This is a genomic window from Bradyrhizobium sp. 147 (genome assembly GCF_023073935.1).
Classification (GTDB): domain Bacteria; phylum Pseudomonadota; class Alphaproteobacteria; order Rhizobiales; family Xanthobacteraceae; genus Bradyrhizobium.
Window position 1 is genome coordinate 1 of record NZ_JADPKL010000092.1, and the last position, 54,945, is coordinate 54,945.

At 59.5% G+C, this 54,945-nt stretch carries 52 protein-coding genes and 3 pseudogenes; 13 read left to right on the top strand and 42 right to left on the bottom strand.

Features of this window, described 5'->3' with window-relative positions:
- Positions 1-59: 59 nt before the first annotated feature.
- The 3 genes from IVA87_RS23220 to IVA87_RS23230 all read right to left on the bottom strand — a co-directional run bounded on the left by IVA87_RS23220 (position 60) and on the right by IVA87_RS23230 (position 1,682).
- Positions 60-602 carry a hypothetical protein gene (locus IVA87_RS23220; protein ID WP_247335090.1) on the bottom strand — a complete coding sequence of 181 codons (543 nt, stop codon included), beginning with the start codon at positions 600-602 and terminating at the stop codon, positions 60-62.
- 165 nt (positions 603-767) lie between these two features.
- Positions 768-1,331: an ImmA/IrrE family metallo-endopeptidase gene (locus tag IVA87_RS35420; protein ID WP_247335093.1), complete on the bottom strand. Its 564-nt coding sequence runs from the start codon at positions 1,329-1,331 to the stop codon at positions 768-770.
- Between the two features lie 3 nt (positions 1,332-1,334).
- Complete coding sequence (locus IVA87_RS23230; RefSeq protein ID WP_247335095.1) at positions 1,335-1,682, bottom strand: helix-turn-helix transcriptional regulator; 348 nt, start codon at positions 1,680-1,682, stop codon at positions 1,335-1,337.
- Between the two features lie 162 nt (positions 1,683-1,844).
- Here IVA87_RS23230 and IVA87_RS23235 point away from each other — a divergent pair, with 162 nt between their 5' ends.
- Genes IVA87_RS23235 through IVA87_RS23250 form a run of 4 tightly spaced genes read left to right on the top strand, consistent with a single transcriptional unit; the run spans position 1,845 to position 4,824 of the window.
- Entirely contained in the window at positions 1,845-2,273 is a 429-nt protein-coding gene (locus IVA87_RS23235; protein WP_247335097.1) for a hypothetical protein, read from the top strand.
- Positions 2,273-2,779, top strand: a complete 507-nt coding sequence (locus IVA87_RS23240; RefSeq protein WP_247335100.1) for a hypothetical protein — start codon at positions 2,273-2,275, stop codon at positions 2,777-2,779. The genes IVA87_RS23235 and IVA87_RS23240 overlap by 1 nt, the downstream gene beginning before the upstream one ends.
- On the top strand, positions 2,780-3,313 hold the full coding sequence (locus IVA87_RS23245; protein WP_247335102.1) for a Mov34/MPN/PAD-1 family protein: 534 nt from the start codon (positions 2,780-2,782) through the stop codon (positions 3,311-3,313).
- On the top strand, positions 3,310-4,824 hold the full coding sequence (locus IVA87_RS23250) for a ThiF family adenylyltransferase (RefSeq protein WP_247335103.1): 1,515 nt from the start codon (positions 3,310-3,312) through the stop codon (positions 4,822-4,824). Before IVA87_RS23245 ends, IVA87_RS23250 begins: the two co-directional genes overlap by 4 nt.
- A 222-nt stretch (positions 4,825-5,046) precedes the next feature.
- On the opposite strand, the gene IVA87_RS23255 is transcribed toward IVA87_RS23250, so the two are convergent.
- The 6 genes from IVA87_RS23255 to IVA87_RS23280 form a co-directional block, all read right to left on the bottom strand.
- Positions 5,047-6,303: an amidohydrolase family protein gene (locus IVA87_RS23255; RefSeq protein ID WP_247335105.1), complete on the bottom strand. Its 1,257-nt coding sequence runs from the start codon at positions 6,301-6,303 to the stop codon at positions 5,047-5,049.
- A 79-nt stretch (positions 6,304-6,382) separates the two neighbouring features.
- Positions 6,383-7,078, bottom strand: coding sequence for an ABC transporter ATP-binding protein (locus IVA87_RS23260; protein WP_247335107.1), 696 nt, complete (start codon positions 7,076-7,078; stop codon positions 6,383-6,385).
- A complete protein-coding gene (locus tag IVA87_RS23265; RefSeq protein WP_247335109.1) occupies positions 7,071-7,805 on the bottom strand; it encodes an ABC transporter ATP-binding protein in 735 nt (244 codons plus the stop codon). The genes IVA87_RS23260 and IVA87_RS23265 overlap by 8 nt, the downstream gene beginning before the upstream one ends.
- Positions 7,792-8,880, bottom strand: a complete 1,089-nt coding sequence (locus IVA87_RS23270; RefSeq protein ID WP_247335110.1) for a branched-chain amino acid ABC transporter permease — start codon at positions 8,878-8,880, stop codon at positions 7,792-7,794. Before IVA87_RS23270 ends, IVA87_RS23265 begins: the two co-directional genes overlap by 14 nt.
- The gene (locus IVA87_RS23275) at positions 8,881-10,101 is read right to left on the bottom strand and encodes a substrate-binding protein (protein ID WP_247335111.1); all 1,221 of its coding nucleotides are present in this window, start codon (positions 10,099-10,101) and stop codon (positions 8,881-8,883) included.
- Between the two features lie 3 nt (positions 10,102-10,104).
- Positions 10,105-10,962: a branched-chain amino acid ABC transporter permease gene (locus IVA87_RS23280; RefSeq protein WP_247335112.1), complete on the bottom strand. Its 858-nt coding sequence runs from the start codon at positions 10,960-10,962 to the stop codon at positions 10,105-10,107.
- Positions 10,963-11,638: 676 nt separating this feature from the next.
- Between IVA87_RS23280 and IVA87_RS23285 the strand changes: the two genes are divergently transcribed.
- Entirely contained in the window at positions 11,639-11,788 is a 150-nt protein-coding gene (locus IVA87_RS23285; RefSeq protein ID WP_247335114.1) for a hypothetical protein, read from the top strand.
- Positions 11,789-12,518: 730 nt separating this feature from the next.
- Here the strand turns inward: IVA87_RS23285 and IVA87_RS23290 are convergent.
- The 3 genes from IVA87_RS23290 to IVA87_RS23300 are packed head-to-tail and all read right to left on the bottom strand — an operon-like array spanning position 12,519 to position 16,396.
- Positions 12,519-14,297 carry an FAD-dependent oxidoreductase gene (locus IVA87_RS23290; RefSeq protein WP_247335118.1) on the bottom strand — a complete coding sequence of 593 codons (1,779 nt, stop codon included), beginning with the start codon at positions 14,295-14,297 and terminating at the stop codon, positions 12,519-12,521.
- A 31-nt stretch (positions 14,298-14,328) separates the two neighbouring features.
- Complete coding sequence (locus tag IVA87_RS23295) at positions 14,329-15,159, bottom strand: phosphoenolpyruvate hydrolase family protein (RefSeq protein WP_247335164.1); 831 nt, start codon at positions 15,157-15,159, stop codon at positions 14,329-14,331.
- Positions 15,146-16,396: a Tm-1-like ATP-binding domain-containing protein gene (locus IVA87_RS23300; protein ID WP_247335121.1), complete on the bottom strand. Its 1,251-nt coding sequence runs from the start codon at positions 16,394-16,396 to the stop codon at positions 15,146-15,148. The genes IVA87_RS23295 and IVA87_RS23300 overlap by 14 nt, the downstream gene beginning before the upstream one ends.
- A gap of 103 nt (positions 16,397-16,499) precedes the next feature.
- On the opposite strand from IVA87_RS23300, the gene IVA87_RS23305 reads away from it, so the two are divergent.
- Both IVA87_RS23305 and IVA87_RS23310 read left to right on the top strand, forming a co-directional pair.
- On the top strand, positions 16,500-16,784 hold the full coding sequence (locus IVA87_RS23305) for a hypothetical protein (protein WP_247335124.1): 285 nt from the start codon (positions 16,500-16,502) through the stop codon (positions 16,782-16,784).
- A 1,060-nt stretch (positions 16,785-17,844) separates the two neighbouring features.
- A complete protein-coding gene (locus IVA87_RS23310) occupies positions 17,845-18,459 on the top strand; it encodes a hypothetical protein (protein ID WP_247277955.1) in 615 nt (204 codons plus the stop codon).
- Positions 18,460-18,487: 28 nt separating this feature from the next.
- Here the strand turns inward: IVA87_RS23310 and IVA87_RS23315 are convergent, their stop codons facing one another.
- The 8 genes from IVA87_RS23315 to IVA87_RS23350 all read right to left on the bottom strand — a co-directional run bounded on the left by IVA87_RS23315 (position 18,488) and on the right by IVA87_RS23350 (position 27,215).
- Positions 18,488-20,263, bottom strand: a complete 1,776-nt coding sequence (locus IVA87_RS23315) for a phosphoenolpyruvate hydrolase family protein (RefSeq protein ID WP_256466498.1) — start codon at positions 20,261-20,263, stop codon at positions 18,488-18,490.
- Between the two features lie 34 nt (positions 20,264-20,297).
- A complete protein-coding gene (gene ugpC, locus IVA87_RS23320) occupies positions 20,298-21,410 on the bottom strand; it encodes a sn-glycerol-3-phosphate ABC transporter ATP-binding protein UgpC (RefSeq protein ID WP_247277957.1) in 1,113 nt (370 codons plus the stop codon).
- Positions 21,410-22,237 carry an HAD-IIA family hydrolase gene (locus IVA87_RS23325; RefSeq protein WP_247277958.1) on the bottom strand — a complete coding sequence of 276 codons (828 nt, stop codon included), beginning with the start codon at positions 22,235-22,237 and terminating at the stop codon, positions 21,410-21,412. The genes ugpC and IVA87_RS23325 overlap by 1 nt, the downstream gene beginning before the upstream one ends.
- Positions 22,230-23,000 (bottom strand): SDR family oxidoreductase, encoded by a 771-nt coding sequence (locus IVA87_RS23330; protein ID WP_247301011.1) that lies wholly within the window; start codon positions 22,998-23,000, stop codon positions 22,230-22,232. Before IVA87_RS23330 ends, IVA87_RS23325 begins: the two co-directional genes overlap by 8 nt.
- The gene (locus IVA87_RS23335) at positions 22,997-23,938 is read right to left on the bottom strand and encodes a ribokinase (RefSeq protein WP_247335130.1); all 942 of its coding nucleotides are present in this window, start codon (positions 23,936-23,938) and stop codon (positions 22,997-22,999) included. The genes IVA87_RS23330 and IVA87_RS23335 overlap by 4 nt, the downstream gene beginning before the upstream one ends.
- Positions 23,935-24,795 (bottom strand): carbohydrate ABC transporter permease, encoded by an 861-nt coding sequence (locus tag IVA87_RS23340; protein ID WP_247335132.1) that lies wholly within the window; start codon positions 24,793-24,795, stop codon positions 23,935-23,937. The genes IVA87_RS23335 and IVA87_RS23340 overlap by 4 nt, the downstream gene beginning before the upstream one ends.
- Before the next feature lie 11 nt (positions 24,796-24,806).
- Positions 24,807-25,748 (bottom strand): sugar ABC transporter permease, encoded by a 942-nt coding sequence (locus IVA87_RS23345; RefSeq protein ID WP_247277962.1) that lies wholly within the window; start codon positions 25,746-25,748, stop codon positions 24,807-24,809.
- A gap of 81 nt (positions 25,749-25,829) precedes the next feature.
- The gene (locus tag IVA87_RS23350) at positions 25,830-27,215 is read right to left on the bottom strand and encodes a sugar ABC transporter substrate-binding protein (protein ID WP_247335133.1); all 1,386 of its coding nucleotides are present in this window, start codon (positions 27,213-27,215) and stop codon (positions 25,830-25,832) included.
- Positions 27,216-27,342: 127 nt separating this feature from the next.
- On the opposite strand from IVA87_RS23350, the gene IVA87_RS23355 reads away from it, so the two are divergent.
- The gene (locus tag IVA87_RS23355) at positions 27,343-27,525 is read left to right on the top strand and encodes a hypothetical protein (RefSeq protein WP_247335134.1); all 183 of its coding nucleotides are present in this window, start codon (positions 27,343-27,345) and stop codon (positions 27,523-27,525) included.
- A gap of 1,587 nt (positions 27,526-29,112) precedes the next feature.
- Here the strand turns inward: IVA87_RS23355 and IVA87_RS23360 are convergent.
- The 19 genes and pseudogenes from IVA87_RS23360 to IVA87_RS23450 all read right to left on the bottom strand — a co-directional run.
- Positions 29,113-29,514: a formyltransferase family protein gene (locus IVA87_RS23360; RefSeq protein WP_247335135.1), complete on the bottom strand. Its 402-nt coding sequence runs from the start codon at positions 29,512-29,514 to the stop codon at positions 29,113-29,115.
- A gap of 35 nt (positions 29,515-29,549) precedes the next feature.
- A pseudogene (gene hypE, locus IVA87_RS23365) lies at positions 29,550-30,590 on the bottom strand (hydrogenase expression/formation protein HypE).
- Positions 30,587-31,729, bottom strand: coding sequence for a hydrogenase formation protein HypD (hypD, locus tag IVA87_RS23370; RefSeq protein WP_247335136.1), 1,143 nt, complete (start codon positions 31,727-31,729; stop codon positions 30,587-30,589). The pseudogene hypE and the gene hypD overlap by 4 nt, the downstream one beginning before the upstream one ends.
- Entirely contained in the window at positions 31,726-31,962 is a 237-nt protein-coding gene (locus IVA87_RS23375) for a HypC/HybG/HupF family hydrogenase formation chaperone (protein WP_247301001.1), read from the bottom strand. The genes hypD and IVA87_RS23375 overlap by 4 nt, the downstream gene beginning before the upstream one ends.
- On the bottom strand, positions 31,962-34,211 hold the full coding sequence (gene hypF / locus IVA87_RS23380) for a carbamoyltransferase HypF (protein WP_247335139.1): 2,250 nt from the start codon (positions 34,209-34,211) through the stop codon (positions 31,962-31,964). Before hypF ends, IVA87_RS23375 begins: the two co-directional genes overlap by 1 nt.
- Positions 34,208-35,092, bottom strand: a complete 885-nt coding sequence (hypB, locus tag IVA87_RS23385) for a hydrogenase nickel incorporation protein HypB (RefSeq protein ID WP_247335142.1) — start codon at positions 35,090-35,092, stop codon at positions 34,208-34,210. The genes hypF and hypB overlap by 4 nt, the downstream gene beginning before the upstream one ends.
- The gene (hypA, locus tag IVA87_RS23390; protein WP_247277971.1) at positions 35,092-35,433 is read right to left on the bottom strand and encodes a hydrogenase maturation nickel metallochaperone HypA; all 342 of its coding nucleotides are present in this window, start codon (positions 35,431-35,433) and stop codon (positions 35,092-35,094) included. The genes hypB and hypA overlap by 1 nt, the downstream gene beginning before the upstream one ends.
- Positions 35,426-36,520: a nickel-dependent hydrogenase large subunit gene (locus tag IVA87_RS23395; protein WP_247335145.1), complete on the bottom strand. Its 1,095-nt coding sequence runs from the start codon at positions 36,518-36,520 to the stop codon at positions 35,426-35,428. The genes hypA and IVA87_RS23395 overlap by 8 nt, the downstream gene beginning before the upstream one ends.
- Positions 36,517-37,032 (bottom strand): [NiFe]-hydrogenase assembly chaperone HybE, encoded by a 516-nt coding sequence (gene hybE, locus IVA87_RS23400; protein WP_247335147.1) that lies wholly within the window; start codon positions 37,030-37,032, stop codon positions 36,517-36,519. The genes IVA87_RS23395 and hybE overlap by 4 nt, the downstream gene beginning before the upstream one ends.
- Complete coding sequence (locus tag IVA87_RS23405) at positions 37,029-37,229, bottom strand: rubredoxin (protein WP_247335150.1); 201 nt, start codon at positions 37,227-37,229, stop codon at positions 37,029-37,031. The genes hybE and IVA87_RS23405 overlap by 4 nt, the downstream gene beginning before the upstream one ends.
- The gene (locus IVA87_RS23410; RefSeq protein WP_247335152.1) at positions 37,226-38,083 is read right to left on the bottom strand and encodes a hydrogenase expression/formation protein; all 858 of its coding nucleotides are present in this window, start codon (positions 38,081-38,083) and stop codon (positions 37,226-37,228) included. Before IVA87_RS23410 ends, IVA87_RS23405 begins: the two co-directional genes overlap by 4 nt.
- Positions 38,080-38,523, bottom strand: coding sequence for a hydrogenase accessory protein (locus IVA87_RS23415; protein WP_247335155.1), 444 nt, complete (start codon positions 38,521-38,523; stop codon positions 38,080-38,082). The genes IVA87_RS23410 and IVA87_RS23415 overlap by 4 nt, the downstream gene beginning before the upstream one ends.
- 236 nt (positions 38,524-38,759) lie before the next feature.
- Entirely contained in the window at positions 38,760-39,056 is a 297-nt protein-coding gene (locus IVA87_RS23420; protein ID WP_247300994.1) for a HypC/HybG/HupF family hydrogenase formation chaperone, read from the bottom strand.
- Positions 39,057-39,081: 25 nt separating this feature from the next.
- Complete coding sequence (locus IVA87_RS23425) at positions 39,082-39,666, bottom strand: HyaD/HybD family hydrogenase maturation endopeptidase (protein WP_247335157.1); 585 nt, start codon at positions 39,664-39,666, stop codon at positions 39,082-39,084.
- Positions 39,667-39,684: 18 nt separating this feature from the next.
- Entirely contained in the window at positions 39,685-40,428 is a 744-nt protein-coding gene (gene cybH / locus IVA87_RS23430; protein ID WP_247335159.1) for a Ni/Fe-hydrogenase, b-type cytochrome subunit, read from the bottom strand.
- A gap of 15 nt (positions 40,429-40,443) precedes the next feature.
- A complete protein-coding gene (locus tag IVA87_RS23435; RefSeq protein WP_247335161.1) occupies positions 40,444-42,234 on the bottom strand; it encodes a nickel-dependent hydrogenase large subunit in 1,791 nt (596 codons plus the stop codon).
- A 30-nt stretch (positions 42,235-42,264) separates the two neighbouring features.
- A complete protein-coding gene (locus tag IVA87_RS23440; protein ID WP_247300988.1) occupies positions 42,265-43,356 on the bottom strand; it encodes a hydrogenase small subunit in 1,092 nt (363 codons plus the stop codon).
- Positions 43,357-43,696: 340 nt separating this feature from the next.
- Positions 43,697-44,199 (bottom strand): annotated as a pseudogene (locus IVA87_RS23445) (nickel-dependent hydrogenase large subunit); the annotation flags it as partial.
- Positions 44,196-44,360 (bottom strand): annotated as a pseudogene (locus tag IVA87_RS23450) (HupU protein); the annotation flags it as partial. The pseudogenes IVA87_RS23450 and IVA87_RS23445, both read right to left, overlap by 4 nt.
- A 2,078-nt stretch (positions 44,361-46,438) precedes the next feature.
- On the opposite strand from IVA87_RS23450, the gene IVA87_RS23455 reads away from it, so the two are divergent.
- The gene (locus tag IVA87_RS23455; RefSeq protein WP_247277981.1) at positions 46,439-47,497 is read left to right on the top strand and encodes a pyridoxal-phosphate dependent enzyme; all 1,059 of its coding nucleotides are present in this window, start codon (positions 46,439-46,441) and stop codon (positions 47,495-47,497) included.
- Between the two features lie 81 nt (positions 47,498-47,578).
- Here IVA87_RS23455 and IVA87_RS23460 read toward each other — a convergent pair whose 3' ends face one another.
- Together IVA87_RS23460 and IVA87_RS23465 are read right to left on the bottom strand one after the other, a co-directional pair.
- Complete coding sequence (locus tag IVA87_RS23460) at positions 47,579-48,202, bottom strand: hypothetical protein (RefSeq protein ID WP_247277982.1); 624 nt, start codon at positions 48,200-48,202, stop codon at positions 47,579-47,581.
- 365 nt (positions 48,203-48,567) lie between these two features.
- Positions 48,568-48,990, bottom strand: coding sequence for a flavin reductase family protein (locus IVA87_RS23465; protein WP_083926464.1), 423 nt, complete (start codon positions 48,988-48,990; stop codon positions 48,568-48,570).
- A gap of 8 nt (positions 48,991-48,998) precedes the next feature.
- On the opposite strand from IVA87_RS23465, the gene IVA87_RS23470 reads away from it, so the two are divergent.
- On the top strand, positions 48,999-50,270 hold the full coding sequence (locus tag IVA87_RS23470; RefSeq protein WP_018457197.1) for an alanine racemase: 1,272 nt from the start codon (positions 48,999-49,001) through the stop codon (positions 50,268-50,270).
- A gap of 288 nt (positions 50,271-50,558) precedes the next feature.
- Positions 50,559-50,852 carry a hypothetical protein gene (locus tag IVA87_RS23475; RefSeq protein ID WP_346015486.1) on the top strand — a complete coding sequence of 98 codons (294 nt, stop codon included), beginning with the start codon at positions 50,559-50,561 and terminating at the stop codon, positions 50,850-50,852.
- 106 nt (positions 50,853-50,958) lie between these two features.
- Here the strand turns inward: IVA87_RS23475 and IVA87_RS23480 are convergent.
- Positions 50,959-51,908, bottom strand: a protein-coding gene (locus IVA87_RS23480; protein ID WP_247335166.1) for an IS630 family transposase whose coding sequence is annotated in 2 segments (ribosomal slippage) — positions 50,959-51,570 and positions 51,573-51,908 — 948 coding nt in all. Because the reading frame shifts where the segments join, the coding sequence is not laid out codon by codon here.
- 2,124 nt (positions 51,909-54,032) lie between these two features.
- Here IVA87_RS23480 and groES point away from each other — a divergent pair.
- Together groES and IVA87_RS23490 are read left to right on the top strand one after the other, a co-directional pair.
- Positions 54,033-54,347: a co-chaperone GroES gene (gene groES, locus IVA87_RS23485; RefSeq protein ID WP_247277985.1), complete on the top strand. Its 315-nt coding sequence runs from the start codon at positions 54,033-54,035 to the stop codon at positions 54,345-54,347.
- Between the two features lie 85 nt (positions 54,348-54,432).
- Positions 54,433-54,945, top strand: a 513-nt coding sequence (locus IVA87_RS23490) for a TCP-1/cpn60 chaperonin family protein (RefSeq protein ID WP_276576814.1), incomplete at its 3' end; no start/stop codon positions are given.

Here is a 54,945-nt window from a genome sequence, read left to right on the forward strand (position 1 = left end):
TCCATGACTCGATGGAAGCCACTGTGGACCCTTATCCCGGGGTCCCGATTGGATGCCGATCACCCCGAAAACGGGGTCCTTATTCCATGCCGAAACACAGTCAATTTGGCATATTGCTTGTAGGCCTTGGTATCGAGCGCCGCTTCCGCTTCTTTCAGCTGCTTCTTGAGGTCCGCCTCAGCGGCATTGAGCTCAAGCCACCTGTTTAGGATTTTGGCCTCATCAGCCGCATCCTTATCGCCTTTGATCTCTTTGAGACGTGCGCCTACGCTGCCTTTGTTCACTTTATCGAAGTCGGAGAGTACCCCCTCTTCGGCAGACTGATCTTCTTCAAATTCGACAATGGTGGCGGTCACCTCTTCAAGATTTTGGTTGAGCTCGTCGATATTAATCTGATCCTGCGGGAAATACCGCGCCACCACCAGGGGCCTGGGAACCAGATCGCATGTCCAGCCCTTATCCTTCACCTTGCCCTTCTTGTCCGTTTCTATGATGCGGTAGGTTTCAGCTTTCCAGCCGTCATCGGCGACCAGATAGCAATCGTCCTGCATTGTACTGGCCCAATAGTCCATCAGATGCTGATAGACATCGTATTTGCCCATGAGCGGCTTACCAGTTCTTCACATTCAATCCAAAGTCGTCTTTAGGCGACCTCGGGCAGCTTTCCTGGCGCTATTTGCAGTGTGTGGTGGCTTGCTATGAAGTCACTGCAAAATCGCTGTGACCTGAATAGGGGGCGCCACATCCGCATTACACTGGAGTAGATTCTAGCGTGCCCCAGACCGACGAATCTGTATTTCCACACCAGTCATCCGCAGCCGCCATTCTGTCAGCTGCCTGCTAACGCCGTAATGCGATGCGATCTGATCAATAGACTGGTGGCCGCTTCGCATGTGCATCAGACCCTCTCGAGGAAGCAAGAGGGCCGCAGCATGCCAGTCGGCTTCCTGTTCCTGATCATCGGAATAATCGCTTAGAAGCAAGAGACCAGTTTCTGAAACTTGGACGCTCGAAGGCACATGTCGCAGCTCGATATGAGCTAGCTCGTGCATGAGGTTGCTTCTTTGACGAGTTAAAGCGTGTGCCGGATTAATGACAATGCCGAAGCTTTGCGCTTCTTGAATTGTCATCGCCGACCAACTCTCGTGATCGACAGCGACAAGTTGCCGAATTACCGATGCGGGCAAGCCAAGCTTGTTAAAATCGAGAATTCTAACCTGTAAATGTGCAGCATACGCCCACGGATCTAAGGGCTCTAGCAACGTGATTCCTAGAGCCTGGCGAGCAGCGGCAGAACTTTTTTCAGCCTGACTTTTGAAGCCCCGGCGCACGCATCACCGCCCCACAAGTTCGTCGCGAGCGCGCATTGCGCGCTGCGCCGCAAGGATGAGCTCACCTAGCGCTTTAGCCGTTTCCTGCTTCACGGTTTTCTTTTTTCTGAAATGGACTACAGCGCTCGGAGCATCGTGGGGTTCTCCGATCTCCATTCCGAGAAACTCCCGCGGATCGCGATCAATCCACTTACAAAGTTTCGCGAATGTTTCCAGATCAGGCATATGCCTGTTCTCGACGCGTGACAGAGTTGCGGGGCTGACGCCTGCATCTAACGCAGCCGCGCGAATGCCGCGGTCGCCTCGCTTTGCAGCAACGAGGCGACTGAATTCGTCTATCGATAAGGGCATGCAATCTCCATAAGACGACGCTCAACCCGGCCCTTGACGGACCGAGGAACCTTCGTTAGAGTGTTTCATTAGTAAGACAGATCGTCTCAATGCTGATACGTCTTACCACAGGAACCTACGGAATCAACAGGCCAATTTGGCCTCGACTAAAGGAATTTGGCAATGATTTTCGAAAATGAAGGCACAGACGGCTCGAATCAGCTTGGCGAGGCGATCCAAGAGCTGAAAAAGGCCGAGGATCACCTCGCTCACGCCCGGGCCGAGGAAGCCGAGGCGAAGCATGAAGTCCAGGAGGCCATCGAGAAGGTTGAGGCCGCGGAGAAGGGGCTGGTCGAGGTTCACGTGGTTCACGTGAATGAGGTTGAGAAAGCCTCGTTTAAAGAGAAAAAGACAGCAACCCTCCAGCATGTCTGGGATGAGGCGTACCTCAAGCTTGGCATTGCGCGTCAGCCGAAAGATGTTTTCCAGACCGGCGGTGAGCACCCCAAGTCCCTCATGAGCCACCTTGGCGTCTCGCTGGAACAGGCGAAGGACCAGAAGGTCATCGAAAATTACCATTTCGGCATCGCTTCCGAAACCGGCGGTGCGTAATGGTTGCCGCCACGTCGCCGACCATCGATGTCCAGGCCGGCGTCACTGCCCTTGAAGAGGACATCCCCCGTGTGCTGCGACTGCTCAATGCTGAGAGTATTGAGCAGCTCGGCTGGTCCAGACCAAACCGGTTGACGCTTCTGATTCCCATGACGGGCATCATGAATGCCATCCGCGATGACTACCTTCTACGCCTCGGCTTTCAAGCGTACCGCCGCTGGCCCCCAAGCGCACAATTTGTAAATCCTACGACGCTTGCCTACCAGAACCCCACTGATCAGCAGTTCGTTCCGCGCCTGACGAGTTCTGAATGTCATACGCACACAGCTTATTCAAAGCCGGGTGGCGGCACCATTCAACTGATCTGCTGTTCTGCGGTACTCGAGTTTTACGAAGTGCTGCATGACGTCCACCCTGAACATGTCTGGCGCGAGACGGACACGTTCTTCAAAACGATCACGGCGATTCGTAGAGCGTTCGGCTCGGCATATAGTGGGAGATTTTAGATGGAAGCGGAAGACGATATTCTTCGCCCAGTTCCTGCGCGCCCATACAAGCCTGTGGAAGCACAACTGCGCGTGCCGGCTGACGCGACTAAGGCGACGCTCGACCTCTTGCAACGGGCTGGCAAGCGCGAGAGCGGGCTCTTTTGGTATGGGACTCGCGATCTGAACGGAAACGGACACGTGCACTACGTTGCTGCTCCGAAGCAGCAGATGACGTGGGGAAATTATCACGTTTCGCCGCAAGCTCTCGCCGAGATTGTCCATCGCCTGCCGGACGGCTGGAAACCTTTGGCTCAAATTCATAGCCATCCTGGGTCGCGCGTCGAGCACTCAAACTATGATGACCGGATGATGAGCAGTCGCAAATCGCTCTCGCTCGTGTTTCCTTTTTACGGCAAAGCAACTGCACCATTTCCCAGTGGCGTCGGCATCCACGAGTGGCAAATCGATTATTGGCATTTGCTCGACGATACCTCAGCTGCCCGACGGGTTATCGTGACAGGCGGTAGTGTCACGGTCGAGGACCTTCGATGACGCCCGCCTCAACCACGGTCAACCGCCATCTTTTGAAAGTCGATGGACTGGCCGAAGAACCAGTTCACAGTGCGCAATGCGTTCGTATTGTCGTTGATGAACGCTGGGCGGCGTCTCGCTCTGGCCAATTACTTGCTTCCTGCCTCCTCAATCTGCTATCGCGACAAACCGAGCTTGTCGGGACTATCCAGATCATTGCGCCTCAAATAAAAAGCCTTATCGCCTTGCCGAACGGAGAGGCAGCGGGAGATTTTCCGGCGTGTCTGGAGTGTATTGCATCATGGGCCATCAAACGTCCTGCCACTATTGTCATACTGGACGCGACAACCACGACGATGCCCGAAGCCGACGCAACGGTTATGATTGGATCGAATGTTTCAGCGCGCTCGGGGATTGCACTCTTTGCTGTGGGGGATGGTTGGAAAGCCTGGGTTGGTTCGCCTGATAAAGCCCCTCTCAACCTCATTCCTGACAAAGCCAACCCCTTGGGTCCTTTCCTTGCTGCAGCATTGGCCGCGGGAGAGATCTTCAAACGTTTCCGCGGATTGTTGCGCGGTCGCTTCCTTGATTGCGATGGTTATTCTCTATGGTCAGGCAAGGTGTCTAGCGACTGGGATGAGCTGGAAGATGGTCCGGAGCTAATGGGTGCTCGGCTTCGACCTATACACGTTGTCGGCGCGGGAGCCGTAGGCAACGGTCTCGCATATGTACTCGCAAACGCCCAGCTTGCCGAAGCATTTTCGCTCTTCATCGACGATGATACCTATGATGACACCAGCCTGAATCGCTGTTTCTTAGCAGGATGGCAGGACGTCGAACATTCGAAGGTGGAGGCGGTCGTAGCCACTTTGATCAAATCCGGCGTGGGCGCCTATGCCTTCCCTGGGACTATCAAGCAATACTTGAACGCCGACCGATCCACACTTCCGTCTGATGTCGCTCGACAAGCTGATGACTTAGCTTTTGAGATCGTTGTATCCTGCGTTGACCGCGGAACATCGCGACAGGACCTTCAAGGCCTTGCTCCGACACTGCTGTTTGGAGGGAGCACACTCGGTCTTGGCGCACGCGCCAACTTCTATCCAAACCGTTCGGGCGCAGCTTGTCTTTCTTGCTTCAATCCAGCCGAGCGCGAGGGCGAAAGACTGCGAGACCTCGAAAAGAAATTGCGAGGTATGGACAAAACGGACCGGCTAGCTTTTCTATGTAGTGAAGGAATTGACCCCGCAATTGTCGAGGAATACTTGAGCGCGCCGCGATGCGGGACAGTGGGTGAAGCGGCGCTGCGCCAACTGGCATCACGAACGGTGGCTGAATTCTCGGTCGGATTTGTGTCTTTGGGCGCAGCCCTTTTGCTGGCTGCGAAGCTATTCCAACAATTGTTGTTTGCAAGTCCAGCAAAACGGGGGGACGTAACCTCATTGAACTTCAAGAATGGGGGCTACTCGGATTCTTTCCTGGCGCCTGACGACAATTGCGAATGGGGCTGTCAAAGAAGGCGACGTGGCTAGGTTGGTGTAAATAAGCGCCGAACTTTAACCCCCATCGGCTTCCAACATTGACCCACACGGGATGAGCATTCCGGTGATGATTCAAGGAATTTGGCGGTGTTGGGCGGGGTCAACCTTCGGCGCCGCTCGGGGGTCAAACCGTACGCCGATTAACATTCTGGCTGGGGAACCTGGATTTGAACCAAGACAAACAGCATCAAAACCTGTTACTCGTCCCCATAATCAAGACATTGCAAAAAACTCGGTCGCGTTCTCGCAAAGGATCCTGACCGCCAATCGTTCGGCGTTGCGGGATCGAAAGTAACCGCTCGCAATTTTCTCGTCCAGAACTTCGCCAACCAATTGGCGCGCGCTTTGAATCGCCGCGAACGTCTCCTCAACGTGGAGGCAATCTCCTCCGAGCATCAATCGCGATTCATCCGGCAAGACTTCAATGGCCTCGTGCAGCGCGAGCTTGAAATGAGATGGGCTCAACAGAAAAGACCAACACAAATCTAACCAAACATTTCGGTACACAAACGCCATTCCCAATAAATCCCGGCTCCAGGGATAGGCCAAATGCATCAGCAGAAAGCGGGTCCGAGGATGACGCTCAATCAAGGGCGCAATCCGCAAGGGATGTGAACCGCTTATGATCGCGGTCCCGAGGTGAGTTTGAACGGGTAGATCCGCCTCGGCCGCGAGTTGACAGAACAAGTCGACAACAAAGTCGCTGAAAGCCTTGCGCGCTCCAGGGGACGGCGACATTTGCCCCCACGCCTGCCGAGCCAGCTCTTCGTTCGGTTCATCAAAGCTTAGATCCCGGTCATAGGCGAGCGCGTTCTTGAGCGCAATTTGATTGCGCCCGGCGCATCCGGCTACGAGTTCGCGGATCGCGGCGCAATAATCGTCGAAGGTTTTCACCTCCATGCCGAGACGTCCAAGCAACGTATGTCCGGAATTTCCATTGTGATCGCGAGATTCAGCATGCCAGCCTAAGGCAAATGCGTTAATGCGCAGGACGGCGTCGTATCTTTCGCCAAGGACCGGGCGCGGGTCGAGCAATGGGTCGAGAAAAGGGTCCGTTACGATCCTCTTGATGGCGGCGCGCCCAATGACTTCGGTTGGCCATTTCGGATCCTTGTGGCGTAAGCGTACTGAAGCGTCTACCGCCTCCCAGTTTTCACGTGTAATTCCGTTGTCACCAACGCCATAAAGGTCAGCAATTCCACCCACGAGGTTACGGACGAATGCGTTTGAGCCGCTCTTCTCCAAGAATGGCGCAAGGGCCTCCCAAGTGGTCGGCTCAGTTGCAGCAGATATCATACTGCTAGTCGCCTTAGGTTCGGATGGCAGGACATAGTTTGTCCAAGCCGCATAGCTCTGTTGAAACAGTTTCAGCAGGTTTACGTCGCGGCTGAGGGCGACCTCGGGCATGTGATGTTCATGCACGTCGACGACTTCGCACGCATTAACAAATTGGTTAATTCCATCAGACATTGTCCGTCCCGCACAGTCGTTGTATGGAAGTCGATGAAGCCGCTTCTCCGCGCACGCGATGAGAGCCGGGGCGATGCTCCTATGGCGCCAGATACGACAAAAGACTGGGGTCGCCGCGCAACTGCTGCGAAGGCCCCGACAGCGCGACGCGGCCGCGATCGAGCACATACGCATGATCCGCTATGCGCATTGCGAGATCGAGGTGTTGCTCGACGATGATGACGGCGATGTCCCTGGCAAGCTCGCTCAAGCGCTCGGTGATCTCCTCGATAACGCCGATCCAGACGCCCTCGGTCGGCTCATCCAGCAACAGCAGCTTTGGCTTTCCCAGCATCGCGCGCGCGATCGCCAGCATCTTGCGCTCGCCGCCGGACAGCGTTCCGGCCGGCTGATCCAGGCGCTGGCCGAGTTTCGGAAACATTCCCATTACCCGATCTACGGCCGATGTCTCGCGGTGGAAAACCGATCCGACCGCGAGATTGTCGCGCACCGAGAGGCGCGCAAACACCGAATGCTCCTGCGGCACGTAGCCAATGCCGGCGCGCACCCGCTCGTCGGTCCGGCAACGCTTGATGTCGCGGCCATCGAATTGCACCTCGCCCTTCCAGATCGGCAGCTCGCCGACGATGGCCTTCATGAGCGTGCTTTTTCCGGCGCCGTTGCGACCGAGGATAGCCACACCACCGCGCAAGGGAATGGCGATATTGACGCCGAACAGAACCTGGCTGCGTCTATAGCCAGCGTCGAGATACTTGATATCGAGGAATTCAGGCACGGCGCAGATAAATCTCCTGGACGTTTTTGTTGGCCTGGATTTGCGCAACCGTACCTGACGCCAGGACCTTGCCCTGATCGAGCACCGTCAGGCGGTCGCAAATGTCGCGGATGAAATCCAGGTCGTGTTCGACGATAATAAGCGAGCAATGCTGTTTAATCGGCTGCAGCAATTCGCCGGTGACGCGACGCTCCTCGAGACTCATGCCGCCGGTCGGCTCGTCCAAGAGCAGAAGGCGCGGATGGCCTGCGAGCGCCATCGCGATCTCCAGCCATTGCTGCTGGCCGTGCGATAACGCAGCCGCAGCATCAAAGGCTCGATCGGCAAGGCGGAATTGGTCAAGCATCATCATGACCTTATCGTGCAGTCGTCCTCGAGTACGCGAGAACACCAGATCGAGCAGCGAGGATTGGGCCTGCAGCGCGAGCAGGATGTTGTCGTACAGCGTCAGCGCCGGCAGTACGGAGGTGATCTGGAATTTCAGACTCATACCCGCCCTTGCACGCTCTGTCGGTGTGAACGCGGTGATGTCGGTGTTGGCGAAACTCACCTTTCCTTGTGTAGGTACTTCCGCCCCGGCCAGGCACTTCATCAAGGTGCTTTTGCCGGAGCCGTTCGGGCCGATGAGGCCATGAAACTCGTTTTCGTCAACTGTGAGCGCGGCACCGTCCAGCGCGGTGAGCTTGCCGAAAACCTTGGATATTCCGGCGGCTTCAAGAAGCGGCATTACGTATCTCTTTCGGGCTCGGGCCGAAGGTACCGACACGCTCCCGCTCACCGAGCACCAGGCTGATCAGGCCGAGCGGCCGGAACAGGATGACGAGCAGTAGCAAGACGCCGAGAATGATCGGCCAGATGTCGCGATAGTTGTCGGAGAGCCAAAAACTGAGGCCCTCGACGATTGCGGTGCCGATCACGGCACCAATCAATGTCCCAGAGCCGCCGAACAGGACGTAGAGCACGACCTGGGTCGACATCACGACCCCCAGCATGGTGGTCCAGACGAAGCCCTCATGGAACGCATAAAGGCTTCCGGCAATGCCTGCGATCGCGCCACCTATTGCGAAAATGATTGCCTTCAGGTGTTGAACTTTGTAGCCGAAGAATGCGATGCGCTGTTCGTTCTCCCGCAATCCCGCCAGCGCAAGCCCGAACTGCGAGCGCAACAGAAAGCGCGACGATAGGTAAACCAGTATCAGAATGACCAGCGCCAAGTAATAGAAAGCCGGTCCCTCGCGCAGTGCATACGATCCGATGCTCATCGATTGGATCGAAGGGATTCCGTTCTGACCACCAAGGTAATAAGAACCGCGCGCCAGCCGGTCGGCCGCGTAAGCTCCGGTCATGGTGCCGAGCGAGACGAAGACGATGCTGGAGGCGTGGCGGCCGAGCAGCAGGAAACCGGCCAGCAGCAACGCAGCAACGAAGCCGATCAGAGTACCGAGCGGAATTACGGCAAAGATCGACGCCACGTTGAAATCCCGTGAAAGCAGTGCCACGCCATAGCCAGCCATGCCGAAGAACAACGATTGCCCTAAGCTCAAGATCCCGGCATAGCCCCACACCAAGTCGAACGACAATGCGAAGAGGCACAGAATAAGCACCCGCGTCGCATACACCGTGATGTAGTCCTGCAGCAGCAACGGCGCGACCGCTGCGATGATCAGCACCGCCACTTCAATAACTGGAAGCACCTCTTGGCGGCCGGCGTTTGCAGACGCACTGATAGTGAGGGTCTGCGACGCTTCGATCACGCAGGACGCTGCACGGGTTCCGGTGCTGGTCGACGATACCTGAGACATTCAGCACTCCTTCGGGTCGACCAGGCCGGCGCTACGGGCTACGATCTCGTATTGGCCGCCCTTCGCCACACCGATGTACATGTTCATCTTGCAGTGGCGCTTGCCGGGCACCATCTCCGCCGGCCCGCCCGGACCTTCCTCGATCTTGGCGTGATCCAGGGCAGCAGCTACCGCGACCCGGTCAATCGTGCCAGCTTCCTTTACCGCAGCTTCCCACAGCTTCAGTCCTCGATAAGTGCCAGTGGCGGCGCTGCCTGCCGAGAAACGGAACTTGGCAGGAAACTGTTCGTCGTACGCCGCCTGAATCTTGGCGCTCACCGGATCCTCGGATGTCAAAGCCTTGTAGTAGTCAAGGCTGCTTGCGAGACCTTCAATCTCATTGGCCTGGTTCATTACAAGTGTGTTCTCGTCATAGTAGACGCAGCCGAGCCGCCCGCCGTTCTTGGAGAAGCCCGCTCCATAGAGCTGCTTGAAGAAAGGGCTGACGCCGGGAGGGACGATGGTGTTGAACACCACGTCCACCTTGTTGGAGATGATGCGGCTCACCGTGGAGGAAAAATCGATCTGGTCGAGCGGATAGTACTCCTCGAAGATCACCTCGCCGCCATTGCTCTCGATCACCTTGCGCGCATAGGCGTTGATCGTTTGCGGCCAGATATAGTTGGAGCTCGGCATCGCGAAACGTTTGCCGCCATTCTTGATCAACCAGGGAATGAACTGGTCGCAATTCTGAGCCGGTACCGGCCCGGTGCAGAACAGATTGGGCATGCACTCTTTGCCCTCGTAGCCCTCCGGATAGATGTAGAGCGTCTTGCCACGAGAGATGATGACGTCCTTTATGGCATTGCGCATCGAGCTTGAAATGCCTCCGAGCACCAGGTCGACCTTGTCTCGCTGGATCAACTTGCGGACGTTGCCGACTGCGACCGACTCGTTGGAGGCCGTGTCCTCGATAAGGAGCTCGATCGGACGCCCCAGTAGACCGCCTTTGTCATTGATCTCCTTGACGATCATGCGAGCGACATTAGCGTCGGTATTGCCGGCAAAGCCGAGTGAACCCGTAAGATCAGTGGCGATACCGACTCTGATCGGGCCTTCCGCGGCGTTGGCCCAGGCCGGGCGGATCACCCAGCTGCCCGGGCTGATTGCAATAGCGGCAGAGGCGAAGGCGAAATTGCGAAGAAAACGGCGGCGGCTGAGTTGTTGGCTGGCGTTGATCATCAGTTAAACCCCTCTTCCCGAGACCAGGCCTTGCGGCCGGACCTTAATGAAAATGATGGCGAGCACGAAAACCAGAACGTCGGCGATCACCGGCGACATCAGCCAGGGCAGCGCGGCACTGAACGTGCCGATTGCGCTGGCGCCGGCGACAGGGCCGGCAAAGGACCCGACCCCGCCTACCATCACGGCGACGAACCCTTGAATAAGGAAGCGGATGCCTAGATCGGCGAACAGCGAAAAGACCGGTACGATCAGCGCGCCGGCCAGACCCGCGAGTGCCGCACCAAACGCAAAGGTCACGCTGTAAATCATGCCGGTGGAGATGCCTGAGGCCCGCGCCAGCGACGGGTTCTCCAGCGAGGCGCGGACCCGCAGGCCTAAGGAGGTGTAGGCGATCAGCGCATAGCTGGCGGCCATCACGAGCACGGTCATGACAACGATCACGCAGCGCCAAATGGCGAAATGCAGCGTGCCGATGGTGATGGACCCACCGACCGGCTCCGGCACCGAGAGATATAGGCCGCCAGTCAGGCCGCGCACGATCTCGCGAATAATTAACCCGAGCGCGTAGGTGCCGAGCATGGCGACGATCGGCGCCGCGTAGAACCGTCGCACCACGAGTCTTTCCAATGCGAGCCCGAGCGCGCCGACCGCAATAGGCGCGGCGAGCATGCCTAGCGCGACCGGCAAACCGATGCTGTGCACGAGATAGGTGATGTAGGCACCGAGCAGGACGAACTCGCCCTGTGCGAAGTTGAAGATGCCCATCATGCTGGCAATGATTCCGAGACCGAGCACGACCAGCACCACGATGGCGCCGAAGCTCAAGACTTCGAACGCGGCGATAAATAGCGTATCCATGTCGCTACGTCACATTCCTCGGACTTGCGAGCGCATCCTCCGGTCCAGATTGATCGACGGCGTGAGCTGCGGTTGGCATGCAAAGGGCTGGCGACACGAGGCGCTCCTGAAAGGTTTCATCCCGGCACCTGGAGGTGCGGTCGATGGTGCGTTTCTTAAGATGGCTCGCCGATCGACGTTTTATTCACGATATGCAGGGCGAGTTCGCCTAGCAGGAGCGCAACGCAATGTGAGTAATATGGGGTAATGCGGCATTGGTAAGCGGCATTGTGCTTGCAGTAGCGGAGCTCTCGACGAGCAAGCAACTGTCGCCATATCACCTAGTGTGCGTGCTGCAAGATGGCTCAGTCATTGAGGTGGTCGACAACGTGCCGATGCTGGAGCAATTATTGCGCGGGGTGCCTGGCGCGACGCCTGGTCGCCGCAAGGTCGCCGAGCCTGAACTGCTTCATTGTTTGGTGCCCGCGAGCTCAAGCGCAAGCATGTGACCTTCGGGTTGCAGGCGCGCCCGTCCTTGCCCCAAAATGATTGAAAGACAGCGGAAAATGGCCTCCCAGGCTCAGCCTACGACAAGAACGTTGCAAGGACGTTTCTGAAGACAACACGTTTGTGCTGGCCTCGCCGAACCGCCTACAACAGTCTCGGTGTGGGCACGACGCAGCTCTACGACAAAACCGTGAGCTACAATCATAAGCGCCACAGGGAGTTGGAGCTCAGCAACCGCGAGTTTGCTTTTCGCATGAGGCAACGCTTCCCGAAGTCACTGACGAAGGAGTTCCTGCTCGTAGATCTCGTCAACAACATCGATCAGCTTGCCGAGGCCTAGGATGAAGTGCTCAAGCGCCGGGGCGGAGCGAGCCGCCGAGTCCGACCAGAAGCGTTTGCGTCGTGCGGTGAGCGCATACGGAAGTGAACGCGCCAAGAAGTTCTTTGAAGGTGCGCTGAGGGGCAACGAACTACATGCGGCGTGATTTCCTCCACAAACATCCGCAGTTGGCGGATCTGATTCGGATTGTGGCGGACGGAGGGCATTGCTCCGGCCCTGGTTGAAAAGGACTACTGGATCATGCGCTGCCTTTATGGCTTGACGAACTTGGCTTCACATTTCAGCTCAAAGGCGGGACTCGCTTTCCAAGGGTCACAAGATCATCGCCCCTCTTTCGGAAGACAGCGACGTCCTGATCGGACTCCCTGGCCAGGATGTGAACGTCGCCAAGAACCAGACGCCTGGGCAACCGTCACCGCTTTCGTAGCCGCGTCCACGCTCTTGCTCAACCGCTGCGGCGGCTGAAGCGTTTTTGTTTGGTGTTGTTAGAGATCGTGGCCCACTGCGGAATAACAAAGCGCGAGATGATATGCAGCCCAGACGAGCTTTGGATATCCCAAAGAGTTGCGTCTGTTCTAACGCCGAGAGTGCCACCTCGCTCAGAGATGAGTTCTGTATGACGGGGCGTCTGAAGGCGTCGTTCAGAGCGATCTCTGCTTGCCACTGATGTCTGGATCATGTCTTTCGCGACCCCAGCGAATACATGCCGCCAAGCACCTGAACTTCACCGTCAAGCTCTAGAAGCCGCAGCCTTTTGCCCCTGATGAGCCGACAGCAGGATGCTGTTCACGGCGCGGTATGCGAAGACGATGGCCGGACCGATCGTGATGCCTGCTCCCGGATAGATCCCACGCATTGGCGAGGTCATGTCATTGCCGCAAGCATAGAGACCCATGATCGGCCTGCCATTTTCGTCCAGGACCTTGCCGTCAGTATCAGTTGCCAATCCAGTCGCTGTTCCGAGCGTTGCCGGCACGATCGGCAGCGCGACAAATGGGGCGTTTCTGATTGCTCCAAGATTTGGATTTTTCATTCCCACGGCAGGATCGCCCTGCGTGCGGTTGAAAACCGATTCGCCACGTTTGAAAAGCGGATCGCGCCCCTCGGCGGCGTGGGCGTTATGTTCCTCGATCGTCTTTTGAAGCTCAGCAGGGTCTAGCCCCAACCGGTTCGCAAGCTCTTCAATCGTTTTCCCCACCTTGATGTATCCGAGGCGTGCATATTTGTCGATGCTCAAGGTCCAGGGCCAGGGGAGCAAATGTCCCATGCCTCTTAAGCGGACGAAGTCGTGATCGCAGATGAAGTAGAATCGCTTGTCTGCCGGATATCCACCTTTGAAAATTGCCAGGCAGATGTCGTGGTACGAATTGGATTCATTGACGAAGCGCTTGCCATTTGGCCCCACAGCAATGACCCCGGGGCGGCCACGGTCGAGCCAGCCGTACGGGACAATTTGCGTGCAGCTGCCGCTCTTCAGGATCGACACGGGCGTCCAGAAGCCGGCAGAGGCCACATCATTGTCAATTGCAGCTCCGCGCCTGGTCGCAAGCCTAATGCCATCTCCCGTGGCATCGGGATGGGCCAGCGTGTCGTCATGCTGGTGAGGGCCGCTTAGCTCGGCTCTCAACTGCGCGTTATGAGCAAAACCGCCCGTTGCCAGGATCACCGCATGCGAGGCGCACACGCGAACCTCAGAATCGATCAGCTTGACGACTGCCCCCGTGACGCGCCCCTCTTCCAAGATGAGGTCTATAACAGGCGACGCCGGCCAAATCTCTACGTCGTATTTGCGCAGGCTCGCGAGCAACCGCGCGATCAAGGCATTGCCTCCGCTGAGCTCGGTGCCACGCCTGTAACTTAGGCGGTCCCTTACGTAGCGGCTGAGGCGACGCAAGACATGCTTGAGCGAAGCAAACGATTGGAACGGGTTCAGAAAGCTTCTCACCTCGCCGGACGAGATCATCATCCCGCCGAGCACAACACGAATAGGGTCGCCTATCAGATCAAAATCGCTGCCTAGAAGCCGTCCATCATAGGGTGCAGGGCTGAGCGCCCGGCCCTTGTCAACCCCGCCGACCTGGCTCGAGTGATAATCGGGCGCAGACGCCAGCGTGAACTTGACCTCTGTCCCGTTCTCAAGTGCTGTGAGCGCAGTTGGACCGTCCTCAAGATAGGCCTCAACAAAGCCTGCCCGATAATGGATACCAAGTTCATGCTGCAGGTAGGTCCTTGCTTTCACAAGCGAGTCATCGATTTTAGCAGACCGTGCGTGGGGCGAACAAGGAACCCAGATCATGCCGTTCGACAGCGCCGTGGTGCCGCCGATTCGCGGAGATTTTTCACATACCGTAACTCGCAATCCGGCCTTTGCCGCATAGAGCGCCGCTGATAGTCCGGCCGCACCGCTACCGACCACGAGTACATCGGTCTCCCAATCATGATCCAGCCTGTTCCCTCGGGGGAATGTGATTGTCTTATCGTTGCCTGATCGGCCGATCGGCTTATCCATTCCAGCCTCGCTGCAAGATTTCCGATGAACGTCAGTGATGTCGCGGGAGCGGGACAGCTTTGAATTCCCCTGCCGCGGCCTTCACCGCCCGTTCGATGGGAATTCTTTCGATGGAGGAGGCGCCAACGAAGCCGATACACTGAGTAGACCGGTAGACCTCGATCGTGTCCTGCGGCTCGGCGATCGCCCCGCCATGACAAAGCAGGATGACATCGGAGCGAACGGTTCGTGCCGCCGTGTTGATGTCGTTAATGCGCCTGATCGCCTCTTGAATTGACTGCCCATCCTCATGGCCCATGAGCCCGCCACGGGTTGCCCCGACATGGGGGACGATGCAGTCGGCACCTGCACTCGTCATGGCTTTGGCGTCTTCGGCGCGTGCGACATAGGCCAGCGAGAAGATGTTCTTCTTGCGGGCAGTCGCAATCATCTCGACCTCTCGGTCGAAGCCGAGCCCAACGCGGCCTCGGCGCTCACGCCATTTTTCACCCATGGTGGAGATGGTCGGATAGTTGATGACGCCGGAGAAGCCGGCCGCCCAGAACTTGTCGAGAAGCGCGTCAAGGTCGAGCCGGAGAGGATCCCACGCCTCGACGCCGCCCACGACAGGCACGGAAGAGACGACATTGCGGATTTCGGCCGCAAGCTCGAGCGTGCGCGCGTTGGAATCGCCGATTCGGCTCGTGGGAAGCCCCATAAGGCGCGACAGCCCGGTGCTGTAGACCACCAGCATGTCGGCCCCTCCGAGGACGGCACATTTCGCGACCAGGCCGCAGCTGCTTCCGGCCGCAAGGACCGCTTTTCGTTCTTCGATCTGGCTTGCGATCCTGGACAGGATTTCATTGCGCTCAAACATTCGCATTACAATCAGCCTCCGTGCCCAATTGTTTGAGGATCCAGCTCGCGGCGGCCTCGGCAAATTCGGGATCGTTGATGTGGCAGTTCAGTTCGCGGACCGCGATCTTCGGCGCAAGATTGTCCTTCAGCGCGTCGAGCCAAGCCCTGTCGGCCTCGGGATTGCAAAAAATGCCGCCTTCGCGGTCGTAATCGGAAACGCCATTCGCGGGCCAAAGGACGATGGTAGGCCCCTCCGCTCGCGACAGCCGCTCGGCCGTGAGCCGGCCGATGCTCGCGTTCTCGGAAGGCGTTGTGCGCATGAGCGTTGTGTAGGCCGTATGGGAGTAGAACTGGCGGCCGCGAAATTGATCAGGAATGCTCGAGCGCGGACCAAAATTGACCATATCGACCGCGCCAGGTGCGATCACTTGCGGGATCAATTGCTGCGACGCTGCTTTGAGCCGATCGGGTCCAGCGCTGGCGGCCCCCCCAAAGAGTTCGTCGGCGAGCTCTGTTGTGGTCAGATCAATGACTGCGTCGAATTCACCGGCCGCGATCAGCTGCTCCATTTTGCGCCCGCCGGCCCCGTTGGCAGGAAAGACAATCGCCTCTACCCCGGCCTCGGCAAGGCGCGCCATGCACTGATTTGCCGCGGGCGTCGTTACGCCGAAGGCTGTGATCGCGACAATCTTTCTTTTGTGCGCACCTTGAGCGGGCGCATAGTGCATCGCTGCAATGGCTCGCCCTGCATTCTGCAGCACCCGATCGGTAAAGGCATTGATTCCGAAAAGATCGACGAGCGTCGGATAGAGGATGATGTCGTTGTGGATCGCCAATTCTGCGAGCAGGGCTGGCCTTGCGCTGCTGACCAGCAACTTGGGAAAGCCATAAGGCAAATCGGATACGATCTCCCCGAAAGCCGCGCTACCTTTTCCACCTGCAACGCCAACGATCGCACTGATCGCGCCTGATTGCAGGAGGCCAGCAACCTTCTTGCGCGTGCTTGCGGCTATCTCTTTCAAGAGTTCGGCAGGCGAAGAGACGCGAGCACTGTCAGCATCCTGTTTGTCCCCGGCAATCAAGTTGGATGTACCGATGTCGATCAGGAGGATCTTGCGGCCGCACGCTTTGATGGTACCTGCAAGGTAAGACGCTTCGGCGCCCTTAGTATCCAGGGTCGCCACGATCGCGACCGCGCCCGCCAGCTCGGACGGGTTACCGTCCCGGATCGACCCCTGGTCGTCCGTGCAATGGTGAGACACGATCTTCCTCCCGGACCATTCTTAACAACAGGTAGTCTAGACCGGGCTGAAACCGCTAATAAGATGAGTAAAAGGAGCAATTGGGTAAGATTGGGTAGAGGGGGTGAAAGCGTTTGCCAGCCACTTGTCAGCCTGCGCTTCTGCTCAAGATCGCGCGGGGCATCCACAGCCAGTCCCGTCGGTGATGACCATAACCGACATGTTCGATGACGATGTGTTGTCGCCGATGGTGATGATCGAGAAGAACCATGATCGATCCGACTACACCGCTGCCCCATCCTTCAGCGCATGGGCTTTTGTCTGCGGCGTCAAGAATTCGGCGAAGGTATTGGCCACATCCCCCAGCGGTCCGGGATCGACCGCGACCGTGGTGAATGCTGCCCATTGATCCTTTGCCGGCGTCCTCGGTGGAAGCCGGGGTCCGGCACATCGGGGCGCATCGAGGCACTCGGACTTGCGCCGTTCGAAAGTCGCCTTGATTGGCGCGCCAGCAGTCCTCCTCGAATTTATGTAAGCGGATCAAGATCCAGACGACATAGACGTATTTCAAGGGGCTGTTGGCGAAGCCTAGCGCGTTGAGGGCTTTTTTTCGCTATAACAGTCTCTCAGGTAGGAGCGCAGCTTGGGTGCGGGAAAATCTAGGAGCAACGGCAGATCGGCTCCTTCACGCCGGGCTCGACCGCGTCGCCACTCGCGATGTCGATCATGGCGCGAACGCGCGCGTTGTCGACCGTGGCATGACTCCTGAGGAAAGCGCGCGCTCTGCCGCCAGCCTTGCAAGGCCCCGCAGCACGCATCGCCGCGAGATGGTCCGCGAGCCCCGGCGGGGACTTGGGGATGTCTTCTTTATGCAGAACGTAGCAACGCGAGTTTCGGCGCGAGGACTTCCCGGCGCTCGACATGATATGCCGCCAACGCAAGGGAACCGCGACGTAACGCTCACCTGCCTACACGCGGATGACGCCGCAAACATGAGGATCACACGAAACCACTCGTCCGCAAGTTCGATCAGTTGCCGCATCACGTCGCGATCCGGCGGGATGATTCGCCGCGCGGCTTGCGATGGCTTCGACGTCCTTGACGGCCTTGAAGGCGAAAAGATCCTGGTACATTGTGACCGCGCCGATCCGATGACACTGCCGAACGGCTAAAAAATGCCGCTGCTGGATCTCTCCAACAGCGGCTCAAGTTCTAGGGAGAAAGCAGACGACCGGTCTGCCAGCGGATCCCGTCGCATTCGGTAAGAAGTCGGCTAAACGTTCGGCGCCACGTTGTCCCGTCGGGCTTCGGTTCTCTTCGGAACTAGCCTGCCAAATATTTCGGCATTGACACGTGTTCGTTGAAAAGGACTTCACCCTTCCCGAATTGCCAACAACAGTAGTGTAGAGGGGCTGAAATCACGTATAAGATCAGTGAAACGTTCAAACGGGTAAGATTGAGTAGAAACGGTGAAGGCGACAGCGATCGGCAAGCTTGTTTCGCACCTTTCGGGTACAGCCAAGGGCGCCTGCATGGAAATCTATGCGCCCTCTTTGCGCAGCCTTCCAGAAGGCTCCAAACTCGTCATGGCAACCTTGCCTGTCATTGACTGGAACGACTGCCTTTCGCGAGACCTGCGCAGTCTCCACAAAGAAGCATCCGCTGATGTCTATGCGGGGCTCGTCATGATCGATCCCTTCTCGTGCTGGGAGGATCTTGCCGATTTGTTGAAAGCTGCCGGGATCACGGGGGTCATAAACTTCCCACCTGCGTCCCTCATTGACCGGTCGACGGCAGGCAGGCCGGTTGATACCGGACAGGAGCTCGAACTTCGACGGATGGAATGGTTTGCGAGCCTCGGATTTAAGACCTTGTTCACCGCCGGTGATGATTCCCAGATCACAGCGGCAGAGCGGCGACTTGGCTCGCATCTTTTCGGTATCATCCATTTGCCGGAAGAAGCTCTCAACCACGCAATTGGCGATGAGATGGAGCTGGTAAGCTTTAAGGACCAGGCATCGTCGTTGCCGAAGTACACGCTCCTGGAGGGCACCGGTTCGAAGCCTCAGGGACGAAAGACGTGAGGACCGGAAGGACGTGAGGAGCAGTAGCCTATTCCAATATCCGCAGCTTCTTGATCTTGTTGTAGAGGGTTTTTCTTGAAAGCCCCAGCGAGCGGGCGGTCTTTCCGCGGTGAAGCCTGTTGCGTTTCAAACCGTCGATGATCCACTCGCGTTCGGAAAGTGCACTTATGGGCTTAGCGCGTGACGACGCGTTCAAAAGGGGCTTTAGGACATCAGCTGTAATGTGGGTACCTGGCAGCATTACCAGCTGGTTGACGATCTGGCGTAATTCTCTCAAGTTACCCGGCCAATAATGGCCGGCGAGCGCCAGGAATGCAGAATTTTCTATCCCGAGCGTTTGCGCGTTCGAAACTCCCTTCGCCTCCACCGTGAAATGTTGAATGAGCTGCGGAAGGTCCTCCAGCCGGTTTGGCAAAGCGGGTAGTTCTATGTCGAGCCCAGCAAAGAAGGCAAGAAGGCGGGGACATAGAACACTTTCCAAGCTTGCTCCGCGAGCCACCGTTACGGTTGCGATGATCCGGGCGTTTGACCTTACAAGGGATGCGCCGTTCAGCGGCGTGAAAGTACCTGTCTCGAGATAGTCGGCAAGACGCTCTTGCCCATCTCGCGACAGCTGATCGACATGCGTCAGCAAGAGCGCAGAATCGCTTGCGCCTTCCAGGAGCGACAGTTGGCGTCTCCTGTTCTCATCGGCCTCGGCGCCGAACAGCGCACCGATCATATCGATCGCGAGGCCCCGACGACAATGAAACAGCGCCGCGTTCACGTGCTTCCGGTCGCTAAAGGAATGAACGAGACTTGCTATTCTCCGCTTCCCTGATCCCGCCTCGCCCCAAACGAGCACAGGGTTGGGACTAGCACCAAGGCGTCTTGCGGTCTCCAGGGTGCGCTTCATGACTGAGGACTGTGCGATCACCCCATGTCTGAACCCACTTAACTGAAGCTGGCGCTCCAGGAGATCGACCTTCTCCCGCAACAAGTGAATGGTCTTGAACCCCGACGTCACCTCGAGGACTGACATTTCCAGTGGGACACGGTCGAGCGAAGAGCCGCCGATAAAGCCCTGGACACCCGTTTCGCGACAGATCTCCAAGAGTTCGTCAGGCTTGGTTATTGGCCCGCCGCCAAGCAGGCAGATAGCGTTTCTGTCAATCGATTGAGCCACACGCGCAACGGCGCTGGCACGCGCGGCAAGCTCCGCGAGGCTGATCGATGGGGCAGATCCGGTTTCGATGCTCCGGTTGAGATTGAAGTTGATGCAGATGGCCTCAGTGCCCGCTTCGACCATGCGCCTTGCCTCGGATTGGGTGCGCGTATAGGCGATCGTCATCAGGCCGCGTTTTGCCGCCTTCACCAAGAGCTCGATTTCCCGCTCGTAGCCAAGGCCGCATTTCTCAAGCAGTGACCTCCTGTAGTCATCGATATGGATGACAGATGGGAAGTTGGTGACCCCCGAAAAGCCCCATCTGATGATGCGCTCAAGCCACCGGTCGATATCGAGCTGCGGATCGAAGGTGCAGGCTCCAAAAAACACCGGCAATTTCGTGCTAGGCAGGATCTCGGTCCTGCCGAAGCCGGCCACGAATTCATTGCAATTGCGTATTGGAAGAATCGAGGCTGGTGACGATCCGCCCATCGCCCGAAAACGACCAGCATTAAGCGCGAGCACGAAATCTGCGCCCGCGCGTTCGGCCGCTCTTGCGGTCATGCCCGATCCGATTCCCGCTCCCAGCACAAACGAACGCGAGTTCCGGAAGAACTGCCTGATCCCGCCGCCCCTTACCTGGTCCGCCCGCGTGTGCATACCGGCCCCGCTTTTTGCACGGCAGGTCCAATAACTAGCCCCAATTTGCGGGCGCGTGCAACCGTCGCAGCGCCTTTCCGTTCGCCATGAAGAGATGGCAGTCCACAGGCGAGGCTGCAAGACGAACCTTGCCAAGCCCCCTGGGGGGCTCGGCCTTTGACGCCTTTGCAACCACTGTTTCATTTCCAGCGTTGCCGTAGATGTATGTGACGCTGCCAAGATGCTCGACAAAATCGACGTCGAGTTCGATTGCGATCTCCTTCCTCACCGCCGAAGACGGAGAGAAATCATCAGGCCGAATTCCGAGCGTGATCGGCTTGCCGACGAGCAATTGATCCGGCTGGACGGGCACGGAGACCGTCGTCCCCGCGTCCAGTTTGACGTCCAGGCCCGCCTCGTGTGCAGCCTCGATGTGGCCGTTGAGAAAATTCATCTTGGGCGAGCCAATGAATCCCGCCACAAATCGGGACGCAGGATTGTGATAAAGATCATGCGGGCTTCCGACTTGCTCAATATTGCCGTCCTTGAGCACGACAATCTTGTCGGCCATCGTCATGGCCTCGACCTGGTCGTGCGTCACATAGATCATGGTGTTTCCAAGCTGCCTGTGCAGCTTGGCAATCTGGACCCGCATCTGCACCCGCAATTCCGTGTCAAGGTTCGACAGCGGCTCATCGAACAGGAACACCTTGGGTTCGCGTACAATCGCGCGCCCAATGGCCACCCGCTGGCGCTGTCCCCCTGAAAGTTGTCGAGGTTTACGATCTAACAGATGATTGATCTGCAACAGCGATGCCGTCTCAACGACTTTGGTATCAATCTCGGCCCTCGCAGCCTTGGCCATCCTTAGGGGAAAGGCGAGGTTCTCTCGCACCGTCATGTGCGGATAGAGAGCGTAGCTCTGAAATACCATGCCGAGGTTACGGTCGGCCGCGTCAACATTGTTGACGACCTCATTGTCGATCAAGAGCCGACCACCGCTGATGCGCTCCAACCCTCCGATCATTCGTAGCAGCGTCGACTTGCCCGAGCCCGATGGTCCAACGAAGACGGCGAATTCGCCATGATCGATGGTCAGGTCGATGTTCCGCAGGATCTGGATGGTCCCGAACGCTTTACTCACGCCTTCCAAACGAACATCGGCCATCACGCTCTCCTCTGTCGCGAGCTTCCAACCAGCGCCGGCGCCACCTCGATCTCCGCCAGACTGGATACGACGAAATCGGGCGGCATCAGTGATGAATCCTCTCGGGGCGGAACGCCGGTGGTCACCAGCACGGTCAGCAACCCTGCACGGCTCCCGGCCTGAATATCCGTCGGAATCTGGTCGCCAATCAGCAATGTGGCACTGCGAGCGGTGCCCAGGCGCGCAAGTGCCGTCTCAATCATGTGCGGCTCGGGCTTACCAACGATCAGGGGCTCAACTTTCGTGGCAGCAGCCACGGCCATGATCGTCGCGCCAGCTCCGGGCTCGAAACCTCCTGCGGTCGGCAAGAGGAGATCGGGGTTGGTACCGATGAACACCGCTCCGTCCAAAATCGCTTCCACCGCAATCCGCATCTTTTCATGCGTGATCTGACGGTCCAGCCCCATGACGACGGCATCAGGTTTCCGATCGGTGACCTCGAGCCCGATGTCGGCGATAGCCTTCACGAGGGATGGCGCGCCGATGACAAATACACGCGCAAGGTCCTGGTATTTCGCGCGGAGGAGTTCGGCGGCGGTGACAGCACTCGTAACAACGTTTGTCGGCGCGATGGCAAGGCCAAACGCCTCCAGTTTGCGGACGACGTCCTCTGGCGTGTGCGTTGAATTGTTTGTCACGAAGCAGAACGGCAGTCCCGCCGCCTGCCATCGTCCAAATACCTGGATAGCATCGGCAATCGCAGCACTCCCGCGATAGACCACGCCATCCAGATCCGAAATGATGCCTTCTATTGGCGGCCAGTTGATGCGAAAGCCCGTGTTAGCCATTCATCAGCATCCCGCCATTCACGTGAACGATCTGCCCGGTCATATAGGAAGCTGCAGGACTTGCCAGAAAGACGGCAAGACCTGCGATATCCTCCGGCACCCCGACCCGCCCCAAGGGAATCCGGCCGCTGTGGCGAGCTTCGGTCTCCTCACGCGGACGTCCATGCATCGGCGTATCGATGATTCCGGGCGCGATTGCGTTCACATTGATGTTGAGGGGCGCGCATTCATAGGCAAGCAGTTTGGTAACGTCGTGAACGATTGCCTTCGACAAGCAATAGTCGGCGCCACCGGCCTGGTAGTTGAAGACTGCCCCCTGTGAGGACAGTGAGGAACCGACGTTGACGATGCGGCCTCCCCTGGCTTGCATGAAGCGCTCGATCGCTAATTTCGAGCATCGCAGAACAGCAACCGAGTTGATCTGGATGGTGCGCTCGATCGTCGCGGCACTGCCTTTTAGGAGCGGCTGGGCAGACTTGATGCCGGCATTGTTGACCAGCACATCGAGCCGGCCAAAGTTCTTGGCAATCTCATCGAGGACCCGGGCGACGTCCTCCTCGCGAGTGACATCCATTGCCATGGGCAGGACGCCGTTGCCATAGCGCAAGCTTGCCAAAGTGTCTCTGAGGTTTGCAAGGTTGGTGTCAGTGGCAAGGACGTTCGCCCCTCCTGCCCTAAATGCATTCACAATGGCAGACCCGATGCCGCCGCCGGCTCCGGTCACGAGCACCGTTCTACCTAAAACTGAGAACTGTTCAGTCATTCCAACTCCAAGATCGTTTGTGACTTCAGAAACTCGTCAACCGCCTCCGCGCTCGGCATGGAGCTTTGAGCGCCGCGCCGTGTCACACAAAGCGAGGCCACGGCCAGCGCCTTCCTCACTGCTTCCCTTAACGGCAGCCGCTGGGCGAGTGATGCGGCGAACGCTCCGTTGAAAGCATCTCCCGCGGCCGTGGTATCAATCACCTTGACGGGAAAGGCCCGAAGCGCAAAAGACGTTTCCGCATCGGCATAGTATACGCCTTGTGCACCCAGGGTGATCAGCGCGGCACTCGGCCCGAGATCAACAAGCCTCATGGCTGCGTGCGCGGCGCTGTTGAAGTCGTACACCTCGATCCCCGTCAGCTCGAAAGCTTCGGCCTGGTTCGGCGTCACGAAATCAACACTTCGCCAGGCCGCCGATGAAAGCCCCGGCCGCACCGGCGCCGGGTTGAAGATGAGCTTAAATTCCTTCTCGCATTTCATTTCGAAGAGCCGATTGAGCGCTCCGATCGGCATGCCCATTTCGGCGACCACGATCGCATCGGGCTCTATGAATTGCGCCGCGCCCTCGATCATATCTGGCGTCACGTTCAGATTGGCGCCAGGGTCGATGACAATCATATTGGAGCCGTCGTCACCGACCATAACCATGGCCGAACCAGAGATCTCGCCCGCACAGATCTTGATGGCATCCGCGCGAACACCTGCCTCGCGCAGCGACTGCAACAGGGAGTGCCCGGCTTCGTCATCGCCAAGACGCGTGTAGAAGTGTGGCTTGAGCCCGAGCCGGGCAGCGGCAACGGCCTGATTGGCGGCCTTCCCTCCAGGGTTGCGGGTCAATGTGCCCATCAGGCTTTCACCCGGCGTTGGCAGTCGCTCGACACTGAAGCAGAGATCGATATTTGTCGTTCCAAAGAACATCAATGGCCTGACACTCATTTTACGGCACCGAAGGTGAGGCCACGTTCGAGGTGACGCTGGCCGATAACGATCAAAATGACGGGAATGATCATTGTCAGGACCAACCCTGCGGCCATGACAGGGTAGAACTGCACGCCGGGGTTGAGCAGCTTGAGAAGAGCCACCGTCACCGGCGCCTTGGTCGAGCTGAGGATGAGACCGAGCGCGAAGTTGTGCCAGGCAAGCAGAAAGATGAGCAACGAGGCACCGATCAGGCCGGGCTTCAAGAGCGGCAGCACGATATGCAACATGACCCGGAAAGGTCTCGCGCCATCCATCGCGGCTGCCTCCTCGATATCCTTTGGGATGTCTTCAATGTAGGAGCGGCTCAGCCAAACCATCATCGGCAGTGTGACGACCTGATAGACCCAGATCATGCCGAGATAGGTGTCATACAGTCCGACCGTCTGGAAAACGCTGAAGAGCGGGATGACGACCAGAAACACCGGGGCAAAGCGAAATCCAAGAATGAAGAAGGCGATATCTTCCTTGAAAGGTATATCCCGCCTCGCCAGAACGTACGCCGCAGGAACTCCCACAGCTAAGGAGACGAGAACGGAGCCGAGCGCTATCACGACACTGTTCGTGATCGGTGTCAGGAAATCGACTTTGATGGTTCCGTAGCTGGTCGCCCCCGCCTTCGCCACATCGAACAAGACACGAAAGTTGTCCAATGTCGGCGAGAACACGAAACTCGGCGGCCAGGCCATGATCTCGGCCTGCTGCTTCAACGACATCGTCACGATCCAGACAAGTGGAAAGGCCAGGATCAATGCGCACAGTCCGACGAGCAGGTTCAGGACCAGATTGGTGGCAGTCGAACGTCTGAAGCGCATGTGTTGCCTTTTCAGCTGACGCGCTGCCGAACGAAGCGCCACAGCTTAACCATGGCGAACGTCCCGACCAGCACGATCATCCAATTGACCACCATAACTGCGGCCCCACGCCCGAAGGCGAGATTCTGGAACGCTGTAATGTAGGCGCGCACTGAAAGCACGGCGGTACTGTTGCCGGGCCCTCCTTGCGTTGTGCCGAAGATGATGTCGAATTGATTGAGGGATTCGATCAACCGAAACACCGCGGCGATCAGAATGTAGGGAGCGATAAGCGGCAGCTCGATGTGCAGGAAGATTGCCCATCCCTTCGCGCCATTGACGCGCGCCGCCTCCCTGATCTCATCATTTATACCCTGCAGGCCGGCAAAAATGATCAACGCGAAGAACGGCGTATAGGTCCAAACGTCGATCAGGACGAGCGAGAACATTGCGGTCGCAGGGTCTGAAATCCAAGCAAAACGGCTGATGCCGGCAAGGGACAGCAGATAGTTCATGATCCCGCTTTGCGGGTCCATCATCGTCGTCCACATGAGCGCGACGCTCATTGGGGGTAGGACGAGAGGCAGGAGAATGACGGGCCTCATCAGGCGCGCAAGGAAGACTTCCGTGGCGAACAGCTTGGCAAGTGCGAGACCGAGCGCGGCTTGCACAAATACCGCCGATCCGGCGTAAACAACGGTCGCGCGGACGCTGTTCCAGAAATCGGCTGTCTTGATCAGGGCTGCGTAATTGTCGAGGCCGATGAAGCGGACCAGCGGCCGCCCAAACTTGAGGTCAGTCAACGATTGAAACACGCCATAGAAGAACAGGAAAAGAAATCCGAGCAATATGATGATAGCAGGAGCGATCGCAGCAATGCTCCACCAGTCGAGACGCGCCTCCTCAAGACCCCTTGCCGCCTCATGTTTTGATGGGGCAAGTTGGCTGGTCGAAGACTGCAGTGTCGCGATCACGTCGGATCCTCGAAGGTCCATCTCATTGACCTTTAACATGTGAAGAGGCGGCAATTACGACTGCCGCCCCTTGCTTATGCTTCACATAGAGGAACGGATCTCTGATGCGAGGTCAGCCAAGGTTGTCTTTACATCGGCTCCATTGACCATCTTCTGCATGGCAACCGCCCAAGCATTCATTGCTTCGGCAAAGCCTACTCGGGGCGTAAAGGCCAATGCAGCCCTCTCCTGCACGCTCTTGAACGTGTCGACGAAGTTGTTGAATTCAGGCTTGGCAGCATATTCGAGCCAAGCCTTGTCGGCCCAGGTGGAGGCGCGCGGAGGGTTGACGAGCTTGCCGGCAACGGCACCATTCAGCTCGACCTGCTTTGACGTTGCCCATTGGATGAACAGCCAGGCCGCACCCTTCTTCTGGGAAGAAGCGTTCATCGCAAGCGACCAGATCCAGATGTTGGATTCGAAGTTCTTGCTGTTCGGAGCACGCAAGGAGGGTGCGAAGGCGATCTTCCCCGAGGCTGGCTTGCCGGCCACGTCGTTCCAGAACCCGAACATGTTGGAATCGATCGCCATCGCGGTTCGTCCTGAGTTGATACCATCGACCACTTGGTACCAGTTGTCGTTGGCAAAGGACGGAGCCGCACATTTCCTGATCATGTCGACATAGTCCTTGTGGAACGCGATCGACTCTGGCGACTCCAGACCTGTCTCGAGCTTGCCATCCTTGATGAGGAAATCATGTACGCCGTAGGATTTGGCAATCGAGATGGCGGCGGTGTGGATGCTGCTCCAAAAGCGGACGCCGCGCACGCCCAACGGCGTAATCGCGCCGTCCGCAGCCTTCAGCTTTTCGCACGCCGCGGACATCTCTGGCGGGGTCGTCGGAACCTTGAGGCCGTACTTGTCGAGGATGTCCTTACGGTAGAACAGCTGGATGTTCTCAAAACCATGCGGGATCGCCCAAACCTGCCCGCTTCCGGGCTCGATCTGGCCCTCCTTGACTTTCCAGGTCAGGGCATCCCGCAGCGCAGGGAAGAAGTCCTTGTAATCATAGCCTGCAGCGGTGAGTTTTGGATCGTTCAGATATCGATCGAGCGGCTCAAGCAACTGGCCCGGCGCGAGATCCCAAGCGGGCTGAATCCCCGTGCCCACGACGTCCCAGCTTGGTGACTTCGTGCTGAGTTGGATCGTCAGCTTATTCCAATATGCGTCGTCCGGATAAAGCTCCGGCGTCACCTTGATGCCGGTGAGCTTCTCGAACTCAGGCAGCTGGGCTGCGACCGCGTCGGCGTACGGATGAATGTCGTAGGCCCAGACGATCGATGCACCTTCGAACTGCCGCCAGTTGATGTCGTCCGCCTTGGCGTGGGTAGACGTCATGGCCGACGCGGCCAAAAGCGTGCAGCATATAAGAGCTTTTCTGACAAAATCGGCAGAATGGCCGCAACCAGCGGCGAGCTTCCTTGGCATGATCCCCTCCGATGGGCTCTTTGGCCCGTAAACCACGCGCCCTCCTCATCCGAAAGGCCGCAGTGGCGGGAACGCTAGCGGTCATTCTTCCGTCGTAACCGGCTTTTCGAACTCAGGTTGGGTAAAATTGAGTAAGGTCAAAAAGTGGATGATTCAGCACAGAATCGCGGATTGGACGCCGGGCCAGACGGGTATTGAAGTTAGAGGCATGGAAGCAGTGATGCTGCACATTTATTCAGCGCATGCAAAACGGCAGGCTAATGATCAGCTTGCCGCGCAGCGTATGCCGGTTCGGCTCGAGCGTCTATGATGACTTCCACTGAACTGCTCAAGAGCACTGAGCGCAAGGCTCGTCAGGGGTTGGGTTGATCGTGCAAATCAATTCCTCGAGTTGCGCTCAAGCAGCCTTCGCGGAGGTCCTGGCCCTAAACAGGCCCTCGCATTGAACGCGAGGACCCGTTTCGATCTACGGGCTCCGCAACCCGATAGAGCGAAGCGTTTGCTGCAACGCGTGATCGATCGTCGATAATTGACTAAGCCTCAGCAGCAGCAGTTCATTCAACGAGTTTATTTGGCATTGAAGGTTCTCGCGCACGCGCCGGTCATCAACGCTCCCAGTCATGCTCTCAATGGTCCTGAGACATTCGCGCAAACTCTCGATGCTCCGTCGCAATGTTTGACAGTGTCTCCTGGTCTCTGAGATCTGGTTTCTCTCCTCGAAAGGAACAGAGATGATGTTTGCCCCCGCAACTTCGGACGAAGTCTCAGCTGTATCCATTTGATTCCTTCATTTCGGATTGTGCTGCCCGTTGATCTTCCTTCAGGACGGTGGAAGCGCCTACTAGGCAGCTTTAGGGTACGCGAACCATCATCAGGAACTTCTCGACTCGGGTCTTCAGTCGCCGCTGTCGTTGGACTGCCTCTGTGCCAAGACAAGCAGCTGGATTAAAGCCGAACAGGCGTCCGTTGCGCCGCGTTTGACGTCGGCAATGCATGCCATTGCCGCCTTACGCTCCTGCTGCACGTTTCGGGAAATGCCTTTGCGTGGCTGGCTACCCCCTGCTCTCAACTGCAGACGGGATCGCCATGAGATTTCCGAGACCCGGCTTATGATCCCGCCGATCTTCTGGATTGCGAGGGAACCTACGGCCGACTGCATATCATCGATTTGTGGACTGATCTCGCCAGTCTCAAGCCGTCCGCAACCGACGAAGCCATTTATGGTCGGCTTCCCGCCGCTCCCTGAACCGGTCGACGCATTTCTTGGAGCAAAGTGCCGTTCGCCAGCTGTAGTAGCGTACGAGCCCAAACCTTCGACCGCACATTGCGCAGAACTTTACTGAACCGTGCTGGGAACGATAAGAGCTATCGTGCATTCTCGCCTCCTGTCGGCGTTACGTGGGCGCCTCCTGCATCTTCTTCACCGCAGCACTGACCTACGGGACGACAATGCCAAGCCTCTCGGCGCACGATTGGCGCAAGAGTCTGAGTGCGCCCTCCTTGGCGACCGGAACATTCAATTTGAGTGCTTCGCCGTGACTGCTGAACCTAACGATACCTGAATCTTAATTGATGCAACAAACAGGGTCTTAACTGTGAAATCCTGCGCTCTGACCCGCATTCTCGGCGCAAATCAACAGATCGAGCCAGTAGGGCGCGTATAGCTGCATCGCCTGGCGCAGGGTGCGCCAGTCTTTTTAACTGGCGAGATCCGATATCCCCTGGCTATGAGGTCGGTGAGATGTAAACTTGAAGGCTGCTTTGGCGAAGCCGAAGCGCCTGCCTTCGTCAGAAAAGCATGCGGAGCAGATCGAATCCCGCCTTGGGAGCCCCCGCCTGCATTCGATGAGACAGAGGCAAGATGGGCGAGATTGCCAACGGCGATTATTGTTTGAAATCATCGCAGCGGAATGACGCTTTGAACGCGGTCTGCAGCGTGTCCGTGGTTAGGGAAGAAAGCCAGCGCAATCGCTCGAGCCGACAAGACCCAGATCGGACCGGCGTCGAACTCGCCATCCGCCTGCAGCACCGTGACACCCCACTCCGCGACGCCCTCGAGAATGGCCCGGTCGAGAGCCGCAGGACCGCGGTCACCTGGCGGGCCGGGGTGCACGATGAGGCAACGCACGCCAGCCAGACATCGTCCGGGATCGGCCTTTTCAAGAACGGCGCGATAACGAGGTCGGCGGATACAGCGCAACACTTCGCGGGTCACGTCGGGATGGATATCGAGCTCGACCGAGATCTCATGGTTACGCTCGCAGAGTTCGACATGCAGCCGCTGCGTCAGGTTGTTCAAGGAATGCGACAAAAGCAGAATGCGCATCCTGAGCCTCAACAGATCCGAGGTAATTGTTCGCCCGACAGCCAGTCGACGATCCTTCCGCCGCCAAAGCTCGTCGCCATCTGCACGAAATGGTGGTCGTCTGCCACGGCCTCGCCGATCTCGGCGGCATCACGGCCGAACGGATGCACCCGCATCGCCGCAAGCACGGCTGCTGCAACCTCGGGCGCCACGATCGCTGCGAGCTTGCCTTCGTTGGCGACGTAGAGCGGATCGAGCCCGAGCAGTTCGCAGGCCGCAGCAACACCTGGCTTCACCGGGATCGCCGCCTCCTGAAGTCGGAAGCCGAGGCCGGACTGCTGGGCGATCTCGTTCAGCGTCGCGGCGAGCCCACCGCGGGTGGGATCGCGCATCAAACGGATGCCCTTGCCGCCGGCCGCCAGCATGCTCGCCACGAAATCATGCAACGACGCGGAATCAGAGACGATCTAGGTCTCAAAAGCGAGGTTCTGGCGTTTGGACATGATGGCGACGCCATGGTCCCCGAGCGTTCCAGAGATCAGGACACGATCGCCGACGCGGGCATTCCCAGCAGAGAGGTCGAGCCCGGCAGGCACGACACCGACCCCGGCTGTCGAGATGAACAGGCCGTCGGCCTTGCCGCGCTCGACGACCTTCGTGTCACCGGTGATGATGTAGACGCCCGCGGCTCGCGCAGCCTCGCCCATGGAATCCGCAATCATCTTCAGGTCGGAGAAACGAAAACCTTCCTCGATGATAAAGCTCGCTGAGAGATAGAGGGGCCGCGCGCCGGCCATGGCGATGTCGTTGACCGTGCCATGCACGGCGAGCGAGCCGATATTGCCGCCCGGAAAGAACAGCGGCGAGACCACATAGCCGTCGGTCGTCATCACCATGCGCCCGGCGCCGACATCGAACGCAGACTGGTCGTTGCCGCACGCCAGCCATTCATTGCCGAAGGCCTCGTGGAACAGGCCCGAGATCAGTTGCAACATCGCGCGGCCACCGGATCCGTGGGACAGGTCGACGCAGCCGTTCCTTATGTCGAGCTTGCGCTGATGGGCTTTCATGACGCGCGCCGTTGCTGATGATCGCGGAAGCGGCCGTAAGTCCAGTGTGCCGCACATGCACCCTCGGACGAGACCATGCAGGACCCCATCGGCGTCTCCGGCGTGCACACCGTGCCGAACAGCTTGCAGTCGACCGGCTTCTTCACGCCGCGCAGGATGGCGCCGCATTCACAGGCCGGACTGTCGGCAACGCGAAGCTCGTTCATGTCGAAGCGGACCTCGGCGTCGTATTTGGCGTACGCCCGCTTCAGCTTGAGCCCGCTATAAGGCACTAGGCCGAGACCGCGCCACTCGAACTGATCGCGCAGCTCGAAGATGTCGGAGACCTCCTCCTTGGCGCGCAGATTGCCGTCACGGGTCACTGCGCGGCTATACTGGTTCTCCACCTCATGCCGGTGCTCGTTGACCTGCCGCACCAGCATCAGGATCGCCTGCATCATGTCGAGCGGCTCGAAGCCCGCGATCACCACCGGCTTGCCGAATTCTTCGGCAAAGAACTCGTAAGGCTCGGTGCCGATGATGGTCGAGACATGGCCCGGCCCGACGAAGCCGTCGATCTCGACGCGGCCGATATTGCGGATATCGGGGCTTTCCAGGATGTTCTGCATCGCCGGCGGCGTCAGCACATGATTGCAGAACACGCTGAAGTTCTTGAGCTGCTTCTTCTCAGCGAGCCGGATCATCACGGCGGTCGGCGGCGTCGTGGTCTCGAAGCCGATGGCGAAGAACACGACCGCGCGGCCGGGAATTTCTTCCGCAACACGGATTGCATCAATCGTGGAATAAACCATACGGACGTCGCCGCCGCGCGCCTTCGCCTTCAGCAGCGAGCCACCCTGCGAGCCCGGCACCCGCATCAGGTCGCCGTAGACGCAAAGGATCACGTCCGGCCGCTCGGCGAGCCGGATCGCCATGTCGATGCGTCCCGCTGGCAAGACGCAGACAGGGCAGCCGGGGCCGTGGATCATCCGCACGTTCTTCGGCAGCATGTCCTCCAGCCCGTAGCGGGAGATTGCATGCGTGTGGCCGCCGCAAAATTCCATGAAACGATAGGATTTTTCCGGATCGGCCTCCGAGCGAATCGCCTTCGCCAATCCCAGCGCGATCTCCTTGTCGCGAAACTCGTCGGCATATTTCATTGCGCGGCCTCCCGGCTTTCGGCGCCGATTTCACGCAACAGCCCCAGCGTCCGCTGCGCCTCCTCCGGATCGATCTTGGTCAGGGCGTAGCCCACATGGATGATCACGTAGTCGCCGACGGCGAGGTTTTCGATCAGCGCCACCGAGATCTCCTTGCTGACGCCATCGATCGAGACGACGGCCATGTCGTCGGGCAGGAGCTTTGTGACCTCAGCAGGTATCGCGAGACACATCAGGCGTTTCCTTCCGGGCCTTGCTGTTCGAGGAGTTGGAGCGCGGCGACCCAGGCCTGCCCGAGGCTAAGGCCGCCGTCATTGGACGGCACCTGGCGAGGCAGCAACGGCGAGAGCCCGGCGGCGACGCAGCCGCGCCGGATCTCGCTTGCGAGGATCGCGTTGAGGAAGCAGCCACCGCTCAGGATGACGGTCGTTACGCTGGTCTCCAGTGCCGCGCGCGCGATCCAGTCGATGCAGGCGGCGGCGAAGGTGCCATGGAAGAGGTCGGCCCCATCGACCGGATCGACCGCAAGGCGCTCGAGCAAGGGGAAAAGAGACAGCACGCCATTCTCGATCGTCCAGCCGTCCTCCGCGAGGCGCGGTGTGCGGACACGCGCTTCCAGCTTCATTGCGGCTTCGCCCTCGTAACTCTGCACCGGACAGAGACCAAGCAGCGCCGCCGCCGCGTCAAACAGCCGGCCGGCGCTGGTCGTCGTCGCCACGCCGGGCTGGTCGAGCATAGCGCAGAGACGCGCAGCCTGCGGCTGCATCGCAAAGCGCTTCGCAATCGCGTCGCCGCGCCGCAAGGCGTGCAGCACGCTCGCGGCCATGCGCCACGGCTCGCGCGTCGCGCGATCGCCACCGGGCATCTTCATCGGCGCCAGATGTCCGAGCCGCCGGAAGCGTGCACCATCGCACGAGAGCAACTCGCCGCCCCAATTGCCACCGTCGCTGCCATAGCCGAAGCCGTCGAGCACCAGCGCCAACGCTGGCCCTGCGACGCCATGTTCCGCCATCACGGATGCCGCATGGGCATGGTGATGCTGGACCGCGATCAGCCGCCTCCCGCTGGCTTCGGCGAAACGGGTCGAGGCCATGTTCGGATGCAGGTCATGGGCGATGACAACCGGCTCGATGTCCAGCGTCGAGAGCAGGTGATCCACCGTCTCCTCGAAAAAGCGAATGCCTTCCGCGGTGTCGAGATCGCCGATGTGCTGGGAGACGAAGGCTTCGTTGCCGCGGATGACGGTGACCGTCGACTTCAGCGCGCCGCCGACCGCAAGCACCGACGGGACGGACTTCGCGAGTCTAATCGGCTCGGGAATATAGCCGCGGGCGCGGCGGATGAACTGCGCTCGGCCCGCGACCACCGACACGACAGAGTCGTCCGCGCGGGTGACGATGTCGCGGTCATGCGTGACGATCAGGTCGGCGATGCCGGCAAGCCGCCGTTTGGCCTCGTCATTGACGACCACCAGCGGCTCGCCGCCAGGATTGGCGCTGGTTGCCACGATCGCCCAACTTGCGCCGTCCGCTCGCGGATGCGCCGAATTGAGCGCCTTCAGCACAAGATGATGCAGCGGCGCGACGGGCAGCATGACGCCGATCCGCGACAGCTCCGGCGCAATCGCGGGCGGGAGCATATCGCGGGATCTCATCAGCACGATGGGCCGCGGCGAGGATTCCAGCAGCGCGAGCCCGACCCCATCGATTTCAGCGATCTCGCCGACCACATCCGTCGAACCGACCATCACGGCGAACGGCTTCTGATTGCGATGCTTCCGGCGCCGCAGACGCCACACAGCCGCATCTTCACGGGCATTGCACAGCAATTGATATCCGCCGAGCCCCTTGATCGCGACGATCCTTCCATCAGCGATCGCAGTGGCGATCTGCTTGGTATCATGACTGATCCTTGGCCCACAGCGCGGGCAGGCAATTGCTTCGGCGTGGAAGCGACGGCTCGCCGGATCGGCATAGTCTGCTGCGCAGGCCGTGCACATCGCGAAGCGTCTCATCGCGGTGGTACGGCGGTCATAGGGCAGCCGCTCGGCGATGGTGTAGCGCGGGCCGCAATGGGTGCAATTGACGAAAGGATAGAGATGGAAGCGGCTCGCCGGATCAAACAGCTCGCTCAGACACTGCGGACAGGTCGCGGCATCGGCGGCGATCCGGGTCGAGACCTTGCCCTGCTCACTGACGCGGATGTGGAACTCGTCGCTTTCGGTGATGCCGACCGGTTGCACGGAAATCTCGTCTATCCGAGCCAGTGGCGGTTTTTCCAGCGGCAGCGCATCGACAAAATCGGCGGCGCGGTCGCCCTCGACCTCGATCACCACGCCACCGGGATCATTGGCAACGAAGCCGCCGAGCCGATAGCGCGCGGCGAGGCCGTAGATGTAGGGACGAAAGCCCACGCCCTGCACGGCGCCGCGCACCTGCAGGCGCAGCCGTGTTCGGTCTCGCGCCATGGCCTCGCCGCTCATGCTGATCCCGACACGGCCATCTCGCTCGGCTTCATCTGTGCAATCCGCTTGCGAATCCAGGCATAGAATGCCGCAAAACCCTCACCGGAGCGCGCCGACACCGTCGAAACCTCAATCTTCGGACTGACCCGGCGCGCATATTCGATCGTCCTTGCAAGATCGAAGTCGAGTACGGGCGCAAGATCGATCTTGTTGATCAGCATCAGAGAGGAGGCTGCGAACATGTCCGGATATTTCAGCGGCTTGTCCTCGCCTTCCGTGGTCGAGAACACCACGATCTTGCAGGCCTCGCCGAGATTGAACGCCGCGGGACAGACGAGATTACCGACGTTCTCGATGAAGAGGATGCCGCCGTTAAGCCAGGGCAAGCGGTTATAGGCTTCGCCGACCATGGCGGCATCGAGATGGCAGCCCTTGCCGGTATTGATTTGGATCGCCGGCACGCCGGTCGAGCGGATCCGTTCGGCATCGTTGGAGGTCTGTTGATCGCCTTCGATCACGCCAATCGGAAAGCTGTCCTTCAGCTCGGACACGGCACGAACCAGAAGCGAGGTTTTTCCGGCGCCGGGGCTCGAGACCAGGTTGAAGACGAGCACGTCGTCGGTTCGGAAGCGCGCGCGGTTGTCGGCGGCAAGCCGATTGTTCTTGCAGAGAATGTCGCGATCGACCTGGATGATGCGGTCGCTGCTCATGCCGGCGATCTGCTGGCCTGCCGGATTGGCGCTGCAATCGACCAGCCCGCTATCACCGGGCGCGTGATCATGATGATGGTGATGGTCGTGGCTGTGCCCATGATGATGCGAATGATCGTGCTCATGGGAATGATCATGGGTGTGTTCGATGGACGCTTTGGCATCACTGCAACCGCATACCGTGCACATCAATCGACCTCCAGCTCCCTCACGCGCATCTCTTCGCCGCCGGTCGCCTGCAATTGATAGCTGCCGCAGGACGGACATGGCTCATAGCGCTGCTTGATCTCGACGCCTTTGGAGCAGGCCATGCACCAGGCCGCCCCCGGCGTCTCGACGATCTCGAGCCTTGCCCCTTGCGCAATGGTGGGCGCGGCGACGGCCTCGAAGCAGAACTTCATCGCCTCAGGCGCAACATGGCTGAGCGCACCGATCTCCAGGCACACGACGTTCACCCTAGCGAAGGCGCGCTTGCGCGACTCCTCCTGGATAATCTCGATGATTCCTTCGCACAGCGCTATCTCATGCATGGCCGATCTCGCGGAAGCTGAGGCTGAAGCCGACGCACGGATCGAACGAGCTGACGAGCGTGCGGACCGCATGCAGCCCCTGCCGGCCCCCGGCGAGAACGGATCCCTGGAGGCTGCGAACCAACGGCCCGCGGGCATGGAAATTCCACTCCGTCGGGGCCAAGAATTCGAAGCGGACGATGCGGTCTTCATCGTCGAGCTCGACGGCATGATACAGCCGGCCCCGCGCGCATTCGACGGCACCCGCGCCTCTGCCGGTCCCCAGCCGGTAGCTCTGGAGGACGGCGTCCTCGACTGTCCCATCGTCCGCCTCTAGGAAGGCGCAGAGCCGCGCCACTTCCGCGATCCGCGCCTTCAGACGCTCGGCGGGCCCCGCGCCCGGCGGCAGGATCGGCTCACGCCCAACCCGCCGTGCCCAGACGCCGGTCTCCGGAATCCGGCCATGGAGATCAGGCGCATCGGAGAATATCGCGCCATCGGCAAGCAGCCGCATAACGATTTCGAGATCGTCGGCTGCCGACAGGAATGACTCTTCGACCACCGGCGGCAGCAAGGCATGCCCATCGAAATTCGCAAGATGTACCGCCAGCGCGCTGCCGGCCCCGGGGGTTTGCTCCTCGCTCGCGATCCCGAGCGCGGCGAGCGATGCCCTGATCTTCGCCACCGCCTCACGGCGCGAGACCGCCTCCCCGCGCTCGGCGATGCTGCCACCCAGAACGGCCGTGGCCTCCATCATGGCACGAACGGCTGCGGCGCCGGGGCCGTCAAGCGTGAGACGGCCAACGAACAGGCCGCGCAACAATTCGGTCAGGCGTTCGGCGACGACAGCGACGACGCGACCGTGCTCGATCTCGAGACTGGCATGCTCGCCCCGCGCCGCCTCGACCGCGGACAGGAAAGCTACCTGATGCGCCATTGAGCACAGGGAGAACAGACGCGACAGCACCGACGGCAGTGACGAGGCCGGCTTTCCCGCGAACAAGCGCGTCAACGGCGGCCGGCTGCGCGGCCGGATCGCGACGTCGGCAATCGTGCCGCCGGCGAGCCACACCGTGATGTCGATCTCGTTGCGGAAGGCCAGACTCATCCGCACCGCTCCGTCAGAACACCGCGCAGGAAGTTACGCCGATCGATCGGGCTTGTTGCGGGCTCGCGACGACGGACCGCCTCCTCGCTGTCGGCCGGCAGCATCAGCTCGGCGAGGGTCGCTTCGGCCGTCGCCCGCGCGGCGACCATGTCCACGAACTGGAACATCGGCGAGAACAGCGAGCAGCTCGCGATCAGGCCCATTTGTCCGACCTCGCTGAGAGTGAATTCGATATCGCCCGCAGGGAAGCGCATTTGCAGGCTCGGGCCCGACGTATCCCGCCGGATCGCGCTCTCCGGCATCACCACGTTCATGAACCAGGGCGTGACCATGATGCCGATGATCGTGCCGTTGAACCAGCGGAAACCGACCGCTTCGACGCCGAGCGCGTCGTTGTAGATCGGCAGATCGCGCATCGCGCGCTCGCCGATCTCCCGATAGCTTCCTGCCAACAGCTCGCCCCACGCGTCGGCGTCGGCAACGCTGGCAGGAATTTGCGCATCAGCCGTCATGACTCGATCGCCATGAACTTGGATTTTGGAGAGTCGCAGTTCGGGCAGCGCCAGTCTTCCGGCAACGCCGCGAACGGAGTGCGGGGCTCGATCTGTGCCACCCCGTCGCCATCAGTGGGGTCATAGACCGTCCAGCAGATGCCGCATTCCAGCCGCGTGACATCGGCGACGTCCTGGCGCTTCTCGAACCCGCTCATTTGAAATAGGCCTCGATGATCTCCTGAAGCCGCTCAGCCGAGTCCTCGAAGTCCTCGTCAGCCGCAATCGCCACCGTCGGCACGCCGCCGACCTCCAGCGTATCGAGGATGATGGCGTCCATGGCGTTGAAGAACTGCACCGACCAGACATTGCGGATGCCCGTGGAGAGCACCCGGCAGCTACCATAGCCGCGAGAAGCCAGTTGGATCGGCCCGTTCTTGATCGTGTCCTGGAGAAAACTCATGTCGACCAGGCTCATCGGCAGCAGCGTGAAATTGATGATCTGCGAGCGGATGCCCGGCCGCCATGCGAGCGCCCGCTCGCGGATTTCCGCAAGCACCGGCAGCACGTTCATGGCACCTTCGGGGGCCTGCCCGATCTCGAAATCCGCAGCCGTGAGATCGGCAGCCGCGCGCTTCACGATCTCCGGGATCGGCCCGACCTCGAGATATTCGTGATTGGCGTCGAGCCGCACGCGCCAGATCCCGGCCAGCACAGATTCCTGGATCTGCGCCAATGATCCATCGGGCAGCGCAACGACGGCGGCCACTTCGCCCTCGCCCATCACGTCGGCGATCAGCTTGCGCTCGAGATCGTTGAGATTGCCAAGCCGGAACAGTTGCGTCGGCATGTCGGCCTTCTGGCTCGCGATCGCTGCGGCCACCTTCGACAACAGCTCGATGGCGTTCGGGCAGATCCTGGCGAGTTCCGCGCTGTCGAGCTTGGCAAGCTTGACCAAGGCACCGGCCGCGGTCAGACTGCCGCTCGTCGCGTTCAGGTTCTCATCGCCGATCGGAAACACGTTGATCGGCTGCTCCGCGCCATCGGGCGCAGTCCAGAAACCCGCTTTCACAGTTCGACACCTTGGCGGTATTGGGGAACGACGGTTGTCATGACAACGGCGTGCGTGCCGCGCGGACGGTCGATCAGCTTGGTGATGCGGTCGACATAGATCGACCAGTCCTGGATCTTCGCGATCAGCCCGGGTGTCTCGCCCTTGGCGACGAAGATCAGCGTCGGCTGCACGCGTACGCCAAAACGCTGGCCGAGTTCGCTCTCGGCACCGCGGGCGATCATCGCGGCACGCAACCGCCCCTTGAATGCCTCGATCAGCTCCGGCAGCACGACCGCGACGTCGGTCGCCTCCGGAAAACGCGCGGGGTCTCCTGCCGACAGCAACACGGCGATGGCGCGGGCCTCGTCGGTCGTATTCAGAAAACGATCGACCGTCGCAGCATCCACCTCCGGCAAGCCACGCCGCGCCAGTTCCTGCCTTCCCTGCTGCAATTTCATCAGACCTCCCCTGACAAGCTTATGATTCTGCTGGGAATAGGGATCAGCAAGGTACGTGCCAAGGACGGTTATCACCTTTCCTGATTTATCTAGTTGATTTGAATCATATATTTCCACGACAGAAGATGCATCAATCCCAGGACGGAAAGCTAATTTCCATATCGGATGAATGAACCTAGCAGATAGAAATTTATCTTCCGGCGAGGACGCGGGCTCTCGCGGAGCGGGCTGCCGCCCTAATCAAGCCGGAGATGCTCGGGCAGTTGCGGCTCGCGGTCAATGAGGTCGGCGAAGAAGCGATCGCAATCCTCGCCATTGATCGCCGCGCACAGACCGTCGATCGCGGCGCCGATCAGGCGCGCCTCGGCCTCATGCAGAAGCCGAACCGCGGTGTCGATAAAGACCAGCACCCTGGCACCGGCCGGCGGGTCCGAGAGCAGCAGCATCGAAACGCGCCGCTGCTCGCCTCGGAACTCGCACAGCGCCGATATCCCGTCAGTCTCAACGATCGTCATCGGCAAGCCGAGGCACATGGCGGATCTCCGATGGTGCAGCCGGTCAGGCCGGCCGCCCCCTCATCTCGTAATGCTGATGATCGATGTCGTTGGCGAGCAGCCGCTCCGATTCTGCCAACGGCGCGGTGCGCGGCATCACCTCGACGCCCCATTCGGCCAGGATCTCGCAACCAAGCTCGAGCGCCGGCGCGATCTGATCGCGCACCGGCTGTGTCAGCGGGCCACCCCAATCCTCGAGGTCGAGCGGCTGGCAGCCGATCAATACGAGATGTCGCGGACAACGGCCAAGCAGGTCGGCCGCGCTGATGACCTCCTGGAAGCCGGTCTGGTGCAAGCTCATCTTCTTGGCGCCGGTGAAACGCGGCACCTCGTCGTCGCGAACGAGCTTCAACTGCCCGGGCTCGAGCCCATAGTCGATCGCGTCGAACACGATCAAACGATCCGCATCCTCCAGGTAGTTCACGAGGTAGAGCCCCTGCGTGCCGCCGTCGAGAATGGTGACGTTGTCGGGCACGGCGTAGCGGCGGTGGAATTTCTCCACCGCGCGCACGCCAAAGCCTTCGTCGGCCCACAGGATGTTGCCGATGCCGAGCACCAGGATGCGGTTTGCTTGCGAAGATGTCGGCATCGGTATCATTCCAGTTTCTCAGTCGCGGAATTGCCGCTCGCCGGAGATCATCGAGGAGACGATGCTCTGGCGCGACATGATGTCCTCACGGACCGCGGCGTAGATGTGCACCATCACGAACACGACCAGCGCCCACATGCCGAGATGATGCCAGGTGTGAACGTCCTGGCTGTTCGGCCAAATCGCGAACACCCAGCCGAACAGCTTGTGCTGCCAACTGTCGATACCCGCACCTTCCGAATAGAGCGCAAAGCCGGTAACGATCATGAACGCCACGAACAGCGTGAAGCCCGTGAACATCGCGGTCCGCGCCAGCGGGTTGTGGCCGACATACATCTTCGGCTCGCGCTCCAGGAACGCATACCAGCGGATTTCATGCAGCACTTCCTTCCAGAAGTGCTTGCGATGCACCGGCAGATAGAAAATCTGCCGGGAATAGTGATCTCCGACGAAGGCCCACAGAATGCGGGCAAGGAAGAACACCGCCAGCACCTGCCCCGCCGCGAAATGGGCAAAGCGGATATAGCCCATCACGAAGTTCGCCGAGGCCTCCCCCTCGACCGACGGCAATGGCGTTCCGATCAGATAACCGGTCACCATCAGCACGATGATCGAGAACGCGTTCACCCAATGGCAGATCCGCACCGGCGCTTCGTAGACATAGACGGCGGGACGGCAGACCCCATGTTCGCCGGCCGCATCGGCCGCTATCGCGGAGAGGTCCGGCTCGGCTTCCGCCGGACGTGCAGCTACATCCATCATGGCGTTTCCCCTGCTTCACCTGACCTTGACGCTGGCCATTTCCTGGCCGTCCGGACTCATGACATGCGTGGAGCAGGCCAGGCACGGATCGAAGGAATGGATCGTGCGCAGAATCTCCAAAGGCTGCTCGGGATTGACCATCGGGGTGTTCATCAGCGAGGCCTCGAATGCACCGATGTTCCCTTGCGGATCGCGCGGTGAGCCGTTCCAGGTGGTCGGCACCACGCACTGGTAATTGTCGATCTTGGTTTCCTTGATCTTGATCCAGTGCGCGAGTGCGCCCCGCGGCGCCTCGGTGAAGTCAAAACCCTTGGCCTCCTTCGGCCAGCTCTCCGGCTTCCACTTGTCGACGTTCGCGGTCGAGCTGTCGCCGGCCTTGATGTTGGCGACGAGCTTGTCCTGGAAGTAACGCATTTGTCGTCCGGCCCAGACCGACTCCAGCGCGCGCGCCGCCGTCCGACCGAGCGTCGAGAACAGCGCCGATAGCGGAAGGTCCATATCCTTCAGGAACTTGTCGACAGGATCCTTGAACTCGGCCTTGTTCTGCGCATAGCCCACCACCCAACGCGCCAGCGGGCCGACCTCCATGGCGTGACCCCGCCAGCGCGGCGCCTTGATCCATGAATATTTTCCGCCCTCATCGAGCTGCTCGATCGCGGTCTTGGTGCCTTTCGCATTGGGCCCCAGCACGTAGTTCGGCTCGGTTACGCCGTCCCAGGGATGCAGTCCCTTGGTTTCGTCGGGATATTTGTACCAGGAGTGAACCACGAACTCCTGGATCTCATCGGGGTTGGCATGATCGACGGGAAGCACCTCCGAGAGATTGCCGTTTATGATGGCGCCCCGCGGCAGCTTCAGGCTCTTGGAGGAGTAGTCGTTGGCGTGTTCCGGCACGTCGCCATAAGAGAGTACGCTCTTGCCGGAAAGACCGCCGCCGTAGAGCCAGTCCTTGTAGAACGAACCGATCGCCGCCACGTCGGGCAGGTAGACCTGCTCGTTGAACTCGATCAGGCGATCGATGATCGACGAGATCAGGTTCAGGCGCTCGATGTTGATGGCACCGACCGCGCCCGTGCCGTCGACGTTGATCGGAGAGGGCACGCCGCCCACGAGCCAGTTCGGATGCGGATTCTTGCCGCCGAAGATGGTTTGGATCTTGACGATCTCCTTCTGGAAATCGAGCGCCTCCAGATAGTGCGCGACCGCCATCAGATTGGCCTCAGGCGGCAGCTTGTAGGCCTTGCTGCCCCAATAGCCGTTCTTGAAGGGCCCCAACTGCCCCGACTCGAAGAACTTCTTGAGACGGGTTTGCAGGTCCTTGAAGTAACCTGGCGACGACAACGGCCAGCTCGAGATCGACTGCGCGAGCGTCGAGGTTGCCCGCGGGTCGGCCGAAAGCGCGCAGACCAAATCGACCCAATCCAGCGCGTGCAGGTGATAGAAGTGAACGACGTGGTCGTGCACCTGCAAGGCAAGCTGCATCAGATTGCGGATCGAATTGGCGTTCTCCGGAATGGTGATCCCGAGCGCGTTCTCGACCGCGCGCACCGACGTCAGCGCGTGCGTGCCGGTGCAGACGCCGCAGATCCGTTCCGTGAACGCCCAGGCGTCGCGGGGATCGCGATCCTTCAGGATCACCTCGATCCCACGCCACATCGTGCCGCTGGAGACTGCGTTTCGGATGACGTTATCGGCGTCGACATTGACCTCGACGCGCATGTGACCTTCGATACGGGTCACCGGATCGACGACGATGCGCTTGCCGGAATTGTCGCGATTGAAGCCGTTGGGAGTCTGGATACCCATGATTTTGCTACTCTTGGATCTCTTTGGCGCTTAGCTGGTGTGGTGCGCGTCTTCGCGCTTGCCGGCGAGCCGCTTCACCGCGGTCACCGCTGCATGCGCGGCGACTGCCGCACCGACGGCTCCGGCCGCCACCATGCCGATCTGGTCGGCGTTCTTCTCGATGCCGAACTGCTTGATGTTGGTGAGACGGTCGTAGAACGAACCCTTGTCCCAGAATCCGTCTTCCGAGCAGCCGATGCAGCCATGGCCCGACTGGATCGGGAAGGAGACGCCGCCATTCCAGCGCACGGTCGAGCAGGCGTTGTAGGTGGTCGGGCCCTTGCAGCCCATCTTGTAGAGACAATAGCCCTTGCGCGCCGCCTCGTCGTCCCACTCCTCGACGAATTGGCCGGCGTCGAAATGCGACCGCCGGTAGCACTTGTCGTGGATACGCTGCGAGTAAAACATCTTCGGCCGGCCCTGACGATCGAGCTCGGGCAATTTGCCGAAAGTGGTGATGAAGGTGATGGCGCCGGTCATCACTTCAGCGATCGGGGGGCATCCCGGCACCTTGATGATCGGCTTGTTGGCGATGACCTTGTCGATGGGCGTCGCCTGCGTCGGATTGGGCTTGGCCGCCTGCACGCAGCCCCACGAGGCGCAAGCGCCCCAGGCGATGATCGCCATCGCATCCTCCGCCACCATCTTCAGCTTCTCGACGAACGGCTTGCCGCCGTCGATGCAGAACATGCCGCCTTCGTTCAGCGGCGGATTGCCTTCCACCGCGAGAATGTATTGCCCTTTGTGCTTGGCGCGGGTCTCTTCGAGGATCGCCTCCGCCTGGTGGCCTGCGGCCGCCATGATGGTGCCGTCATAGTCGAGCGAGATCATCGAGAGCACGGCATCCTTCACCAGCGGGTGCGCGGAACGAATGAAGCTCTCGGAACAGCAGGTGCATTCGAGCCCGTGCATCCAGATCACCGGCACGCGCGGCTTGGTCTCGAGCGCGTTCGCGATGCGGCTCGCCCCCAGGGGCCCGAGGCCGAGACTCGTCGCAGTCAGGCTGCAAAATTTGTGAAAGCTCCGACGCGTGATACCTTGTCGCCTGATCACGCTGTAAAACGTTTCCGTCGCCGCGCCCATGAATCGTCCCGCCTCGGCTTTGACTTTCTATGACGCCAAGGACAGCAAGAAGCAGGCCAAGCACCGGGAGCGTAAGGAAAGTAGAGTGATACCAAATTGTTGCAGATTTGAATTGCTCGAATTGCGGTGCGCGCGCATGCCCCGACCGAGAAAACGGAAACAATTCGATTTCAGGCGACAACGAAGTTTCCGTCCCCGCGCGAGAGACCACTCAATGCGCGGTGCACGCCATCCAGGGATCGAACGAGCGCACGACGTGCTGGATGGCGACCGAGCGTGCGCCGGCGCCGCCGACATCAGTGCCGATCAGCGCCTGCTCCAGCGGGCCGCCGACATCGGCCGGCTGGAAGGCCAGACTATGCGGCCATTTCCCGGCGAAGATACCCATAGGTTCGAGCAGCCGCGCCCGCCGGCAACACATCGCGTGCCGCAGGCCGCGCGTCGCTGCGAAACGGTCCCGTGTCTCCTCATGCCAGGAGTGCGCGGCACAGGCCTCGCGAGCGAAGTCCGGCATGAAGAAGATGTAGAAGTGCGTGAGATGATCGCCGGCCTTCTCCGCCTCATGCGCGAGATTGGTGGCGAGAATCCCGTTCGGCGCGACCTCGGCCGCCATCGCATCGCGAAGAGCGACAGCCGCGGCGACCGACTGCGAGACCGAGCAGATGCCGCAGATCCGCGGCGCCAGCGCCCGCGCTTCGATGGGCGGACGCGCCTCCAGGATCTGCTCGAAGCCGCCACGGCGGCGCCGTCACCTACGCGCGCATGGCCCGCCCACTCTCGACATCGAGGCCAACTTCGAGATCGCCCTCGACGCGTTGAGGGGACCATCGTGAAGCGCGTCATGGCGTGCGCTTGGCCGTCGGGCGGCCGGGCAGCACGACAGCGGTCGCATTCAGCCGCACCCGCCGCGGCGTCGCCGACTTCGACAGGGCCGCGAGCGCCACGAACGAGGTCTTGGGCATGTCGGTCGGAAGTCCGACCGGAATGCCGGCAAGCTTTGCGGATGTCTCTCTCCACAGTGAAACGCGAAGCGACTTGCTCCGGCGGACCTCCCTCGGTACATCTGGTGCGTACGCGCGATGTTGGAAAGACAATCAATCTTCGACTTGCTTTTTGACGCGACAGATCTTCTTCAACGGAACCACGTGCCCGAGCTGGCTTATCGGCCCGATATGTGCAGTTTTCGCTTCGCTGGCGAGTACGCCTGAATTCCAACAGCGCAAAGCGAAGGCGCCTCCGAACAGACACGTGGACAAACGTTGGAATGGCTCATCGCCCACTTGGATGAATTTCAAGCAGGGCGAGGGCCGGCGCGACTCCGGTTCGCACTCCACGCCCGTGCTGCCGTCCGCAAGCCCTGTCCTGACGCCTCAGTGAGCAAACAGAGCGCAGCGGCTATACTCAACATACGAGAGGCGGTGATCGGCTTTCGAGCGGGCGCTAACGAATAACTAGGCCAAAGGGGCGACACCTTATGCTCTTAAGAAGTTGGAACGCGGCCCTGGGCCTCAGCGGGGTCAATGCCTAGATCTTGTGATCTGCGGCAGCCGCTTTATCGGCAAGGTCCTCGCGAACCGACGCACTATGTCGCCGCGGGGCAGTGTCTAGCGCACCCTCAACGCGCCCCTCGCCGGCACATATCGCCGCGGCTTAGCCCAGAGTATAGTATGCAGAGACGTGGCTTGCCCCATCAATGCTTGCCTGTAGAGACCGTTCGGGCCTCGGCTGATCCGAACTCCTCTTCAATCGCGGGACACACCAACTGCACGTCCGGCTCGAAGACGAAGCCGCGTAGCACAAGCGTCATTTCAGCTTGATCTGGACGTCACCACGTCAGAATGCCTTCGGCAATGCCGAAGCCGCACGACTTTCCGGTCGCGTTAGTGTCGAGATCGCAGCAATGACCAGAACAAAAATTTAGCTGTCGGTGAAGCTCCACTGTCACATTCAACGGGTCCTAGTCATTGTATTCGTTTTGGGCACAGCTGAGCCACTGACCGCCACCTCAAAACTAAACATCGTTACCGTCTTGATGGACCATCAGGAGGCTGGGACATGCTGGGCCCTCATCGTTTGATTCTAAGTTTTCAGGATTTTGCGCCATGTCATATCCACCCCCTCAAACCAAGCTGCATGCTGTGCTGAAAGGTGCTCTGGAGGATGCTGTCCGGATGGTGCCTGAAGCAAAGCGGACGTCTTCATTGAAGGCTTGCCTCGCCGAGAAGGTTCTAACTCTGGCCGCGCGGGGCGAGAGCAATCCAACGATCCTAACTCGTCTCGCCGTGCTGACAGTGCAGAAATCCTGCCATGGCTGTTACGGATGTGAAAGGTGGTAGTCGCACGGGGGAGCCCGCGAGGCGCGAATTGATTAATTTGAACTGGAAGGCCGGGCTTTCTGGCGTCACAGTAGCGCGGTTGGCGATACGCTTTTCGCTGACGTGATGGGAGACTCGTTCACTATGTCATAGCGTCCGCGTGACCCAGTAGCGGCCACCCACGCCGAGGCCAAACTTAACGCATATAAAATATGACAGAACTTCCTTCGATCTGTAAAGCGCCACTGCCTCGCTTCGGGAATGTCGTTTTCGCGACACATGAGCGTGCATTGAAACACGACCGCGTCGGAATCGAACACAACACACATTTGCCGAATACCGGAGTGCACATGCAGGGAGGACCAGACTTTGATGACGGAAACGGTCGCCTTGATCACGCAGGCGAATACTACCCAAGAGCCTAAGTACTGTTCGCTCGAAACGTCGGCTGGTTTTGCGACGTGATATCCGCGAAGATCCGCAGCATCCCACACAATGGCGCTCGCGTCGGTGTAGATGGGCTCCGTCGCAGAGATGGACCCGCGAGGGCCATCGCCGCAATCCTTTAGTCGAGCTTCGCTGGGATCGCTCCAACCGCAACTTAAACTTGCGTAGGCGGACGCGAGCGCGAAAAGGCCCCTGGGAGAAGCGCGCGATCGAAGTCCTCGAGGATGGTGCTCGCAGGTACAGCTGGTTATGATCGGCGGAAAGAGTTGCTGTGCAACGCTCCAGCAGCAGCCGTCACCTGTAGCGGGCAAGATCAACGCATGAACAGCACCTCTTCACCAGTCAATGCGATCGCAGCCGAGCTTGGCCGCCTCGATCCCGCATACGCGCCGACGCCACTCCTGAACCTTCCGACGCTTGCGGAGCGGCTCGGAGTGGCGCAGGTGCTAGCGAAAGACGAGGGCCGCCGCATGCTCGGCAGCTTCAAGTCGCTTGGTGGCACCTATGCCGGGTTGCGCGCGCTCGCCCGGGCCTCGCGCATGCAGTTGGCCGACCTTCTCGCGGCCCGACCTAAGGGGCAGCCGACCCTGGTCTGCGCCAGTGACGGTAATCACGGGCTCGCGGTAGCTGCCGCCGCGCGCTTTGCCGGGGCGCCCGCCCGCGTGTTCCTGCACGAGGGCGTGCCGAACGCGCGCGCGCGCCGCATCGAGAATCAGGGTGCCGAGATCGTCTGGGTGCCGGGCACCTACGACAATGCAGTTGATGCGGCCGCAGCCGCGGCCTGCCAGGGCGCCGGCATTCTTGTCGCCGACACGACCGACGATCCGAACGATCCCATCGTTTGCGACGTCATGGCGGGATACGGCGTTACGGCGGCGGAAATCCGCGATCAAGTAGACTTCGCCGGCCATGGGCGTCCGACACACGTCTTTATACAAGCTGGTGTCGGCGGACTCGCCGCTGCCATCGCCGAGGGCCTCTCGGGCTGGCTGGCACCTCCGGGATGCATCGTGACGGTCGAGCCGGAAACCGCCGCGTGTCTTGCGCCCGCGCTCGCGGCCGGTCACCCGATTCGGGTGATGGGCGATCTCCGAACATCCGCGGAGATGCTCTCCTGCGGCCAGGCGAGTGCGCCCGCCGTTGCGGTGCTCAGGCGTCACGGCGCTCGGGCCATCACCGTGCCCGAGGCGGAATTGGTGGATGCTGTTCGCGTACTCTCCGCCCATGATGGCCTCGCCACCACGCCGTCCGGTGCAGCGGGCCTGGCGGGTGCTATGGCTGCGCTCGCAGACCCGAGCCATACAAGCGATCTCGGACTCGACCGGTCGAGCCGCATTCTCGTCCTCCTCACCGAATGCGCCTGGGAGGACCGAACGTGAGCACCGCGATCTTCGCTCCTAGTTCGACTTGCATCCTCTCAGTGAGGCCATGTCTGGCAGGCTCGAGGCTTCATGATTAGATCATCGGCGGTCCGTCTCCGGCTCCGGAACCAGCGGCGCGCCCCCGACGGAAACCGGCCCTTCTGGTTTAGGCGGGCGAGTGGCTCTTGTAGTCGGCTTTGATGCGGCCTGGGCTGCCGGCGGACGAATATCTGCAGGAAGAGGCGCAGCAATGTTCTGCAGAGACTCAATTCTTGAGGTCAGGGCTGCGATTTGATCTAACATCCGTTTCAAATCGGCTTGCTGCGCATCGATGTTGCGGTTAAGCGCTGAAATCTCCTCGCTCACCTCCTGTTGCCCCGATCGGATCTCCGAAAGCGCTGCCTTGTCTTCAGGTGACAACGCCGGCATTGGGACGACTTCACGTGCCGTTAACGCCTCGATCATTCGGTCGATATGGGGCCAGTAAAATGCACCCCCAACGCATAGCCCGATGAAGACGGCGATAAATCCAAAAACCCACGGAAGGCGTCTTGATGACTTCTGCAAGACGGGCGGCAACTCCGAACCGTTCGCTTGATCAATCACATTCATCATTCTTTCTCTCGATCTATAATAGCTCTCGTTGCCGAGATAATAGATGACGGTCAAGAGCGTCCATGTGAAAGTAATTGGCATGCGCACAAAGATATCGGGAAAGATCATGCCGCTTCAGCGTCCATCTCGTTCAACAAATCGATGTTTAACCGCGCCAACAGGCACTCGGCGCATTAACGCTGCACAGGCAATGAAAAAACGCACGATACGATCGCGGCCATAGCTCTAAGTACACTCGCGGTGGCGCGGGCTCCTCCGCACAGGCCGCAATCTGCGGGCGCTCTATCGAAAGATAAACAAGCACGCTCGCAGAAGGCGGGCTCAGCTTCTCAGATCAACTCTGCGCCTGAATGGATGGCTTTAGCGCGCTTCACCATCTAAATCCTGCTGGTCCGCCATGGAGCAAACAGGAGAGCCTGCGGCAGCGATCAGGTTGAAATCGGGCGAGAGCCGATCTCGACATACTCGGAGTTTTAATATGCGAGGCCAGACAGCCGCTGGGACAGTCCGACGTCGACGAGGCGTCCGACGACGATCCCGTGCGAATACCGTTCGATGATCTCGTCGACTTCGCATTCGAGTGCAGCCAATGCCTCGCCAAGCAAGGGCACGCCACTGGCACCTCTCGTCCAGGAGAAACCGTCGAAACGCTCTTTGCCTTTGAATCGGCCATTACTGAAGCGTTCGGCAATGTCGCGTTGATCCGCGCCAAGGATATTCGCTCCAAAGGTCCTGTGGCGCGCAATTAGAGAAAACGAGGAGGCTTGCCTGTTGATGTTGACGAGAAGCTGCGGAGGATCGACGCTGAGCGAGGTAACCCGTTGAAGTTTGCGGGGACCCAGCGCGGCCCCTCGATCTTTGTCTGGCTTTTCACAGCCGTGTACGAAAGAAGACATCGCGCGCCGTGGCGCATGGCGAGCTGTTTCAAAGCGTAATCAGGCGGTTCAACGCGTGGGGAGCGCTGGCATGGTCGTTGCTCTCGCAGCCGGCAACAACGGCGCTGGCTACTCCCCTTCTGGCGCGCGAGGAATGGTGCAATATGAGCTTGGTAAGATCATTGGAAAGTGCGGAAGTTGATGCCTTCTATACGTTCGATGAGGGGCGTCTTGCATCCGTCACGCGCGAATTCACCGAGCATTTCTCAGGACGCGTGCTGTATGCGGTGAAGGCGAATCCGTTGCCCAAAATTCTTCACGCGGTCTCTCGCGCTGGAGTGGCCGGATTCGACGTGGCGTCGCTGGCCGAAGCCCGCCTTGTCCATTCGACTGTTCCCCGGGCCTGTTCATGGTTCATGAATCCCGTGAAATCTCGTCGCGATATCGAACGGACGTTCCGAGATCTGGGGGTTCGCGACTATGTCATCGATTGCGAAGCCGAGCTGCGGAAGCTCCTTGAGGTGCTGCCGTCGCATGATCCGGAAATACGAATCTACGTCCGGTTCAAGTGTAGCGGGACGTGCGCCATCTTAGACTTAAACGGCAAGTTTGGTGTCTCGCCCGCCGAAGCGAGCCGTCTGCTGGGTCTCGTCAACGCGCAATCGCGCTGGACCACGGGCTTGGCCTTTCACCCAGGTTCCCAAACGATCGTTGTCGATCCGTACCTGCATGGCATTCGGGCGGCCGTCGACATTATTGAAGCTGTTTCTCCGGCTCCCACAGCGCTCGATATTGGTGGCGGCTTTCCCGGCCATTATCTGAACGTCCCCTATAACTCTCCCTTGAGCATGCTCTCCGACATCACGAAACTTGTGCGCGAAACGGATGCACTGAAGCGTGTTGAACTCTTGTGTGAGCCCGGACGAGCACTGGTTCATGATAGCATCTCTTTGTTTTGCCGGGTGATCTTAAGAAAAGACGGGGCGCTCTACTGCGGCGCGGGCATCTACAGCGGGCTCTCACCTGCCCGGCAATATTTTCTGCTCCCCGCCCGTGCTTGGCGTGGGGGACGGCCGATCCAGACTGAGGAGTGGCAGGACTTCATCATCTTCGGCCCAACTTGCGACGGCACGGACAGGCTTGGATTCTCGTATTCACTGCCACGCGATTTGCACGAAGGCGATTGGATTGAATTCCAGAATGTGGGCGCCTATACGCAAATGGCGAGATTCAACGGGTTCTCGGTCGATAAGATCGTGGCTGTAGGGCAGGATGAACTTACCGTGTTGCCCGCCGCGTAGTTGCTCATGAACATACTAATCAGGTGAATTCTAAAGTTCGCCACATAAAGTCTGGTGGGCTTTGTGGTGGCAGAAGTTGGCGATGTCTCGTTTTGTAACCAGAGCGAACTGGCATAGAATGAGCCAGTGCATGGCGAAGCGGTAGGGCCTCGTGACCTCGCAGTGGCAATATCAAGTTAGGTTTGATGTCCGCGATACTGCGGTAGCGGAATCAATACGTCGAAATTTTCGCGATCCGGCACTGAGGCCTCTATTCGATATACTCACGGCGCATGGTGCGGCACCGAAATGTCAGTTCGACGCCTTTGCGGAGTATGTCGCCGCGGCAGAGGAAAACGGCGTCAAAGTTATCCGCTCTATCGGTGGACGAAGGCAACGATCGAAGATCCGAAGAAGAAGGAAAAATATCTGAAATCCTTTACGCTCTACGTGGATGATCAAGAGGTCTATGAAAGGGAGATTGCTGACGCGCTAGAAGCGGACTTGCAGCCGGTCGCCCGTAGCGGGATCATCAGTCAAATATCTAAGTTCGACAGCAATCCTGCCAACAATCCTCAACCGCCAGAACGCTCCCGCGAGTGAGGCTAGCTCGCTATGCGGGTGAGTTGAGACGACCGCTCCTGGGCCCATCGCGACATTTTGCGCTGGGTGTATGGGTACCTCACACCCGTTTTGCCTTTAGAGCGTTTCACATTTTGACTGAAGCATAACCAGCGTTAGCGAAGTAGTTGGCGCATTCGCGAGGCTGGATGTCCTGGACGAGGTGACCGATGTGGCGCCAAGTATCCTCGATGGTGCGCTTCTGAGCCTGCCGCATCCAGTGTTTGATCTTGGAGAAAGCCTGTTCGATCGGGTTGAGGTCGGGCGAGTATGGCGGCAGGTACCAGAGCCTGGCGCCAGCAGTCTGGATCATCTGCCTGACAGCTTTCGACTTGTGGCTTCCGAGATTGCCGAGAATGACGATGTCGCCTTCGCGCAGAGTTGGCAGGAGCAGGTGCTCTATATAAGCGCGGAAGCATTCGCCGTTGATCGGGCCGTCGAAGACGCAGGGCGCCGTGAGTTGGTCATGGCGGAGCGCGCCGAGGAATGTGAGGGTGCGCCAGTGATCGTGCGGCGCGAAGCCGCGCAGGCGAGCCCCTTTGGGGCCCCAGCCCCGCAAAGGGGCCATGTTGGTCTTGATCCAGGTCTCATCGATGAAGACGAGCCGGCCCGGACCGAGCCCGGCCTGCCAGGATCGCCAGCGCTGGCGCCTACGAGAGACGTCGGCGCGAGCCTGTTCGAGGGCGAACAGTGTTTTTTTTTGAACCGAAGCCCTTCCCGGCGCAGGAACAGCCAGACCGCGTTGTGCGAGACCTTGACCCCGCGGGCTGCCAGTTCCGCCTTCAGACCATGTAGCGTCAGGTGCGGCGTCTGAGTGATCCGCTCGACGATGAAGGCGCGGTGCGAATCAAGCACAGGTTTGCGATGCCCGCCCATCTTGCCGGGCACAACCGAGCCCGTCGCCCGCTGGCGCTGGGACCACTTCACAACCGACGAGACCGCAACACCAAACCGTCCCGCCACAGACCGGCAGCTCTCGCCCGCCAAAACAGACGCCACCACACGCTCGCGAAGATCCAGGGAAAGAGGTCGGGTCATGCGATGCTGGCCTCCAATCCAGTCAGCATCTTGAATCACAAACCGCCAAAAACCGGAATCCCCTCCGATTCAATTAAGCAATGAAACGCTCTAGGCAAAGTTAAGCTAGCCGATCGAGAGATGACGAATCGCGGTCTATAAGAACGGGCGTTATCTGCGCGAGTCTAACAGCGAGCCATTTGACCAGAATCATGAGCGAGGAGCCACGGCTCCCTATGCCGGAATTTACCGGTGCATGGGCTGGCATCGCGAGATCGGCATCGTAGCGGACCACGTCTTACCGCCACAAGGACATCATACGCACGCGGTGCATTTTTCAAGCGTGACCACCCGGTTCGCAGACTTACTCGGAAATACAAGGAATATTGATTTTGGCGACTGAGTGGGCCTATCTTTTCGACTTTGCAAGCCTAACAGCCTGCATTGAACGCGGCGGCATTTTCGCGGCTAGCTTAGAGCAAGCGCATCAGCTGTCAGCCGTTTCATAATTGCGATGGAATTGGTGGGTAATTCTTTGGAATGCGTGGACTTCTGATCGTTTTTGTGGCGCTTACAATAGTGTTGGCGGCACGCGGCCGACACCAAGATGGCTTTGTGCCGCGGCTGACCGCGTCCATGCCGCCAGTCAACGTGCCCTAGTCTTATGATCGTGCTCGAGTAGCGCGACCATTTGACTTTCCGCTGACAGATCCGGGCAGCCGGCTTTCCCGCAGCCCCGCTCTTCCGGGGACAACCCGCGTCATATCCGCGCCTGTGCCCAATGTGAGCGGCGTCTTACCATCCGGCGGTGAGCCAAGCGCATCTGTCGGACGCGCGTTTCTATGAACCAGCCACAGCGAGCTTCACGACAGTCGCTGATGACCGGGCTCATCTTGCATGAGCCTAGGATTTGGGACATTTGCACTCTATGTCACTCGTTCGGACGGGCTTCGGGTACCGAAGCCTGTCGCCGCCTATTTCGATACGTCACATTTTGACGTAAGGTGCGATTCAAGCGCCTTAGATAGCTTGTCGTGTGAGACTTTTCGGACGACTCGGTTGTGTCGCAGGTAATCCGAGGCGCACAGTATGTGTACGATGTCCAACATGAATCCTATCAAGCTCCAAAGCTAAAGACGCGCCCAAAGCACAAGGCAGCATCTTAAGTCTAGCTTTAAGGTCACGTGGCGAATGCAAGTCGATGTGTTCGGCGCCGAAGGTCGGCGGCGATGGAGTTGCGACGAGAAGGTTCGTCATGTCGGATGGACCTTGCAGGCTGGCGAGACGGTCTGCGGCGTCGCGCGCCGGTACGGGGTGGCTCACAGCCTGCTGTTCACCAGGCTTCGACAAGTGCACCAGGGGCGACCGGGCGGAGATTCCGTGCAGCTCTTGTTCCTGTCGAGATCACAACTACGCTGACTCCGGTATTGATCAGCACGCCGCCACCGGCGTCTTCACAGCTCGCCCATCGCTTCAGGATTTAGTTGAACGCCTTGGCCAGGTCATGGCCGCCGGACAGTTTGGCGAGCTGTTTGCGCATATAGACCTATCGCGATGCCGGCATGCCCTTTCGCGCAAACCGGGGCATCGGCGCGCACGCTGTCTGGAGCACGGGCGATCCGCCCAGCAGCGACTTCGGCGCGCAAAGGTGATCTGATACTGGACGAGGTGCCGAACGATCTGCGCTAGCTCTCGCAGCCAGCGTTGCCTGGCCTCGAGTTGCTGAGTATCGGATCATCGATCAAGCGGAGCGATACCTCCAATTCCCGACCTCCGCGTTAGGTTCTAAACGCATCGCAATCTTAGAACGAAATCAGCCGACGATTCTCATTTGAACCGGCACCAGATCGGCGGGCCTTTACCATCTCGAATTTAGGGCAGAGGAATTGAACTGTAGATGACATTAGGTCGAGAGACAGAGCCATAGGACTCACTCAGAAGAAGAACGACGCTCGGCGGCAAACTCGAAGAGGTGATTTGGGGCAGCCCCACAGAGATCCCGCGGGCCCAGCCGATTTTCCTGCTACAAACACTTGTTCCCCAAAAAATCGGTCCTATTTCAGCTGCGCCTGCATTGGCACTCGCAGGCAGCGATTGCTAGCAATCGTGAAATTTTCAACGCGTGTAAATGCTTAGGAGATCTGTATGGAATTCCGTCCGCTTCACGACCGGGTCGTGGTCAAGCGCATCGACGCAGAAGAAAAGACCGCTGGCGGCATCATCATTCCGGACACTGCCAAGGAAAAGCCTTCGCAAGGTGAAGTCATCGCCGTCGGCCCCGGAGGCCGCGACGAGAGTGGCAAGCTGATCCCGATCGACGTCCTGGTCGGCGACCGCGTCCTGTTCGGCAAGTGGTCAGGCACCGAGGTCAAGATCGACGGCCAAGAGCTGTTGATCATGAAGGAGAGCGACATCCTGGGCGTTCTCACGGACGCGTCCGCCAAGAAGAAGGCCGCCTAAACCATCGCTCGCACCGCTCATCCTGAGGAGCGCCTGCTGGGCGTCGCCAAGGGTGAGACCAAGTAAAACATTCAGGAAAACCCACATGTCAGCCAAAGAAGTCAAGTTCGGCGTAGACGCCCGCGACCGCATGTTGCGCGGCGTCGAAATTCTCAACAACGCGGTAAAGGTCACGCTCGGCCCCAAGGGCCGCAACGTCGTGCTCGACAAGTCGTTCGGCGCTCCCCGCATCACCAAGGACGGCGTCACCGTCGCCAAGGAGATCGAGCTCGACGACAAGTTCGAGAACATGGGTGCGCAGATGGTGCGCGAAGTCGCCTCCAAGTCCGCCGATGCGGCCGGCGACGGCACCACCACCGCAACGGTGCTTGCCGCTGCGATCGTTCGTGAAGGCGCCAAGTCGGTTGCCGCCGGCATGAACCCGATGGACCTGAAACGTGGTATCGACCTGGCCGTGGAAGCCGTGGTCGCCGACCTCGTCAAGAACTCCAAGAAGGTTACCTCGAACGACGAAATCGCCCAGGTCGGCACCATTTCCGCCAACGGCGACGCCGAGATCGGCAAGTTCCTCTCCGACGCCATGAAGAAGGTCGGCGTC

Coding starts and splice junctions, on each gene's coding strand:
- IVA87_RS23220 (WP_247335090.1), bottom strand. CDS start 602: ATGGGCAAATACGATGTCTATCAGCATCTGATGGACTATTGGGCCAGT.
- IVA87_RS23230 (WP_247335095.1), bottom strand. CDS start 1,682: ATGCCCTTATCGATAGACGAATTCAGTCGCCTCGTTGCTGCAAAGCGA.
- IVA87_RS23235 (WP_247335097.1), top strand. CDS start 1,845: ATGATTTTCGAAAATGAAGGCACAGACGGCTCGAATCAGCTTGGCGAG.
- IVA87_RS23240 (WP_247335100.1), top strand. CDS start 2,273: ATGGTTGCCGCCACGTCGCCGACCATCGATGTCCAGGCCGGCGTCACT.
- IVA87_RS23245 (WP_247335102.1), top strand. CDS start 2,780: ATGGAAGCGGAAGACGATATTCTTCGCCCAGTTCCTGCGCGCCCATAC.
- IVA87_RS23250 (WP_247335103.1), top strand. CDS start 3,310: ATGACGCCCGCCTCAACCACGGTCAACCGCCATCTTTTGAAAGTCGAT.
- IVA87_RS23255 (WP_247335105.1), bottom strand. CDS start 6,303: ATGTCTGATGGAATTAACCAATTTGTTAATGCGTGCGAAGTCGTCGAC.
- IVA87_RS23265 (WP_247335109.1), bottom strand. CDS start 7,805: ATGCCGCTTCTTGAAGCCGCCGGAATATCCAAGGTTTTCGGCAAGCTC.
- IVA87_RS23270 (WP_247335110.1), bottom strand. CDS start 8,880: ATGTCTCAGGTATCGTCGACCAGCACCGGAACCCGTGCAGCGTCCTGC.
- IVA87_RS23275 (WP_247335111.1), bottom strand. CDS start 10,101: ATGATCAACGCCAGCCAACAACTCAGCCGCCGCCGTTTTCTTCGCAAT.
- IVA87_RS23280 (WP_247335112.1), bottom strand. CDS start 10,962: ATGGATACGCTATTTATCGCCGCGTTCGAAGTCTTGAGCTTCGGCGCC.
- IVA87_RS23290 (WP_247335118.1), bottom strand. CDS start 14,297: ATGGATAAGCCGATCGGCCGATCAGGCAACGATAAGACAATCACATTC.
- IVA87_RS23295 (WP_247335164.1), bottom strand. CDS start 15,159: ATGCGAATGTTTGAGCGCAATGAAATCCTGTCCAGGATCGCAAGCCAG.
- IVA87_RS23315 (WP_256466498.1), bottom strand. CDS start 20,263: ATGCACACGCGGGCGGACCAGGTAAGGGGCGGCGGGATCAGGCAGTTC.
- ugpC (WP_247277957.1), bottom strand. CDS start 21,410: ATGGCCGATGTTCGTTTGGAAGGCGTGAGTAAAGCGTTCGGGACCATC.
- IVA87_RS23325 (WP_247277958.1), bottom strand. CDS start 22,237: ATGGCTAACACGGGCTTTCGCATCAACTGGCCGCCAATAGAAGGCATC.
- IVA87_RS23330 (WP_247301011.1), bottom strand. CDS start 23,000: ATGACTGAACAGTTCTCAGTTTTAGGTAGAACGGTGCTCGTGACCGGA.
- IVA87_RS23335 (WP_247335130.1), bottom strand. CDS start 23,938: ATGAGTGTCAGGCCATTGATGTTCTTTGGAACGACAAATATCGATCTC.
- IVA87_RS23340 (WP_247335132.1), bottom strand. CDS start 24,795: ATGCGCTTCAGACGTTCGACTGCCACCAATCTGGTCCTGAACCTGCTC.
- IVA87_RS23350 (WP_247335133.1), bottom strand. CDS start 27,215: ATGCCAAGGAAGCTCGCCGCTGGTTGCGGCCATTCTGCCGATTTTGTC.
- hypD (WP_247335136.1), bottom strand. CDS start 31,729: ATGAAATATGCCGACGAGTTTCGCGACAAGGAGATCGCGCTGGGATTG.
- IVA87_RS23375 (WP_247301001.1), bottom strand. CDS start 31,962: ATGTGTCTCGCGATACCTGCTGAGGTCACAAAGCTCCTGCCCGACGAC.
- hypF (WP_247335139.1), bottom strand. CDS start 34,211: ATGAGCGGCGAGGCCATGGCGCGAGACCGAACACGGCTGCGCCTGCAG.
- hypB (WP_247335142.1), bottom strand. CDS start 35,092: ATGTGCACGGTATGCGGTTGCAGTGATGCCAAAGCGTCCATCGAACAC.
- hypA (WP_247277971.1), bottom strand. CDS start 35,433: ATGCATGAGATAGCGCTGTGCGAAGGAATCATCGAGATTATCCAGGAG.
- IVA87_RS23395 (WP_247335145.1), bottom strand. CDS start 36,520: ATGAGTCTGGCCTTCCGCAACGAGATCGACATCACGGTGTGGCTCGCC.
- hybE (WP_247335147.1), bottom strand. CDS start 37,032: ATGACGGCTGATGCGCAAATTCCTGCCAGCGTTGCCGACGCCGACGCG.
- IVA87_RS23405 (WP_247335150.1), bottom strand. CDS start 37,229: ATGAGCGGGTTCGAGAAGCGCCAGGACGTCGCCGATGTCACGCGGCTG.
- IVA87_RS23415 (WP_247335155.1), bottom strand. CDS start 38,523: ATGAAATTGCAGCAGGGAAGGCAGGAACTGGCGCGGCGTGGCTTGCCG.
- IVA87_RS23420 (WP_247300994.1), bottom strand. CDS start 39,056: ATGTGCCTCGGCTTGCCGATGACGATCGTTGAGACTGACGGGATATCG.
- IVA87_RS23425 (WP_247335157.1), bottom strand. CDS start 39,666: ATGCCGACATCTTCGCAAGCAAACCGCATCCTGGTGCTCGGCATCGGC.
- cybH (WP_247335159.1), bottom strand. CDS start 40,428: ATGATGGATGTAGCTGCACGTCCGGCGGAAGCCGAGCCGGACCTCTCC.
- IVA87_RS23435 (WP_247335161.1), bottom strand. CDS start 42,234: ATGGGTATCCAGACTCCCAACGGCTTCAATCGCGACAATTCCGGCAAG.
- IVA87_RS23440 (WP_247300988.1), bottom strand. CDS start 43,356: ATGGGCGCGGCGACGGAAACGTTTTACAGCGTGATCAGGCGACAAGGT.
- IVA87_RS23455 (WP_247277981.1), top strand. CDS start 46,439: ATGAACAGCACCTCTTCACCAGTCAATGCGATCGCAGCCGAGCTTGGC.
- IVA87_RS23460 (WP_247277982.1), bottom strand. CDS start 48,202: ATGATCTTTCCCGATATCTTTGTGCGCATGCCAATTACTTTCACATGG.
- IVA87_RS23465 (WP_083926464.1), bottom strand. CDS start 48,990: ATGTCTTCTTTCGTACACGGCTGTGAAAAGCCAGACAAAGATCGAGGG.
- IVA87_RS23475 (WP_346015486.1), top strand. CDS start 50,559: ATGTCAGTTCGACGCCTTTGCGGAGTATGTCGCCGCGGCAGAGGAAAA.
- groES (WP_247277985.1), top strand. CDS start 54,033: ATGGAATTCCGTCCGCTTCACGACCGGGTCGTGGTCAAGCGCATCGAC.